This window comes from Paenibacillus gansuensis, assembly GCF_042684925.1.
Lineage (GTDB): Bacteria > Bacillota > Bacilli > Paenibacillales > DY6 > Paenibacillus_N > Paenibacillus_N gansuensis.
The window spans coordinates 230,347-288,017 of the sequence record NZ_JBHUME010000007.1 but is presented as its reverse complement, the minus strand read 5'-3'; the positions used below and the strand labels follow the sequence as shown (position 1 = coordinate 288,017).

General features: G+C 52.0%; 51 protein-coding genes, 1 tRNA gene, 1 pseudogene and 1 other annotated feature (1 of these 54 running past the window's edge). Of the genes and pseudogenes, 15 read left to right on the top strand and 38 right to left on the bottom strand.

What is annotated here, in order from left to right; genetic code table 11:
* The 3 genes in view from murC to ACFSUF_RS09005 are tightly spaced (at most 40 nt apart) and all read right to left on the bottom strand, a layout consistent with a single transcriptional unit that may run on beyond the window.
* Window positions 1–1,224, bottom strand: the 5' portion of a protein-coding gene (gene murC, locus ACFSUF_RS09015; RefSeq protein ID WP_377602226.1) for a UDP-N-acetylmuramate--L-alanine ligase. Its footprint begins 153 nt before the window's first position; 1,224 of the gene's 1,377 nt are visible here — the first part of the coding sequence; the start codon lies at window positions 1,222–1,224; the stop codon falls past the left edge of the window.
* Window positions 1,225–1,231: 7 nt separating this feature from the next.
* Window positions 1,232–2,599, bottom strand: a complete 1,368-nt coding sequence (locus ACFSUF_RS09010) for a bifunctional folylpolyglutamate synthase/dihydrofolate synthase (RefSeq protein ID WP_377602225.1) — start codon at window positions 2,597–2,599, stop codon at window positions 1,232–1,234.
* Between the two features lie 40 nt (window positions 2,600–2,639).
* Complete coding sequence (locus tag ACFSUF_RS09005) at window positions 2,640–5,312, bottom strand: valine--tRNA ligase (protein ID WP_377602223.1); 2,673 nt, start codon at window positions 5,310–5,312, stop codon at window positions 2,640–2,642.
* A gap of 56 nt (window positions 5,313–5,368) precedes the next feature.
* Window positions 5,369–5,596: a binding site (T-box leader), on the bottom strand.
* Between the two features lie 203 nt (window positions 5,597–5,799).
* Here ACFSUF_RS09005 and ACFSUF_RS09000 point away from each other — a divergent pair.
* A complete protein-coding gene (locus ACFSUF_RS09000; RefSeq protein WP_377602221.1) occupies window positions 5,800–5,955 on the top strand; it encodes a hypothetical protein in 156 nt (51 codons plus the stop codon).
* 234 nt (window positions 5,956–6,189) lie between these two features.
* Here ACFSUF_RS09000 and ACFSUF_RS08995 read toward each other — a convergent pair whose 3' ends face one another.
* The 20 genes from ACFSUF_RS08995 to ACFSUF_RS08900 form a co-directional block, all read right to left on the bottom strand.
* A complete protein-coding gene (locus ACFSUF_RS08995) occupies window positions 6,190–7,521 on the bottom strand; it encodes a LysM peptidoglycan-binding domain-containing protein (RefSeq protein ID WP_377602219.1) in 1,332 nt (443 codons plus the stop codon).
* Window positions 7,522–7,647: 126 nt separating this feature from the next.
* Window positions 7,648–8,556 carry an RluA family pseudouridine synthase gene (locus ACFSUF_RS08990; RefSeq protein ID WP_377602217.1) on the bottom strand — a complete coding sequence of 303 codons (909 nt, stop codon included), beginning with the start codon at window positions 8,554–8,556 and terminating at the stop codon, window positions 7,648–7,650.
* Complete coding sequence (hemL, locus tag ACFSUF_RS08985) at window positions 8,553–9,863, bottom strand: glutamate-1-semialdehyde 2,1-aminomutase (protein ID WP_377602215.1); 1,311 nt, start codon at window positions 9,861–9,863, stop codon at window positions 8,553–8,555. Before hemL ends, ACFSUF_RS08990 begins: the two co-directional genes overlap by 4 nt.
* A gap of 173 nt (window positions 9,864–10,036) precedes the next feature.
* The gene (hemB, locus tag ACFSUF_RS08980) at window positions 10,037–11,032 is read right to left on the bottom strand and encodes a porphobilinogen synthase (RefSeq protein ID WP_377602213.1); all 996 of its coding nucleotides are present in this window, start codon (window positions 11,030–11,032) and stop codon (window positions 10,037–10,039) included.
* Between the two features lie 200 nt (window positions 11,033–11,232).
* A complete protein-coding gene (gene cobA / locus ACFSUF_RS08975) occupies window positions 11,233–12,768 on the bottom strand; it encodes a uroporphyrinogen-III C-methyltransferase (RefSeq protein ID WP_377602211.1) in 1,536 nt (511 codons plus the stop codon).
* A 4-nt stretch (window positions 12,769–12,772) separates the two neighbouring features.
* On the bottom strand, window positions 12,773–13,711 hold the full coding sequence (gene hemC, locus ACFSUF_RS08970) for a hydroxymethylbilane synthase (RefSeq protein WP_377602209.1): 939 nt from the start codon (window positions 13,709–13,711) through the stop codon (window positions 12,773–12,775).
* A complete protein-coding gene (locus tag ACFSUF_RS08965) occupies window positions 13,712–14,356 on the bottom strand; it encodes a precorrin-2 dehydrogenase/sirohydrochlorin ferrochelatase family protein (RefSeq protein ID WP_377602207.1) in 645 nt (214 codons plus the stop codon).
* Window positions 14,357–14,361: 5 nt separating this feature from the next.
* Entirely contained in the window at window positions 14,362–15,189 is an 828-nt protein-coding gene (locus ACFSUF_RS08960) for a cytochrome C assembly family protein (RefSeq protein WP_377602205.1), read from the bottom strand.
* Between the two features lie 38 nt (window positions 15,190–15,227).
* Window positions 15,228–16,616, bottom strand: coding sequence for a glutamyl-tRNA reductase (gene hemA / locus ACFSUF_RS08955; RefSeq protein ID WP_377602204.1), 1,389 nt, complete (start codon window positions 16,614–16,616; stop codon window positions 15,228–15,230).
* Between the two features lie 164 nt (window positions 16,617–16,780).
* Window positions 16,781–17,311: a hypothetical protein gene (locus ACFSUF_RS08950; protein ID WP_377602202.1), complete on the bottom strand. Its 531-nt coding sequence runs from the start codon at window positions 17,309–17,311 to the stop codon at window positions 16,781–16,783.
* 108 nt (window positions 17,312–17,419) lie between these two features.
* The gene (gene speD / locus ACFSUF_RS08945; RefSeq protein WP_377602200.1) at window positions 17,420–17,821 is read right to left on the bottom strand and encodes an adenosylmethionine decarboxylase; all 402 of its coding nucleotides are present in this window, start codon (window positions 17,819–17,821) and stop codon (window positions 17,420–17,422) included.
* Between the two features lie 247 nt (window positions 17,822–18,068).
* Window positions 18,069–18,659: a non-ribosomal peptide synthetase module gene (locus ACFSUF_RS08940; RefSeq protein ID WP_377602198.1), complete on the bottom strand. Its 591-nt coding sequence runs from the start codon at window positions 18,657–18,659 to the stop codon at window positions 18,069–18,071.
* 219 nt (window positions 18,660–18,878) lie between these two features.
* On the bottom strand, window positions 18,879–19,496 hold the full coding sequence (gene yihA / locus ACFSUF_RS08935; protein ID WP_377602197.1) for a ribosome biogenesis GTP-binding protein YihA/YsxC: 618 nt from the start codon (window positions 19,494–19,496) through the stop codon (window positions 18,879–18,881).
* 17 nt (window positions 19,497–19,513) lie between these two features.
* On the bottom strand, window positions 19,514–21,856 hold the full coding sequence (gene lon, locus ACFSUF_RS08930) for an endopeptidase La (protein ID WP_377602195.1): 2,343 nt from the start codon (window positions 21,854–21,856) through the stop codon (window positions 19,514–19,516).
* Window positions 21,857–22,014: 158 nt separating this feature from the next.
* Window positions 22,015–23,736 (bottom strand): ATP-dependent protease LonB, encoded by a 1,722-nt coding sequence (gene lonB / locus ACFSUF_RS08925; protein WP_377602193.1) that lies wholly within the window; start codon window positions 23,734–23,736, stop codon window positions 22,015–22,017.
* Window positions 23,737–23,895: 159 nt separating this feature from the next.
* Complete coding sequence (gene ispG, locus ACFSUF_RS08920; RefSeq protein WP_377602191.1) at window positions 23,896–25,014, bottom strand: flavodoxin-dependent (E)-4-hydroxy-3-methylbut-2-enyl-diphosphate synthase; 1,119 nt, start codon at window positions 25,012–25,014, stop codon at window positions 23,896–23,898.
* A gap of 123 nt (window positions 25,015–25,137) precedes the next feature.
* Window positions 25,138–26,394: an ATP-dependent protease ATP-binding subunit ClpX gene (gene clpX, locus ACFSUF_RS08915; protein WP_377602190.1), complete on the bottom strand. Its 1,257-nt coding sequence runs from the start codon at window positions 26,392–26,394 to the stop codon at window positions 25,138–25,140.
* Window positions 26,395–26,398: 4 nt separating this feature from the next.
* A complete protein-coding gene (clpP, locus tag ACFSUF_RS08910) occupies window positions 26,399–26,998 on the bottom strand; it encodes an ATP-dependent Clp endopeptidase proteolytic subunit ClpP (RefSeq protein ID WP_377602188.1) in 600 nt (199 codons plus the stop codon).
* A gap of 200 nt (window positions 26,999–27,198) precedes the next feature.
* Complete coding sequence (gene tig / locus ACFSUF_RS08905; RefSeq protein WP_377602186.1) at window positions 27,199–28,488, bottom strand: trigger factor; 1,290 nt, start codon at window positions 28,486–28,488, stop codon at window positions 27,199–27,201.
* A 170-nt stretch (window positions 28,489–28,658) separates the two neighbouring features.
* Complete coding sequence (locus ACFSUF_RS08900) at window positions 28,659–29,492, bottom strand: hypothetical protein (RefSeq protein WP_377602184.1); 834 nt, start codon at window positions 29,490–29,492, stop codon at window positions 28,659–28,661.
* 221 nt (window positions 29,493–29,713) lie between these two features.
* On the opposite strand from ACFSUF_RS08900, the gene ACFSUF_RS08895 reads away from it, so the two are divergent.
* The 3 genes from ACFSUF_RS08895 to ACFSUF_RS08885 all read left to right on the top strand — a co-directional run bounded on the left by ACFSUF_RS08895 (window position 29,714) and on the right by ACFSUF_RS08885 (window position 30,413).
* A tRNA-Arg gene (locus tag ACFSUF_RS08895) sits at window positions 29,714–29,787 on the top strand.
* A 78-nt stretch (window positions 29,788–29,865) separates the two neighbouring features.
* Window positions 29,866–30,147, top strand: coding sequence for a hypothetical protein (locus tag ACFSUF_RS08890; RefSeq protein ID WP_377602182.1), 282 nt, complete (start codon window positions 29,866–29,868; stop codon window positions 30,145–30,147).
* A 65-nt stretch (window positions 30,148–30,212) separates the two neighbouring features.
* Window positions 30,213–30,413 carry a hypothetical protein gene (locus tag ACFSUF_RS08885; RefSeq protein ID WP_377602180.1) on the top strand — a complete coding sequence of 67 codons (201 nt, stop codon included), beginning with the start codon at window positions 30,213–30,215 and terminating at the stop codon, window positions 30,411–30,413.
* 58 nt (window positions 30,414–30,471) lie between these two features.
* On the opposite strand, the gene ACFSUF_RS08880 is transcribed toward ACFSUF_RS08885, so the two are convergent.
* Window positions 30,472–30,825, bottom strand: coding sequence for a hypothetical protein (locus ACFSUF_RS08880; protein WP_377602179.1), 354 nt, complete (start codon window positions 30,823–30,825; stop codon window positions 30,472–30,474).
* A gap of 145 nt (window positions 30,826–30,970) precedes the next feature.
* Between ACFSUF_RS08880 and asnB the strand changes: the two genes are divergently transcribed.
* Window positions 30,971–32,815, top strand: coding sequence for an asparagine synthase (glutamine-hydrolyzing) (asnB, locus tag ACFSUF_RS08875; protein ID WP_377602177.1), 1,845 nt, complete (start codon window positions 30,971–30,973; stop codon window positions 32,813–32,815).
* A 524-nt stretch (window positions 32,816–33,339) separates the two neighbouring features.
* On the opposite strand, the gene ACFSUF_RS08870 is transcribed toward asnB, so the two are convergent.
* The 3 genes from ACFSUF_RS08870 to ACFSUF_RS08860 form a co-directional block, all read right to left on the bottom strand.
* On the bottom strand, window positions 33,340–33,957 hold the full coding sequence (locus ACFSUF_RS08870) for an XTP/dITP diphosphatase (RefSeq protein ID WP_377602175.1): 618 nt from the start codon (window positions 33,955–33,957) through the stop codon (window positions 33,340–33,342).
* The gene (gene rph / locus ACFSUF_RS08865) at window positions 33,941–34,699 is read right to left on the bottom strand and encodes a ribonuclease PH (RefSeq protein ID WP_377602173.1); all 759 of its coding nucleotides are present in this window, start codon (window positions 34,697–34,699) and stop codon (window positions 33,941–33,943) included. Before rph ends, ACFSUF_RS08870 begins: the two co-directional genes overlap by 17 nt.
* 226 nt (window positions 34,700–34,925) lie before the next feature.
* Window positions 34,926–35,984: a GerMN domain-containing protein gene (locus tag ACFSUF_RS08860; RefSeq protein WP_377602171.1), complete on the bottom strand. Its 1,059-nt coding sequence runs from the start codon at window positions 35,982–35,984 to the stop codon at window positions 34,926–34,928.
* A 210-nt stretch (window positions 35,985–36,194) separates the two neighbouring features.
* Here ACFSUF_RS08860 and ACFSUF_RS08855 point away from each other — a divergent pair, with 210 nt between their 5' ends.
* The 3 genes from ACFSUF_RS08855 to ACFSUF_RS08845 all read left to right on the top strand — a co-directional run bounded on the left by ACFSUF_RS08855 (window position 36,195) and on the right by ACFSUF_RS08845 (window position 39,124).
* Window positions 36,195–36,767, top strand: a complete 573-nt coding sequence (locus tag ACFSUF_RS08855) for a phosphatidylglycerophosphatase A family protein (RefSeq protein ID WP_377602169.1) — start codon at window positions 36,195–36,197, stop codon at window positions 36,765–36,767.
* A 124-nt stretch (window positions 36,768–36,891) separates the two neighbouring features.
* Window positions 36,892–38,067: an LLM class flavin-dependent oxidoreductase gene (locus ACFSUF_RS08850; protein WP_377602167.1), complete on the top strand. Its 1,176-nt coding sequence runs from the start codon at window positions 36,892–36,894 to the stop codon at window positions 38,065–38,067.
* Window positions 38,068–38,101: 34 nt separating this feature from the next.
* Window positions 38,102–39,124: an aliphatic sulfonate ABC transporter substrate-binding protein gene (locus ACFSUF_RS08845; protein ID WP_377602165.1), complete on the top strand. Its 1,023-nt coding sequence runs from the start codon at window positions 38,102–38,104 to the stop codon at window positions 39,122–39,124.
* A 56-nt stretch (window positions 39,125–39,180) separates the two neighbouring features.
* Here ACFSUF_RS08845 and ACFSUF_RS08840 read toward each other — a convergent pair whose 3' ends face one another.
* The 3 genes and pseudogenes from ACFSUF_RS08840 to ACFSUF_RS08830 form a co-directional block, all read right to left on the bottom strand.
* Entirely contained in the window at window positions 39,181–40,215 is a 1,035-nt protein-coding gene (locus ACFSUF_RS08840) for a hypothetical protein (RefSeq protein ID WP_377602163.1), read from the bottom strand.
* A 19-nt stretch (window positions 40,216–40,234) separates the two neighbouring features.
* Window positions 40,235–40,730 (bottom strand): annotated as a pseudogene (locus ACFSUF_RS08835) (Dyp-type peroxidase); the annotation flags it as partial.
* A gap of 117 nt (window positions 40,731–40,847) precedes the next feature.
* Complete coding sequence (locus ACFSUF_RS08830; protein ID WP_377602161.1) at window positions 40,848–41,894, bottom strand: MBL fold metallo-hydrolase; 1,047 nt, start codon at window positions 41,892–41,894, stop codon at window positions 40,848–40,850.
* 454 nt (window positions 41,895–42,348) lie between these two features.
* Between ACFSUF_RS08830 and ACFSUF_RS08825 the strand changes: the two genes are divergently transcribed.
* Window positions 42,349–42,822 (top strand): PaaI family thioesterase, encoded by a 474-nt coding sequence (locus ACFSUF_RS08825; RefSeq protein ID WP_377602160.1) that lies wholly within the window; start codon window positions 42,349–42,351, stop codon window positions 42,820–42,822.
* Window positions 42,823–42,880: 58 nt separating this feature from the next.
* On the opposite strand, the gene ACFSUF_RS08820 is transcribed toward ACFSUF_RS08825, so the two are convergent.
* From ACFSUF_RS08820 to xylA, 3 genes are all read right to left on the bottom strand, one after another.
* Window positions 42,881–44,131: an aminopeptidase gene (locus ACFSUF_RS08820; protein WP_377602158.1), complete on the bottom strand. Its 1,251-nt coding sequence runs from the start codon at window positions 44,129–44,131 to the stop codon at window positions 42,881–42,883.
* 152 nt (window positions 44,132–44,283) lie between these two features.
* Window positions 44,284–45,777, bottom strand: a complete 1,494-nt coding sequence (gene xylB / locus ACFSUF_RS08815; protein WP_377602156.1) for a xylulokinase — start codon at window positions 45,775–45,777, stop codon at window positions 44,284–44,286.
* Between the two features lie 16 nt (window positions 45,778–45,793).
* Window positions 45,794–47,104, bottom strand: coding sequence for a xylose isomerase (gene xylA, locus ACFSUF_RS08810; protein WP_377602154.1), 1,311 nt, complete (start codon window positions 47,102–47,104; stop codon window positions 45,794–45,796).
* Window positions 47,105–47,311: 207 nt separating this feature from the next.
* Here xylA and ACFSUF_RS08805 point away from each other — a divergent pair, with 207 nt between their 5' ends.
* A complete protein-coding gene (locus tag ACFSUF_RS08805) occupies window positions 47,312–48,466 on the top strand; it encodes an ROK family protein (protein ID WP_377602152.1) in 1,155 nt (384 codons plus the stop codon).
* Window positions 48,467–48,707: 241 nt separating this feature from the next.
* Window positions 48,708–49,220: a zinc ribbon domain-containing protein gene (locus ACFSUF_RS08800; RefSeq protein ID WP_377602150.1), complete on the top strand. Its 513-nt coding sequence runs from the start codon at window positions 48,708–48,710 to the stop codon at window positions 49,218–49,220.
* A 171-nt stretch (window positions 49,221–49,391) separates the two neighbouring features.
* Here ACFSUF_RS08800 and ACFSUF_RS08795 read toward each other — a convergent pair whose 3' ends face one another.
* The 3 genes from ACFSUF_RS08795 to ACFSUF_RS08785 all read right to left on the bottom strand — a co-directional run bounded on the left by ACFSUF_RS08795 (window position 49,392) and on the right by ACFSUF_RS08785 (window position 52,286).
* Window positions 49,392–50,225 (bottom strand): glycosyltransferase family 2 protein, encoded by an 834-nt coding sequence (locus tag ACFSUF_RS08795; protein WP_377602149.1) that lies wholly within the window; start codon window positions 50,223–50,225, stop codon window positions 49,392–49,394.
* Between the two features lie 69 nt (window positions 50,226–50,294).
* Window positions 50,295–51,479, bottom strand: a complete 1,185-nt coding sequence (locus ACFSUF_RS08790) for an MFS transporter (protein WP_377602147.1) — start codon at window positions 51,477–51,479, stop codon at window positions 50,295–50,297.
* 99 nt (window positions 51,480–51,578) lie between these two features.
* Window positions 51,579–52,286, bottom strand: a complete 708-nt coding sequence (locus ACFSUF_RS08785) for a potassium transporter TrkA (protein ID WP_377602145.1) — start codon at window positions 52,284–52,286, stop codon at window positions 51,579–51,581.
* Between the two features lie 163 nt (window positions 52,287–52,449).
* Between ACFSUF_RS08785 and ACFSUF_RS08780 the strand changes: the two genes are divergently transcribed.
* The 3 genes from ACFSUF_RS08780 (at window position 52,450) to ACFSUF_RS08770 (ending at window position 55,713) form a co-directional block, all read left to right on the top strand.
* Window positions 52,450–53,766: an ABC transporter substrate-binding protein gene (locus tag ACFSUF_RS08780; protein WP_377602143.1), complete on the top strand. Its 1,317-nt coding sequence runs from the start codon at window positions 52,450–52,452 to the stop codon at window positions 53,764–53,766.
* A 76-nt stretch (window positions 53,767–53,842) separates the two neighbouring features.
* Entirely contained in the window at window positions 53,843–54,784 is a 942-nt protein-coding gene (locus tag ACFSUF_RS08775) for a carbohydrate ABC transporter permease (RefSeq protein WP_377602141.1), read from the top strand.
* Entirely contained in the window at window positions 54,784–55,713 is a 930-nt protein-coding gene (locus ACFSUF_RS08770) for a carbohydrate ABC transporter permease (protein ID WP_377602140.1), read from the top strand. The genes ACFSUF_RS08775 and ACFSUF_RS08770 overlap by 1 nt, the downstream gene beginning before the upstream one ends.
* Before the next feature lie 65 nt (window positions 55,714–55,778).
* Here ACFSUF_RS08770 and ACFSUF_RS08765 read toward each other — a convergent pair whose 3' ends face one another.
* Together ACFSUF_RS08765 and ACFSUF_RS08760 are read right to left on the bottom strand one after the other, a co-directional pair.
* Window positions 55,779–56,516, bottom strand: a complete 738-nt coding sequence (locus ACFSUF_RS08765) for an alpha/beta family hydrolase (RefSeq protein ID WP_377602138.1) — start codon at window positions 56,514–56,516, stop codon at window positions 55,779–55,781.
* 34 nt (window positions 56,517–56,550) lie between these two features.
* Window positions 56,551–56,736 carry a DUF6954 family protein gene (locus ACFSUF_RS08760; RefSeq protein WP_377602136.1) on the bottom strand — a complete coding sequence of 62 codons (186 nt, stop codon included), beginning with the start codon at window positions 56,734–56,736 and terminating at the stop codon, window positions 56,551–56,553.
* A gap of 235 nt (window positions 56,737–56,971) precedes the next feature.
* Here ACFSUF_RS08760 and ACFSUF_RS08755 point away from each other — a divergent pair, with 235 nt between their 5' ends.
* Entirely contained in the window at window positions 56,972–57,661 is a 690-nt protein-coding gene (locus ACFSUF_RS08755) for an MgtC/SapB family protein (protein WP_377602134.1), read from the top strand.
* Window positions 57,662–57,671: the final 10 nt, after the last annotated feature.

Here is a 57,671-nt window from a genome sequence, read left to right as displayed (position 1 = left end):
GCTGTTCTGAATAATCAGTTCCACCAGCCTCTTGGAGTTCACGCCTTCGATCTGTTTTTCGCCTGCCGGAGAGTATATATCCGTAATGATCACTTCGTCGGCTTCATGGAAAGCTCTGCTGAACTGTTCCAGAAGGAAGAACGTCCGGGTGTACCGCTGCGGCTGGAACACGGCAATGATGTGCTTACCGGTTGCTTTAGCAGCTGATATGGTAGCTACGATTTCCGTCGGATGGTGAGCATAGTCGTCGATAATGAGAATATCATCGACTTCGCCTAACACTTGAAAGCGTCTCTTAGCTCCTCTGAATTCCTTAATCGCCTCGGCAATCCGTTCAAACGGAATTCCCGCTTCCAAGCATACGATAATTGTGGCCAAAGAGTTAAGAACGTTATGTTTGCCCGGAACCGACAATTCAATTTCGCCCAGTTTCGTGCCGTTGTTAACGACATCATAAGCTACTTTCCTGTCTCCGAGCCGGATATTAACAGCCGTGAAATCGGCATCGGAATGGATTCCGTAAGTAATGACTTCGCTCTTTAATCTAGGCTTCATCTCCTCAAGAGTAGGATCGTCCAAACAGATGACAGCTTTGCCGTCCGGCTTCACCTGGCTGAGAAACTTTACATAGGCTGCTTTTAATTTTTCGTAGTCGCCGTCGTAATTCTCTAAATGATCCGGCTCGATATTCGTTACGATCGCCAATGTAGAATGATACTGCAGGAAAGAACCGTCGCTCTCATCCGCTTCCGCGACGACATAGTCCCCTTTTCCCGCTTTCGCGTTATTTCCGACGTTCATAATTTCTCCGCCGATAATATAAGTAGGATCGGTTTGGCACAATTCCATCACCAGCGCGATCATGGAAGAAGTCGTCGTCTTGCCGTGAGCGCCGGCAACCGCAACCCCTTTACGTTCATTCATCAGCCTCGCTAGCATCTGGGAGCGGTGAATCACAGGAATGTTCAATTTCTCCGCTTCTACCATCTCGACATTATCTTTCGTCAACGCCGTAGAATAGACGACCAGATTAGCCCCTTGAACATTGCCGGCCTCGTGGCCGATATAAATGTGCGCGCCTTTGGCGGCCAGCTTTTCCGTCAGTTCCTGCTGGGCTACATCGGAACCGGTGACCCGGTATCCCATCTCGAGCATCACTCTGGCTATAGCGCTCATTCCGTAACCGCCGATTCCTATGAAATGTACATGTTCTGCTGTATTCAAATCTGTCTCACCAACCCTTTTCCGAATCGGAATGATATAAAATCCAAGATCGCACATCCGAGATTAAATATAACGTACCTGAGACGACGGCGAGATCCTCCGCCCCGGTCATTCCGGTCAAAAGATCCAGCGCTTTCCGCCAATCAGGCTCCACCGTCATCGGGATTTGTATGCCTAGTTCCTGTTGTGCTTGTTCTGCTATACGGTGAAGTTCCTCCGCGTCCATTTTTTTACGAAAATCCGGCTCGGTAAGGATCAGATGATCCACTATTGGCAGTATATGCTTTAAATAAGCCAAATGATTCTTCGTCGAGAGCATCCCGATAATCAAATTGAGTTTGCCGTAAGAGTAGACAGCTTTAAGAGAATCGGCAAGCGTAGCCGCCCCTTCCGGATTATGAGCTCCATCCACCAGGATCCGCGGCTCCCTTGAGAGCATTTCCAGCCTGCCCGGCCAGCCTGTGCTGCGGAACGCCTGAAGAACATCACTATCCTCTAATATCGCCGCATAATATTGACGCAGCACTTCCAATGCCATGAAGGCTGCACCGGCATTCGTCAGCTGATGGCGCCCGTTCATCGAAATCGTAATGGCATCCATCGGCCGGAACGGGCCGTTGAAACGGAAGCTCTGCTCGTTCTCTTTACCCTCCAAAGGCTCGATTGTAAACTGTTCTCCCAGTAAATATAGCGTACTTTTGCATTCCCTGGCTTTGCTGCGGATTACTTCGACCGCTTCCGGTTGGGTTACCGTCGTTACGACAGGAACGCCCGGCTTGATAATCCCCGCTTTCTCCTTCGCAATATCAGCCAGCGTCTCTCCCAGGACATCCATGTGATCATGCCCGATGTTGGTGATGATGGACACAACCGGCGTAACAATATTGGTAGAGTCCAGCCTGCCCCCAAGACCTGTTTCCCACACTACATAATCCGGAAAGGCAACGGTGCCGAAGTATAAAATCGCCAGCGCCGTCGTCACCTCAAACATCGTTGGGGAGCCCAGTTCAGTCCGTGCAAGCTCTTCGGCCAGCGGCTTCAGCCTGTTGGCAAGCGTCAGTAAAGTATCCTCAGGGATATCTTCCCCGTTCAGCTTGAGCCTGTTTGTGAACTTTTCTATGTAAGGGGATGTAAACATCCCCACCTCATAACCGGCTTGACGAAGCACCTGATCCAAATAGGCACAGGTCGAGCCTTTTCCGTTCGTACCGGCGACATGGATAAATTTAAGCCTGCGGTGCGGATGATTCAGCCGCTCCATCAGCCAATCCATACGCCCTAGGCCCGGCTTGATTCCAAACGGGATCAAGCCGTTAATCCAGTCCACCGCTTCCGTGTAGCTCATTAGAGCCTTATCGCTTCTATGCTCTGTCATCCTAGGTTCATCCCTTTACACTTCTGAATTGAAATGGAACTTAACCGCGAAGCTCCGCCAGCCTTGCGGCTACTTTATCCCGTTTACCGGCGTAATCCAGCTGCTTGGCTTTCTCTTCCTCAATCACATGCGCCGGCGCTTTGGCGACAAAGCCCTGATTCGAGAGCTTCTTGTCGACCCGTTCCACTTCGGCGTTCAATGTCTGAAGTTCTTTCTCAAGCCGCGCAATCTCTTGAGAGATGTCAATCAAACCGGCCAGCGGCAGGAACAGCTCGGCACCGGTCACCAGCGCAGTCATCGCTTTATCCGGTGCTTCCGCTGACGCATCCACTGTAAGCGAAGACGTGTTGCAAAAACGGATCAAATAAGCTTCATTGCTGCTAAGAATAGCTTCCGTATCCGCATTCGACGGCTTCACGATCAATTCGATCTTTTTGCTCATCGGAACATTCACTTCCGCGCGAACGTTTCTGACCGACCGGATGGTGTCCATCAGCAGCTCCATTTGCTTCACAGCTTCAGGCGCTTCGAATTCAGGCTTATACTCCGGCCAAGCAGCCAATGTAATGGTCTCTCCTTCGTGAGGCAGATGCTGCCAAATTTCTTCGGAGATGAAAGGCATAAACGGATGAATCATACGCTGTGTCTGATCCAGAACATAAGCCAGGACGGACTGGGTTTTCTTCTTAGCTGCAGCATCTTCGCCATAAAGCGACAGTTTTGCAAACTCGATGTACCAGTCGCACAGATCGTCCCAAATGAAATTGTACAGCAGACGTCCTGTTTCACCGAACTCATAAGAATCCATCAATCGGGTAATATCGCGGGCTGTTTCGTTCAAACGATGCAAAATCCAACGGTCGGCTGTACCCAGTTCCCCGCTCAGATCGATGTCCGCAGCTGTGAAACCTTCCAGATTCATCAGGGCAAAACGGGAAGCATTCCATATTTTATTGGCAAAATTCCGGGCCTGTTCCACCTTCTCCAGACGGAAACGCAAATCCTGGCCAGGCGTGCTGCCGGTAGAAATCATAAAGCGCATCGCATCTGCGCCGTATTGTTCGATGACATCAAGCGGGTCAACCCCGTTGCCAAGCGATTTGGACATCTTGCGCCCTTCCGCATCGCGTACAAGTCCATGAATCAACACGTCTTTGAACGGTATTTCATCCGTAAACTCTAGTGCCGTAAAGATCATCCGGGCTACCCAGAAATAAATAATATCGTAACCGGTAACGAGCACGCTTGTCGGATAGAAACGTTTCAGGTCCTCAGCATCTTCAGGCCAACCCAGCGTTGAAAACGGCCATAAGGCGGAACTAAACCATGTGTCAAGCACATCGTTGTCCTGGCGCAGCTCCTGAGAGCCGCAAGAAGAACAGGAGGTTACATCTTCAGCCGATACGGTAGCTTCCCCGCAGCTGTTGCAGTACCAGGCCGGGATCCGGTGTCCCCACCACAGCTGGCGGGAAATACACCAATCGCGGACATTCTCGATCCAATGCAGGTAAATCTTCTCGAACCGGTCAGGCACGAACTGTACCCCTTTGCCGGATTTCTGCGCTTCAATCGCACGTTCCGCCAGAGGCTTCATGCGTACGAACCACTGTGTGGAGAGGTAAGGTTCAACAACGGCGCCGCTGCGCTCGCTGTGGCCCACCTGGTGTACATGGTCCTCTATTTTAACCAATACGCCGGACTCTTTCAAATCGGCTACAATCTGTTTGCGGCATTCCGCACGGTCCAAACCCTGATATTTACCGGCGTTGGCATTCATGGTACCGGACTCATCCATCACCAGAATCTGCGGGAGTTCATGCCTTAGGCCTACTTCGAAATCGTTCGGATCATGTGCAGGCGTAATTTTCACGGCACCGCTTCCGAAATCTTTTTCCACATACTCGTCGCCGATAATTGGAATTTCGCGGCCGATGACAGGCAGCACAATCATTTCACCGATCAGATGCTTATAGCGCGCATCTTCCGGGTGAACCGCAACAGCCGTGTCGCCGAGCATCGTCTCGGGACGGGTGGTCGCTACTGTAATGTAGCCCCCTCCATTCTTCAACGGATATTGAAGATGGTAGAGATGGCCCTGCACTTCTTTATACTCAACCTCAATATCGGATAAAGCCGTGCGGGCTGCAGGATCCCAGTTGATAATATAGTTCCCGCGGTAAATCAGGCCTTTGTCATACAGCTTCTTGAACACTTCGCGAACCGCTTTGGACAAGCCCTCGTCTAAAGTGAAACGCTCGCGGCTGTAGTCCAGAGAGAGGCCCATTTTGCCCCATTGTTCACGGATCGTATTTGCATAAAGGTCTTTCCAGTCCCATACTTGCTCCAGGAATTTCTCCCGGCCCAGGTCGTAGCGGGAAAGTCCCTGCTCTTCTCTAAGCTTAGCTTCAACGCGTGTTTGGGTAGCAATGCCCGCATGATCCGTTCCCGGCAGCCAGAGCGTGTCATAGCCTTGCATCCGTTTGGAGCGGATCAGAATATCCTGCAAAGTGAAATCCAGCGCATGGCCGATATGCAGCATCCCTGTAACATTCGGAGGCGGGATTACGATCGTATAGGGCTCAGCACCGGGACGAGTGCCTGCTTTAAAAAATTCATTCCGGTTCCAGTAAGCGGTCCATTTGGTCTCCGCCGCTTTCGGATCATACGTAGTCGGCATCGAGCCGGGTTGAACTGTGTCTTTGTTTTCCGCCATGATTCCATCCTCCAACTAAACTCAAGTAAAAGTAAACGCAAAAAAACCTTCCGCCCGCAAAGGACGAAAGGTTCAGCTTCCGTGGTACCACCTTCATTCCGCATCGGCATCCGGCAGGACACCTATCGATACGGCACTCATACAGATAACGGCTGCAGCCGGCCTGACGCACATCAGGCAACTCCGGGGCGACTTTCCGCAAGTTACATCCTGCGAAGCCTCTCAGCTAATAGCTCCGCTCTCTGAAGGGTTGGCTGCGTACTCCTCCCGTTCAACGTTGTTTCCCTTAATGAAAAACAGTATTGACATATATAACAACTATAATACCTAACCTTGCACACCTAGTCAACCTTTGACAAGCCCGATTCAGGCATAACCGGGCTGGTCCGTTACATACGATGATAGTAACCGGGACATTATGCCGGGGAATGACATATACTGAAGCATCGATAGATCAACTATTTACGAGGCGGGGAGATCGGACAAAATGTGGTGGAAAATCCGGTATCATATCAAGGGCGTGCTGTTTCCGCTGATCTGCGTGCAGTTCATTCGTACGCTCCTGTTTCCGACAGGGCTGGATGTTATCCTGCTGTTTGTACTGTTTCTGGCCTACTTGGGCATCCTGCTGGAAATGTATTGACCGGAACCGTCCCGTTGAACGGAGTTTGCTGATGAAACATGGTGAAACGGCTTGCGCCGTTGTATAGCGGGACAGTTCGTTTTTATCTGGGAAAGATCAGAACAGAGTAAAAGGAAATACTGATTCCTTATAAAATGTGAAAGAAGCCTCCCTGCTTTGCGGAACAAGCCGCTGCAGGGAGGCTTTCTTACTAAGTAATTTGAGAAAATAGCATATAAGGCTGCCGCTAAGTTGTCAGCGGGGAATGTAAAGTACCTGTCCTTCGGAAACAGTCTGGTCGTTTAACCGGTTATACAGCACGATCTCCCTTGGATTCAGGTTATATCTTTCCGCAATGGTGGTCAGCGTTTCCTCGCGCTGTACGATGCACATTCTCAGCCGCCGGAACACATTTTCCTCCTTAGCGCCGTTCAGGAACAGCGTTTTCCACTCGAGTTCATCTCCAGTGGAGGCTGAAGCCGCAGGAGCCTCGGCTACATAAGCTTCCTCTGCCGCAGCATCACGGACCGGGGGGTTGTGGATCAGGTTCTGGAAGCCGAACTGCCCGGTTTGGCCGGAGGAAGCGTCACGGGTTACACCGAAAGCAAGGCGGGGTTCCTTAGCTTCAGCAGGAATGTATTCCTGTGCGGAAGCATCCTGAAAATCAGCAAGGCTCTCTTCCTGCTGCCCGTAACTTTCCTCTCTCTGATAGGCAAACGGTTCATCTATTGGAGGTGCCGACTCTAATGCCGCAGGATAGGAGGGTTGTTGAGCTTCGACATGGATCTCCTCCGGAACATACACTTGTGCTTCCGTTTCCTGATTATAATACGGGGACGGCTCCCTGTCTTCAGCCTGCTGTTGTTCATCAATGGCGGCGGACTGCAGCCGGCCGTAAGATTCGGCGTCCCTTTGTTCCAAAGGAAGCTCCCAAGGGAAAATCTCGCGTTCCTGCGGTTGTCCCAGCTGATCAAAAGTCACTTGCGCCGACTCGGCAGGATCGCCGTTATAAGGCTGCTGCGCCTGATATGGATCCTGATAGGATTCTTGGAACTGCTGAACCTGCTGCTGCTCATACAGCTCCTGTTGAGCCTGCTGCTCCTGTTGAAATTGCTGCTGATGATCTTCCTCTTCATCCCTGTACCCCGGGGCACCGTAAATTTCCGGCGCCTGGTGGACGGCAACGATTTCTTCCTCGTCCCAGCGGGACTCGATCGTCTCAGCGACCATCTGTACGCCCCTGAGTGTCAACAGCCCCGTTACATTCAAGCTCCGGCTTGATAACAAATCGATGTCAAAATTCTCGATTTCCACCTGGATGTCTTCCAATCGGTTGATGCGGCTCATCGGAATCGAAATTTCCACAGGGATCGTATGCGTCAGGTCCACACCGCTACGATAATCGTCTTCAGCCACATACTTGCCTGTTAACTGCAGACTCCCCCTCAGTACAGCTTGTTCCCCGTTGGAATAGACTTCAATATAAGGCAGAAGTTCCGCCTCTTCCAGCTGCTGGATGCCGGAACTTTCTTCCGCCAGCGAGAAGCGCTCATAAATGTCAAACCTTAATCCGTCCTGCGTAGCCACGGTTAGAATCCTCCCCTCAGACATTGCTATAAAAGTTGGTCAGCCAGACATACACAAATGCTTTCCATCTATGTATATGGCCTGGTAGGGAGGAGCATGACTATATTTTTAAGCCTAAGGAACGTTCTATCGATCCAGTTGCAGACCCAGTTTGGCGCAAGCCTTCCGGAAATCTTCCGGAGGCGCTGCTGCCAGTTCAATCTGTTCCCCCGATAAGGGATGGGGGAACACCAGACGCTCGCCGTGCAGCGCCTGGCGGGAGATGATATCCCGCCGGGCGCCGCCGTAGAGCATATCGCCGAGCAGCGGATGCCCGAGATGGCTCAGGTGCACGCGGATTTGATGCGTGCGGCCGGTCTCGAGGCGCAGCCGCACCAGCGAGGCGCCGCCGGAGGCTGCGACCGTGTCATAATGCGTGACGGCGGGGTCGCCCGTGGGCGAAACCCGCCGTCGCTGCTTATGGTGCCGGTCGCGGCCGATCGGCGCGTCGATGCGGCCCGAAGGCGGCGATAGCTCGCCTTGGGCCAGAGCAAGATAGATGCGCCCGATCGCTTTCAGGCGCATCGCTTCGTCCAGGCGCTGCAGGGCGTAAGCGCCTTTCGCATAGAGCACCGGCCCGCTCGTCCACTCGTCGAGCCGATGGACATGGCGTACCGCCAGCTGTTGGCCGGTCGCTTCATAATAGGCCGCCACGCCATGAGCCAGCGTGCCCGTTTCCCCTGTCGTCGGATGAACCTTCACGCCGGCCGGCTTGTGGACGACCATGGCATAATCGTCCTCATACAGGACCGTCAGGTCCATCCACTCGGGTTCGAACCCGGCCGGTTCGGCCGGAAACAGGCGCAGCCTAAGCCGGTCTCCGCTAAGCTGCAGCCCCCCCGATGCCTGCAGCCGGCGGGCCAGCTGCGGCGCCTCCAGCAGACGTCCGGCCACTGCAGCTGCCTGCCCGGGGGCGGAGGCTTCGGCCGCATCCGCCGCGTTCAGACGCAGCTCCAGCCAGTCGCCCTTGCGAAGAGCGCCGTCTAAACCGCTCATCTTAGGCGCTGAAGGGCCGTGCGGTTCGCTTCTATCGTAGCGTCGATATCCGCTTCCGTATGAACCGCGGACACAAACATTCCTTCAAACTGCGACGGGGCTACGCTTACGCCAAGATCCAGCATACTGCCGAAGTAAGCTTTAAAACGCTCCAAATCGGACGTTTTGGCCGTATCATAGTTGACTACACGCACATCCGTGAAGAAAGGGCATACCATCGATCCAACCCGGTTGATCGTGCTGGCGATTCCTAATTCGGAGGAATTCTTCGCAAAGCCCTCTTCCAATCTCTTCGACAAGCTCTCCAGCTTTTCATAAACGCCCGGCTCGCCGAGAAGCTTCAGCGTCGTATATCCCGCCGCCATCGCCAGCGGATTTCCGGAAAGGGTCCCTGCTTGATAGATCGGGCCGCTTGGCGCCATCTGTTCCATAATGTCGCGTCTTCCGCCGTACGCTCCGACCGGCAGTCCGCCGCCGATTACTTTGCCTAAGCAGGTCAAATCCGGGGTAACGCCATACAATCCCTGTGCGCAATTCAAATGTACACGGAAGCCTGTCATGACCTCATCGAAAATCAGCAGAGCGCCGTATTGGTTCGTAATTTCACGAAGCCCCTCCAGAAATCCCGGCAGCGGCGGGACGACGCCCATATTGCCGGCAATCGGTTCGACGATGATGCACGCGATTTCCTCGCCGAAACGCTCGAATGCCGCTTTCACTGTCTCAAGATCGTTATATGGTACGGTAATCGTGTTAGCTGCGACGCTTTCGGGTACGCCGGGGCTGTCAGGCAGTCCCAGTGTAGCTACACCGGATCCGGCTTTAATCAGCAGTGCATCGGCATGCCCGTGATAGGAGCCTTCGAATTTCATAATTTTGTTGCGTTTCGTGTAACCGCGGGCAAGCCGCAGCGCGCTCATTGTCGCTTCTGTTCCGGAGTTCACCATCCGGACAATGTCGATGGAAGGCACGCGTTCGCATACCAGTTTCGCCATCAGTGTTTCCATTTCCGTCGGAGCGCCGAAGCTGGTGCCTTTCTCAGCCGTTTTCTTCAGGGCCTCCACCACTTCCGGATGCGCGTGCCCCATAATGAGCGGCCCCCAGGAAGCGACATAATCGATATACGTGTTACCGTCGATATCGTACACGCGCGCGCCTTCTCCGCGTTCCATGTACACAGGGGTTAAGCCTACAGATTTAAAAGCTCGGACCGGGCTGTTGACTCCGCCGGGTATGTATTGTTTTGCTTCCTCAAACGCAGCTTTGGAACGGGCATCGATTCGTTTTCCAGGGTTTTGGCTTGTCAATGTTCACACAACCTGTCATATATATTTGGAATAGCTAGGTTTTCAATACGCAAATGGAACTTCTCTAATTGTAAAGAATAGGATCGGGGCAACGCAAATATTTGTGTTTTTTGGATCCTATCTGCACAGAATAGGCGCCCTTCCGGGCGCCTATCAAGTTTGTATGCCGGCTATCAGTTTTCCTGAAGCCAAGCCGCGATGTCTTTTGCAAAATAAGTGATGATGATATCCGCACCGGCACGCTTAAAGCCGATCATGGTTTCCAGCACGACTGCCTTCTCATCAACCCAGCCGTTCCTTGCTGCGGCTTTCACCATAGAATATTCAGCGCTGACATTGTAGGCTACCAGCGGCAGATCGAAGTTCTCTTTCAGGGAGCGGATGACATCCATGTAGGCCAAGGCCGGTTTCACCATCAGCATGTCCGCACCTTCCGTTACATCCGCTTCCGCCTCTCTGAGCGCTTCACGGCCGTTTGCCGGGTCCATTTGGTACGTTTTTCGGTCGCCGAATTGCGGAGTTGAATGAGCCGCATCGCGGAACGGTCCGTAAAAAGCCGACGCGTATTTCACAGAGTATGCCATAATCGGCGTATTCGTAAAACCTGCCTCGTCCAAGCCGCTGCGGATGGCCGCCACATAGCCGTCCATCATGTTGGACGGTGCAATAATGTCCGCGCCTGCTTTGGCTTGCGACACAGCCGCCTTCACCAGAAGTTCCAGCGACTCGTCGTTCAAAATTTCGGCAGTGCCGCACTCCGCATCGTAATGCACCATTCCGCAATGGCCATGGCTTGTAAACTGGCATAGGCAAGTGTCAGCTACTACAAGCAGTTCCGGAGCAGTTTTTTTGATAAGCCGTGCTGCCTGCTGCACAATCCCGTCTTCTTGATAAGCCGAAGAACCGACCTCATCCTTTGACTCGGGAACGCCGAACAATAAAATAGCCGGAATGCCCAGCTGGCGGACTTCCTTGATTTCCGCTTCCAGCAGGTCTAGCGAAAGATGATATACGCCCGGCATCGACGGAATCTCTTCCTTCACGTTGGTTCCCGCCGTTACAAACAGAGGATAGATCAGATCGTTTACAGTTAACGTAGTTTCGCGCACCAAGCTGCGGATTCCTTGAGAACCGCGGAGGCGGCGAAGTCTGGTTATCGGAAAGCTCATGCTGGGTCCTCCTTGCTGAATCTATAATAGTGTACTGAGATAAACCTCTATCGAGGTCTTTCGAAGAAGAGCGGCCGCGTTCAAATGTAGGTTTATTCGCCAATAAGAAAGCCCGTTTTCGTTTCCGAAAATTTATACTTTCTTATGTGGAAAAATGAATTAGTTCCTTAGTTACCATTGAAAAACACGAAGCACGAAGATTACAAGCGGGTTAACGCATCGATCATCGAAGGGAGCGTAGACTCGCTCGCCGTTAAATCAACCGTTATGCCTGCTGCAGCCGCGGTTTCAGCCGTCACAGGGCCAATACAGACTACACGGACGTTAGCCAGCAGCTGTACGGGATGCTTCACACCGGCGGCCTGCAGCAGGCCAAGCAGGTTCGTCACCGTAGACGAGCTGGTGAAGGTGACGATGTGAATGTCCCCGTTCCGCAGCAGCTCGGCAATCTCTGCTGCGTCCTCCGTCGACGGCACCGTCTCGTACATGTCAACGTCCGTTACGGCCAGGCCAAGCTCGCCCAGCTTGGCCGGCAAAATCTCCCGCGCCAGGTCGCCGCGCGGGAGCAGCACACGCTGCCCGGCCTGCACTTCAGGCCGGATTGCGTCCAGCACGCCCTCGGCCTGGAACTGGGCCGCGGGCTGCGCGTACACGGCGAGGCCGCGCTGCGCCAACGCCTCCGCCGTCTTAGGCCCGACCGCGACGATTTTCGCGTCGCGGCGGAGAGCCCGCACATCCGCAGACGCTTCGCGCAGTCTGCGGAAGAAGTGCTCAACCCCGTTCACGCTCGTGAACACGAGCCAGTCGAACGTGCCGAGCGCCGCGATCGCGGCGTCCAGCGCAGACAGCTTCGCTTCGTCGCGCAGAGGCTCGATGCGGATCACCGGGAATTCCACCGCCTCTCCGCCGAGCTCATCAATCGCGTCGGCCAGCTGGCTCGCCTGGCTCCGCGCACGGGTCACCAGAACCCGCTTCCCGAACAGCGGCTTCTTCTCAAACCACTGCAGCTTGTCCCGCTGCAGCACGACCTCGCCGACGACGATCACGGCCGGCGGCTGGAAATCCGCCTGCCTCACCAGCTCGGCAATCGTAGCCAGCGTTCCCGTCAGCGTCCGCTGCTCTACGCGGGTCCCCCAACGGATCAACGCCACAGGCGTCTCCGCTGAACGGCCGAACTTCATTAATTGCTCGCTGATATATCCGATCTTGGCCACACCCATCAGAAATATCAGTGTTCCCGTGGCGTTCGTGAGCTTCGCCCAGTCGATATTCTGATCCAGCTTTTCGGGATTTTCATGTCCTGTGATGATGGACAACGAGGAAGCCAGCTCACGGTGCGTCACAGGAATGCCGGCATAGGTCGGCACCGCGATCGCCGACGTGATACCCGGAACAATCTCAAACTCGACGCCGTTCTCAACCAGCAGCCCTGCTTCCTCGCCGACACGACCGAAAATGCTGGGGTCTCCGCCCTTCAGCCGGGTCACGGTCTTGCCTTGCAGCGCATAGTCCACCAACAGCTGATTAATGTCTTCCTGCTTCATCGTGTGCCGGTCAGGCAGCTTTCCGACATATACTTTCTCAGCTCCGGGTTTCATGTGCCGAAGCAGGCGGGGACTGGCGAGCCGGTCATAGACGACAACATCGGCCCGCTGAATACATTCGAGTCCACGTACTGTAATTAGCTTCGGATCCCCCGGACCTGCTCCTACTAAATATACCTTTCCCCTGTCCATCCGTTCATCCCCTAACCTGCGATAAAATGCGGTCCGCTCCTTTAGAAACACAGCTTGCCGCGACTTCCAGACCCAATGCGACCGGATCCGTTCCCCGCAGCGTTACCTTGATATGCTCCGTACCCTCCGGAGAGCCTACAAAACCGGTAAGCTCAACAACAGGACCTTCATCCGTTTCAGTCAGTACCGCGTACGCCCCGATAGGAATTTGGCAGCCGCCGTTCAGCTCGCCCAGAAATGCCCGTTCCGCTTTCACAGTCAGCTCCGTCATCGGATCGTTGAGCAGGCTTAACACTTCCAGCATGGGCAGGTCATCCGCACGGCACTCAATGCCGAGGGATCCCTGGCCTACGGCCGGGAGGCAGACTGTAACGGGCAGGTAATCGCTGATCCGGTCTTCCCAGCCCATGCGGTGAAGACCTGCTGCAGCCAGCACAATCGCGTCGAAGCCTTCCGTCTCCAATTTCTTAATGCGCGAATCGATATTGCCGCGGATCGGCTCGATTTGTAGATCAGGACGGTACAGCTTCAGCTGAGAAGCACGACGGAGCGAGCTTGTTCCCACCCGTGCTCCTTGCGGCAGTTCAGCCAGCTTGATCCCGCCTTTGGTAATCAGGCAATCCCGCGGATCGACACGTTTCGGAATCGCACCGTTCATCAAACCGTCCGGGAGCTCCCACGGCATATCCTTCATCGAATGGACGGCCATGTCGATATCGCCGTCCAGCAGCGCCTGCTCGATCTCTTTGACGAACAAGCCTTTTCCGCCGACCTTGGAGAGCGTTACATCCAGAATGCGGTCCCCTTTGGTCACAATCTTCTTAATTTCAAAACGAACCTGAAGCCCCTTAGCGGCACTCAGCTCTTCCAACTGCCTGATCACTTGTCCCGTCTGCGTCAATGCCAAAGCGCTCTGGCGGGTACCTACCACGATCGTACGCATTTATCGTTCCTCCTCTATGCGAAGCAAGCGCCGGACAACCAGTTTCCATTCTTCCGGCGAACCGCTGCGAATCCCTTTCATGCCTATTTCGTTCCAAATTTCCCTAAGCAGGCGATGCCTTTTTTCCGAAGGCAGTCCGCTTTTCTGAACCAGGTCCCGAATCTCACCCAGAAACTCCGCGGCTTGTTCAAACTCGATTCCATATAACTGCTCCAGTTCACGCTTAATATCCTTGGCTAGAGACGGGCTCGCCCCACCCGTAGACACTGCGAACGTAATCTTGCCCCTCCGGAGAACGGCTGGATCGGTGAAAGAACTGTCCTCCGGCCGGTCTGCCCGGTTGACCAGCGCTCCAAAGCTTGAGGCAAGTCTGCAAACGTTCTCGTTCACTTCCGGCCGGTTTGTAGCTGCAAAGACGAGAAAGCTGCCTTTAACATCCGTTTCCCGGAATGCTCTTTTCTCCCCCCGGACACGACCCTCTTTGACGAGACCCTCAATGACGGGAGTCCACTCCTCGGCAACCACAGTCACATCGGCGCGCGCTTCCAGCAGGGAAGCCACCTTGCGCTCCGCAACCGCTCCTCCTCCGACTACAAGGCAGTTACGCCCTGCCAGCTTAAGCATGACCGGATAATCATGACTCATCGCATCTACGCTCCGTTCCATCCGTGGAAACCGGAAACAAAGTTAATGGCAAAATTGAGAATGATGATTCCAAACGCAGCTAAATTCCACATGGCCAGCTGATCGCCGCCCCGGGAAGATTTGGCCCGGAACCATAAGTAATAGCTGTAAGCCGCTAATACAAAAATGGAAGTCCATACTTTCATATCCAATAACTGTCCCCAGTCGCCTACGACGATAATACGCATAACACCCAACGCAAGAGCCATAATCAGCATGGGCGTTCCGATCACAACGGTAAGATTCGTGTAGTACTCCATCGTGACCAAAGAGGGGAAACGGCGGACTTTATCCGTCCATTTCTTGCTTTTGAGCCTGTAATGCAAAAACAGGTACATTCCCGCAAAAATAGCCGATATGGTGAACACCGCATAACTGAGAATGGCCAAAGCGCTGTGAACGATCAGCAGTTCGTCGGTTACTTTGCCGTGGCGTGCGGGCGCAATACTTTCTAAATTGCTGAAAATATTTAATGTAAAAATAGCAAATCCAATGACATTCACAAAAAATACGATAAAATCAATCCTGAAAAACCGGCTGATGACCAGTGAAGCGGTAACAAGCAGCCAGGAAAAGAAGAACAGCACTTCAAACATCGTATACACAGGCATATACCGGTGCTCTACCATTCTTACGATAAAAAAAAGAGTCTGCAGCACCCATACGAAAATGAGCAAGCCTTCTCCCATTCTCTTCGCGCTTTTGTTCTGGCGGGCAAAATCGGAGAAATAAAAAAGCAGGCTCAGCGCATATATATAAATCGTTGCATCATAAATCCAACTGCTGCTCGCCATGGGCAGTCTCCTTTCTGTTACCCAAACGACAATAACCCCTAGGAAGGGGTTATTGCAGCGTAAGTGAACGGTGCCGCTCCGGCGGATACGGCCGGTTTATCGGCTGCCGGTTCCGGCTTAGGCAATTTTGCAGAACGCGGTTCCTCCGTCTGCCCTTTCAGCCTCTCTTCGAGGGCGAACAGCTTCGTAAACATATCCACCGCATCTTCTCCGTGCTTCTCGCCTGCCATCTCCTTCACCCGGTTAATCGGATCATGGAGCATCTGGTTGACAATGCTCTTTGTCAGCTTGCGGATGACCTTAATTTCACGTTCGTCCAAATCAGGAAGCTTCTTCAGCAGGCTTTCCATGGTCTCCTCGTGAATCGCTGCCGACTTCTCCTGCAGCGCCCGGATGACAGGACTTACGCCCAGCATCTTGTACCAATGATGATATGCTTCCAGTTCATCTTCTATCATACGGTGGATCTTAGCCGCTTCCTGCCGGCGTTGTTCGAGATTCATTTCTACAATTCCTTGCAGATCGTCAATATCGTACAGGAAGACATTGGGTACTTCGTTGATTGCGGGGTCCAAATCTCTCGGTACGGCGATATCGATCATAAACAATGTTTTGGATTTCCGCTTGCGCATCGCTTCCGCTACTTGTTCCCTCGTAAGCACATATCCGGCAGATCCCGTTGACGAAATAATAATATCTACTTCCGGCAGAAACGACGGTACCTCGGCCAAAGAGCAGGCTGTACCGTTAAATTTGTCGGCGAGTTGTTCAGCGCGCTCATAAGTACGGTTCGCAACGATCACCTTGCTGGCGCCGTTGGCATACAAATGCTTGCCCGTCAGTTCGCTCATTTTGCCGGCTCCCATAATCATGACAACCTTGTTGTTGAACTGCCCAAAAATCCGCTTGCCCAGCTCTACTGCTGCGTAGCTGACGGAAACCGCACTCTCCCCGATGGAAGTCTCGGAATGCGCCCTTTTCGCCATCGTAATCGCTTGTTTGAACAGGGTGTTAAAGATCGTCCCCGTAGTCTTCTCCCTTTGAGCCGTGAAGAAAGCTTCCCGGACCTGACCTAAAATCTGGGTCTCACCGATGATCATTGAGTCCAGTCCGCTCGTCACACGGAAAAGGTGCTCAATCGCAGGGTCGTCTTCGTAAATGTATAAATGCTTACTGAAATCAGCCGCCGGTACACCGAACCAATTTTCTATAAAATGGCGTATAAAATGCCCGCACATATGCAAACGGTCTACGACCGCATAAATTTCCGTCCGGTTGCAGGTGGCTACAATCACACATTCAAGTATGCTCTTGGTCTGCTTCAACTGTTCCAGCGCCTTCGGTAAGTCCGCGTCCTGAAACGCGAATTTCTCCCTGACTTCTACAGGTGCTGTCTTATAGTTTAATCCCACAGCCAAAATGTGCATTGCCGTCACCTCTTTCCGCTTCTAGATCAAGCCTAATTATAGCATAAGTCGACAAATGCTATCGATGGCAAATTTGAAGAAAATATGAAGAAAAATGTGCCATCTCCTCTTCTTCCCTATTGTAAACGAAAGTGACGGCACCTATACCAGTCATTCCCTTTCAACTACAGTTCGAGTTCTTCCTCCAGCCAATCGGCCAGTTTATCATCCGCATCCCCAAGCTTGCCGATTTGGGACGGGATAAGCCCGGATACTTCGCCAAACAAATTTTCATAACTGGCGTTAACAGGTTCAAAATGTTCGGCCATTTCCTGCAGAACGGCAGCTTCTTCTTCGGAAAGCTCCCTTTCGCCCAGCTGCACTCTGGTAATCCATTCCGACAGCCGCTGCAAGGAACGCAGTTCGCTCAGCCTTGAGCCGGACGCTTCCGCCAATTTGTTATGGGTAAACGAGGCTGAATACAGCCTAACCTTCAATGATTCCAGCGCTTCGGCTGTATGCTCATTCGCCGCCTCTTTAACACCCTGAGCGAGAAGCTCCATCTGCAGTCTGGATACCTGATAGAGGAGATAAGTCGATTCTTCCTTTTCCTGTCCTGAAGCCGGCAGCACCGCCCACTGATACACCGGCCAAATCAGCAGTACAGCTACGGCAGCGAGCAGCAGAAAACCTGCCGGGGATTTTCTTCTGGTCATTGTTTCACTCTCCCATACATCCTATGTAAGCCTGTTCTCATTGTATGGGCGCCTGCGTAAACAAATAACCATGGACCGTGAAGTCCATGGTTACATCATCTCATCGTATTATTTGACTAAGGCTGCTTGCTTCATTTCAGGTGTTTCCACTCTCAATTCACCAAGTCCGCGAACTAATTTCTTAGCATAAGTTTTCTCTGGTTTCAATACGGATACCATGTGGTCGATCGCAAGCTGCGGATCAACCGTTTCGCCGCAAGTGTAACAGTCAATCGCCGCGAAACCTCTCTCAGGGTACGTATGGATGGAGAGATGACTCTCAGATAGTAATACGAGCACTGTCGCTCCTTGTGGTTCAAACTGCTTAGATTGTACCGATAATACTGTGGCACCGCACGTCTCTGCTGCTTCGACCATTTGCGCCTGCAACCATTCTGCACTGTTCAGTTTGTCAAAATCGACACCCCAAGTATCAACAGCTACGTGTCTTCCGAAAGTTGAGTATTCCATCTTCCGGTTCCCCCTTCCTAGGAATAAAATGTGTTACAAAATTTCATCCGCTAGGACCTACGTCATTCACTTCTCCGAGGGAATAATCTCTCGCAACATATAATGTCGTCCTGAGTGAATCCTGGTTCCTATATGTGATTGTCAACGAAAATAAAAATAACATCTATCAGCATGAATTGCAACACTTTTTTTTGGAACAAAAGAAAAAGGCCCATCCAGGGCCTTTTTAATAAAACGATTCGATTTCTCAGTAAGCTTCAAGGGCAAAAAGTTTCTGCGTCAATGCTCCAAGTTTAAGGTCTATAGCCGACTTCTCGTCTTCCGTTGCACAAGCATTGCGCTCATCCAGCAAATCATTAATTTCGATATGAGTTACCTGAATGGCCGCTTCTACGTCGATGCGGTCAAACAGCTTCTGTAAAGAGCCTAATGTATCTTTATACTCATAGACCAACTTCTCCGAGCCGTCTTTACACTCGATGATCTGTACTGCCGTACCTTGCTCATAATGGTACACCATGGTATACCCTGTGTAAATCCGGTGCACGATCGCGTCGCCTTTAAATTGGGCAACCGCTTTGCGCATCGCATTCGCCAGCTTCGGGTTCGTAATCCGGCAGGAACCGCTGAACCGGTACCTGTTGCCTACCCGTTCAAACGTCAAGATACAATCTTGGGCGGCGTCATCTTCCAGTGCCAGCTCCTGATTGCCGTTGTCCAATACCTTCACCTGCAGATTCATCTGTTGTTCTGCAAACAACTGTGTAAACTTTGACATTTCGGCTTCCGTTAAGATCAAGCTGGTTTTGACATATACCGTCGCTAACCGCTGAGCCATCCATATCTCCCCGATTCTTAAGAATACAGCCTGTAATTCGGTCAAGCATTCCTTCTTCGTCTTATATCTATTATACACGAAGGAGCTGGAGCGCGCCTAACGGCTTTTTCGGAGTTTTCAGCGAATTTCTCGCAAATAACGTCCCGAAGCGTTAGAAGCGCAAGCTTTTGCTATGAATGCTCCGTTTCCTGCCGTAACCTCTTCGATTCCCTGCGGAGTCTACGGTGCCGGCGGTTGTTCAGGCTCTTCTTCGAGCCCGCAGGCTTGGAGTATATGTAACCACAATTCATCCCGGCCTAAACCGGTTTCGGAAGAAAAAAGAATGACCTTATCCTGCGGATCGGCCTGGAGGGTTTCCTTGACCATTTTGATATGCTTCTGCCACTTGCTCTTAGGGATCTTGTCCGCTTTGGTGGCTACAATGCACACGGGCAGGCCGTAATGCTTCAGCCAGTCGTACATGGCCTGATCGTCTTTAGACGGTTCGTGGCGCAGGTCGATGACATGCAAAATAAGCTTCAGCGGTTCCCGGGTTTTCAAATATTCCTCAATCATCCGGCCCCATTGCTCGCGCTGAGTCTTGGAGACTTTGGCATAACCGTAGCCCGGAAAGTCTACAAAATATAAAGATTCATTAATACGGTAATAGTTCAAAAGCTGGGTTTTGCCGGGTTGGGAACTAGTTCTGGCCAGATTCTTGCGTAAAATCATTTTGTTGATCAGGGAGGACTTGCCTACATTAGAACGCCCTGCCAGAGCTATCTCCGGCAAGGCGTCTTCAGGAAACTGTGCAGGTCCCGCGGCGCTGATCATAAATTCGGCTTGGGTTACCTTCATTTGTCGCTGCTCGCTTTCTAATGGACTTCTACTTCAACGGGTTTCACCAGAGCATGCGCCAACACTTCATCCATATGGGCAACCGGCACAAATGTAATTTCATTGCGCACGCTCTCCGGGATATCCCTTAAGTCCTTTTCGTTATCTTTCGGTATTAAAATCTTCTTGATGCCGGCACGGTGAGCGGCCAGGGATTTCTCCTTCAGCCCGCCGATTGGAAGCACTCGGCCGCGCAGGGTAATCTCTCCCGTCATGGCTACTTCCTTGCTGGCAGGGATGTTGGTCAGTGCCGAAATAAGCGCTGTCGCCATCGTAATCCCTGCGGAAGGTCCGTCTTTCGGGATGGCTCCCTCCGGAATATGGATGTGGATATCGTTCTTCTCGTGAAACTCTGGATCGATATCCAGCTGTGCTGCCCGGGAACGGGTATAGCTGAAAGCGGCCTGTGCCGATTCCTTCATGACGTCTCCAAGTTTACCGGTCAGCGTCAGCTTTCCTTTCCCAGGTAAGACGGTGACTTCTATCACTAGCGTATCTCCGCCAACTTCTGTCCAGGCCAGCCCCGTTACGGCACCGATCTGGTCTTCCAGCTCTACCATACCGTAGCGGAATTTCTGAGGTCCTAAGTAATCCTTCAGATCTTCCGGACCGATGGTAATGCCGGATTCTTGATTCGAAACAATGCGCTTCGCCGCTTTTCGGCATAGGGCAGCTACCTGCTGCTCCAAGTTCCGCACTCCGGACTCCCGGGTGTATTCCCGCACCAGCTTCAATAAAGTATCTTCTGAGATTGTCAACTGGCCGTCTTCCAGGCCATGTTCCGATTTCTGCTTCGGAAGCAAGTATTTCTTGGCAATCTGCAGCTTCTCTATCTCTGTATAACCCGGGATATAGATCATTTCCATACGGTCCAGAAGAGGACGCGGAATCGTGTGGGTGGCATTTGCCGTAGTCACGAACATTACATTCGACAGATCGAAAGGCACTTCGATAAAATGATCGCTGAATGTATTGTTTTGCTCGGGATCGAGAACTTCCAGAAGTGCTGCCGATGGGTCTCCCCGGAAGTCGGAAGCCATCTTGTCGATTTCATCCAACAGGAAGACCGGATTCTTGCTTCCGGCGTTTTTCAGCCCTTGAATGATCCGCCCCGGCATCGCGCCCACATACGTTCGCCGGTGACCGCGGATTTCCGCCTCATCCCTTACGCCGCCAAGCGAGATACGCACGAATTCCCTTCCCAGCGACTTGGCAATTGAACGGGCCATGGACGTTTTGCCGACGCCCGGAGGACCCACCAGGCATAGAATGGGTCCTTTCAGCTTCTTCACAAGCTGCTGCACGGCCAAGTATTCCAGCACACGTTCTTTCGGTTTCTCAAGTCCATAATGATCTTCGTTCAAGATCTCCTCGGCGCGAGTGATGTCCAGGTGATCTTCCGTCTGCTTTGCCCAAGGCAAGCCCAGCAGCCAATCGACATAGTTACGGATCACGCCGCCTTCAGCGGAGGATGCCGGCATTTTCTCAAGACGGTCAATCTCCTTGACGATCTTGTCTTTTACCTTCTCAGGCACTCCGGATTCAGCCAGCTGAGCACGCAATTCTTCGACCTCGCCGGTACGCCCTTCTTTATCGCCAAGCTCTTTCTGAATCGCCTTCATTTGTTCCCGAAGATAATATTCCTTCTGGGTCTTTTCCATCTGTTTCTTCACGCGCTGGCTGATCTTGCGTTCCAATTCCAGCACTTCGCGTTCATTATTCAAAATGTCCAGCAGCTTTTCTAGGCGGGCACGGACATCGATGGTCTCCAGAATTTCTTGCTTGTCTTTGATTTTAAGAGACAGATGGCTGGAGATGACATCCGCCAACCGGCCCGGCTCATCAATGTCCGAGACGGCAGCCAGCGTTTCCGGCGTTACTTTCTTGGACAAGTTAATATAATGTTCGAACTGTGTCAGCACAGTCCGCATCAAAGCATCTATCTCGGAGTCCGTAGTCTCCTGTTCCGGCAGGTCCCTTGCTTCCACTTCATAAAAATCGTCGTTATCCAAAAATTCAACGATTTCAGCACGGGTCATTCCTTCGACCAGCACACGGATCGTCCCGTTGGGCAGCTTAAGCATTTGCCGGACTTTAGCCACCGTTCCGATGCGGTAAATGTCCTCTTTTGTCGGTTCTTCAATATTGACTTCAGATTGGGAGCAAAGCAGAATCATCGAATCTTCAATCATCGCCTTCTCCAAAGCTTTTACGGATTTCTCCCGTCCGACATCCAGATGCAGCACCATGCTTGGGTACACCAGCAGTCCCCTAAGCGGCAGCAAAGGAATTTTACGTCCTCTTGATTTCGTTGTGCCCAATGCCATGCACCTCCAAGTAGCTGATTCTTCCAGTAGCTGTATTCACCCATTTTAGCAAATGTTCCATCAAAACACCAATTTCAGGGCCTCCAAGCCCCCAGGCAAAAATAGAACCGGCCGCCCTGTAGCTGCGGCCGGCTTAGGACTCAGCCGATCTCTTACCCTTGGGCCTGTTCCTTGGAAGAGCCCGCCTGCAGGAAAGGGATGCTCGCCGGTGCTATCAGCAGATCACCCGCCGCAGGCGACTCGACCGTTTCCTCCTCGGGCTGCATGCCAAACGAATGTTGGAATACTTCCTCGATCGTATCTACCGGAATGACCTTGAGTCCTTCCAAATTCGCGAATATTTCCTGCCAATTGTCTTTTGGAATTAAAACGGTTTGAGCCCCGGCCTGGAAAGCCGCCTCTACTTTGGCGACTACCCCTCCCACTGGTTTTACGCGGCCGTGAATACTTACTTCGCCCGTCATCGCAATCCGGTTATCCACCGCCTGATTGGTAATGGCCGAAGTAATGGCCGTTGCCATGGCAATCCCTGCGGAAGGCCCGTCAATGGGTACCCCGCCCGGAAAATTAATGTGCAGATCATAGTTTTGTGTTTTGTAACCGTGGCGTCTTAATACGGTAAGCACATTTTCTACCGATCCCCTTGCCATGCTTTTGCGTCTCAGCGTTCGGGAACCCCCGCCCATTTCTTCCTCATCCACCACACCGGTAATATTAAAGGTTCCTGTACCTGCGGAAACCGCCGGGATCGCTGTCACTTCGATTTCAAGTACCATACCGAGGTTCGCGCCGTACACGGCAAGCCCGTTTACGAAACCGATCTGCGGAGCATTAGGCACTTTCCTTTCCGGACGAGGCGGAATCTGGCTTGAGTTAACAACCCATTCGATATCCGACGCGGTTATGACTTGCCGGCTTTCCGAAAGCGCAATGCCGACAGCAAGCTGGATCACGTTCACAGCTTCCCTGCCGTTCGTGGCGTACTTTTTGACCACTTCCACAGCATCTTCACATGGCGGAAATCCGATTTTCTTTAACGCATTCGCAGCAATACCTCCGATTTCTTCCGGCAGTAAGGGACGGAAATAAATTTCCATACAGCGCGACCGGATCGCAGGCGGAATTTCCGAGGACGAACGGGTAGTTGCCCCGACAAGGCGAAAATCGGCAGGCAGGCCGTTTTGGAAAATATCATGGATAAACGAAGGTATGTTGACATCCTCCGAGTTGTAATAAGCGCTCTCCAAGAACACTTTCCGGTCCTCGAGCACTTTCAATAGCTTATTCATCTGAACGGGATGCAATTCACCGATTTCATCAATAAATAGAACGCCGCCATGGGCTTTGGTCACGGCACCTGGCTTAGGCTGCGGGATTCCGGCTACACCCATGGCACCTGCCCCTTGATAGATCGGATCATGCACCGAACCGATCAGCGGATCGGCGATTCCGCGTTCATCGAAACGGGCCGTTGTAGCATCAATCTCCGTAAATTTGGCATCATTCAGGAAGGGAGACATCGGGTTCTTTTTGGCTTCTTCCAGGACGACACGTGCGGCTGCAGTTTTTCCTACCCCGGGTGGACCGTAAATGATCACATGCTGCGGGTTGGCGCCGCACAGTGCTGCTTTTAAGGCGCGCAGCCCTTCCTTCTGGCCGACGATATCTTGCATCGTCGCAGGACGTGTTTTCTCCGCCAGCGGCTTGGTCAGCGAAACGGACCGCAGTTTGCGGAGCTTTTCCATCTCTTTGCGGGACTCTCTGTCCACCGCGGAACGATTCGTCTTCTGGTTCCGAAGCAAATTCCAGAAATAAATCCCGATAACAATGGCAAAAAACACTTGAACCAACATTAAGATCGTGCTGAAACTCATTAAGATCACCCTCCGGCTTATACAAATTCGGACAGCCTGAGCCGGTTGCCCTAGCAAATTCTAATACATGGTAGTATGTCCGTTCCTAGGGCGTCGTAATCGAAAATTGCCGGTCCTAACAAAAAAAGGCAGCCGTCAGAGACGGCTGCCTTACTTTATTCAGTTCGTAACCGGAGCCTGATGGTCTTTGCGTCCCGGAATCGTTCCCGTACGTTCATAGTGCTCCACGATAATGTCAATTTCCTTCTTCAGCTCATTTAACAAATCAGCCTCAGGCACTTTGCGGATCATCTCTCCATAACGGAAAAGCATTCCTTCTCCACGGGCACCTGCTATCCCGATATCCGCTTCACGGGCTTCGCCCGGCCCGTTCACCGCGCAGCCAAGTACCGACACTTTAATAGGAACTTTAATCTTGGAAATATAATCTTCCACTTCATTTGCAATGGAGAACAGATCGATATCCAGACGGCCGCAGGTAGGACAAGAAACCAAGGTCGCCGCGTTCGTAATCAGGCCGAACGTCTTCAGCAGCTCACGGGCGACTTTCACTTCTTCTACAGGATCGGCGCTTAGGGAAATACGGACTGTATTGCCGATTCCCATGGAGAGTAAAGCTCCAATTCCCGCAGAACTCTTAATCGTTCCGGAGTGAAGCGTTCCCGCTTCTGTAATGCCCAAGTGAAGCGGATATTTGAATGCTTTAGAAGCTTTCGTATAGGCTTCAATCGCCATCGGAACATCCGAGGCCTTGAGCGATACGATAATATCGTGGAAATCCAGCTCTTCCAGAATGCCAATGTGGTACAGTGCGCTTTCCACCATGGCATCCGGCGTTGGATAACCATACTTTTCGAGCAGATGGTTTTCCAGAGATCCTGCGTTTACGCCGATCCGGATCGGAATTCCTTTTTCTTTACAAGCTTTAACTACGGCTTCTACTTTCTCACGGCGGCCGATATTACCAGGGTTAATCCGGACTTTATCCACGCCGTTCTCAATAGCCGCCAAAGCAAGCCTGTAGTCGAAATGAATATCCGCTACCAGCGGGATATGAATCTGCTTCTTAATCTCTTTGATGGCTTCCGCTGCCTCTTTATTGTTCACCGTTACGCGGACAATCTGGCAGCCGGCTTCTTCCAGGCGAAGAATTTCGGCGACGGTCGCCTGAACATCCGCAGTCTTGGTCGTACACATACTTTGAATGATGACTTCATTGCTGCCGCCAATCGTCAAATTGCCTACTTTCACCGGTACCGTTTCTGTTCTATGATACATCGATATGGTCTCTCCCATGAACGCCAAATCTCCACCTGACCCGAGGAATTGCGGCCGGGTAAGGTGGAGCGTCTGGACATTATTTTAATTACGGTGTAAGCAGCCGGCTTATGCCGCCTTGAATTACGCCGATTCTTCCTTCTTCTTCTTGTCTTTCTTCTGGGTCAGCTCGGGCGCGATCTTGTCGTTGACGACCGCTTCGCTGATGACACAGTTGGACACATCGTCACGGGAAGGAACTTCGTACATCACTTCCAGCATGATGCCTTCAATGATGGCGCGCAGTCCCCGTGCACCGGTGTTCCGCTTGATTGCTTCTTTGGCGATCGCTTCAAGCGCAGCCGGTTCGAATTCAAGCTTCACATTGTCCATATCAAGAAGCTTCTGGTATTGCTTCACCAGCGCGTTCTTAGGCTCGGACAGGATTTTCACCAGCGCAGCCTCATCCAAAGGCTCCAATGTGGAGATAACCGGCAGACGTCCCACGAATTCTGGAATCAAACCGAACTTTAGCAAATCTTCCGGCAGGGACATAGAAAGGTACTCGCCCGGCTTCAGATCCGCTTTGTAGCCGTCAGCACCGAAACCGATCACTTTCTTACCGATTCTGCGCTTGATAATCTGCTCCAATCCGTCAAATGCGCCGCCGCAGATAAACAGGATGTTGGTAGTATCGATTTGAATGAATTCCTGATGAGGGTGCTTGCGTCCGCCTTGCGGAGGTACGGAAGCTACCGTTCCTTCGAGAATTTTCAATAGCGCCTGCTGTACGCCTTCACCGGAAACATCGCGGGTGATCGAAGGATTCTCGGATTTACGGGCTACTTTATCGATTTCGTCGATATAGATAATCCCGCGTTCCGCTTTCTCCACATCATAGTCCGCTGCTTGAATCAGCTTCAGCAAGATGTTCTCTACGTCTTCCCCTACATAACCGGCTTCCGTTAAGGAAGTTGCATCGGCAATGGCAAAAGGAACGTTCAGAATCTTAGCAAGCGTCTGAGCCAATAAGGTCTTACCGCTTCCTGTAGGGCCGACAAGAACAATGTTACTCTTCTGCAGCTCTACGTCTTCCAGCTTGTTCTGGGAGTTGATACGTTTATAGTGATTATAAACCGCAACGGAAAGCGACTTCTTGGCTTGTTCCTGGCCAATTACGTACTGGTCCAGAATGTTACGGATTTCCTTCGGTTTCGGTACTTCTTTCAAATCCAGTTCTTCTTCGTGACCGAGTTCTTCCTCTACGATTTCGGTGCACAGTTCGATACATTCGTCACAAATATATACGCCTGGTCCTGCAACCAGTTTACGCACCTGGTCTTGGGATTTACCGCAGAAAGAACATTTCAGCTGGCCTTTTTCGTCGTTAAATTTAAACATCGGATCACCCCTTCAATTGTAGATCGTCACGAGTGATAACCTTATCGATCAATCCGTAGGCCAAAGCTTCGTGAGCATCCATAAAGTTATCTCTATCGGTGTCGCGGTCGATCTTCTCGTACGGCTGTCCCGTACGTTCCACGTAAATTTGGTTCAACTTCTGCTTCGTCTTGATGATCCAATCCGCGTGAATCTTGATATCCGCAGCCTGCCCCCTGACTCCGCCCAGAGGCTGGTGAATCATAACCTCACTGTTCGGAAGCGCAAACCGTTTCCCTTTAGCCCCTGCTGTCAGCAGCAATGAGCCCATGGAAGCTGCCATGCCGACGCAGATGGTCGAAACGTCCGGTTTAATAAATTGCATTGTATCATATATACCCATACCCGCAGTGACAGAACCACCGGGAGAATTGATGTAAAGATGAATGTCTTTCTCCGGATCTTCCGCGGCCAGAAACAACAGCTGCGCTATAACAAGATTGGCGACATCATCGTCGATCGCACTCCCCAGAAAGATGATACGATCTTTAAGCAGTCTGGAATAGATATCATAGGACCGCTCACCGCGATTAGTCTGTTCTACTACCATTGGCACCAGATTCAATGTCTCCAACCTCTTTTCTGTTAAAAAAATGGCTTACAATTGTATTTTATCATGTTCAAACCGGTATGTCATTTTTGTAAAGCATATGTAGGGATTTGAATCGTATGTACAGCATGAAACCGATATGTACTTTCTTTTTGGGTAGTAAAGAAGGCACGCAATAAATACGTGCCTTCTGTTATCCTCAAGCAAGCGAGCTCTTAAGCCGTTTTGCCGTTTTCAACCAGGAATTTAACGGTCTTCTTCACTTTTAGTTCGTCGCTCATTGCTTCCAGGCTTCCGTTCGCCGCAAGAATGCTGCGAAGCTCTTCAACCGAACGCTTGTAAGTCTCAGCCATTTGGTTCAGTTCTTCGTTCACTTCTTCTTCGGAAACTGTGATGCCTTCTGCTTCAGCGATCGCTTCAAGAACAAGATTGTTACGAACGCGCTTAGCAGCATCGTCGCTCATTTGAGCGCGAAGAGCCGCTTCGTCCTGACCGGAGAACTGGTAATACAGTTCTAGAGTCATACCTTGCATTCTCAAACGGTTAGCGAAATCTTGCAGCATATGATCCACTTCTGTGTTGATCATAGCTTGAGGCACTTCTACCTCTGCGTTAGCCGCAGCTTTCTCCACTACGTCGAACTCTTTCTTCTGCTCGTTCTCTTGAGCTTTCTTCTCGGTAAGACGCTTTACGATGTCCTGCTTGTATTCTTCCAGCGTTTCGAATTCGCTGACGTCTTTAGCGAACTCATCGTCAAGAGCCGGAAGGTTTTTGCGTTTGATATCGTGAAGCTTCACTTTAAATACAGCCGCCTTGCCTGCCAGGTGCTCTGCGTGGTAAGTCTCAGGGAAAGTAACTTCAACGTCTTTCTCTTCGCCTTTCGCAAGACCGATGACCTGCTCTTCGAAGCCTGGAATGAAGCTTCCGGAACCGATTTCAAGGGAGTAGTTCTCCGCTTGGCCGCCTTCGAAACGCTCTCCGTCCACGGAACCGTCAAAATCGATTACCGCGATGTCGCCGTTCTCCACAGTGCCTTCTTCAAGGACAACCAGTTCGGCATGACGCTGTTGAAGACGGTTCAGTTCTTCGTTCACTTCTTCTTCGGATACGGAAGTTTCGCCTTCGCTTACTTCCAGCCCTTTGTACTCGCCAAGTTTTACTTCAGGCTTTACTTCTACAGTAGCTTTGAACTTCATCGGTTCACCTTTGCCGAATTGCTCGATTTCCACGTCTGGACGGTCGATCGGCTCGATGCCAGTTTCTTTCACAGCTGCAGTGTAAGCTTCAGGAAGCATGATGTCGATCGCGTCTTGGTACAGGGACTCTACTCCGAATTTCGCTTCGAAAATCGGCCGAGGCACTTTGCCTTTACGGAATCCAGGTACGTTCACTTTCGCTTGTACTTTCTTGAAAGCCTTGTCCAATGCAGTTGTTACTTGTTCCGCTTCTACTTCTACTGTAAGAACCCCTTGGTTCTTCTCTAATTTTTCCCAGGTTGCTTTCATTTTATGCTTTCCCCTCCAAAAAGTTTACAGTTCCTTATATTAAGTTCCTGATTTTGTAGTAAACTTGGCTGCACAAAAAGGCATACTATGCCTGTCCGCGCCTTTATAACCATTACATTATAAACATAAAATCAAGCTTTTACAAGGCACGTTCCGATTCTAGCGTTTTCTTATAGTGCCAGCCCCTGCACATAGGACTTCAAAGCTTTGTGAGCCTGCTCGAAACGGAACAGTAAGGAGTCGCTGACTCCGTATAATTCGAAGAGTTCCTCAGGACTCCACTCGCCTGACATTGTCTCCAGGAGCGTGGCATGCAGGGCCGCAGCCCAGAGGTCAATCGTACTGTCGCCCGGTTCTTTTAATAGATTGTTATACAGGGTGCTTCCGTACATATAGAATACAAAATCATTCCAGGTTTCTTCAGCAAAATAAGCAAGAGCAGGTGAATGCACTTCGCTTACTTCCTGAACGCGGATCAGAACTTCGCGGATATCCTGCGGAAAATCATCCGGTGACATCGGATACGATTCGATATCTATTACGCAGGTTTCGCCATTTTTGCGAATGGTTACTTCACCTTCCGCTCCCCGGGCTTTTAGCGTTTGAATCGCTTTACTCTGCAGCAAAGGATGTGCAGGTTCACTTTCAATAAAACGGATTAACTCTCGGTCGATCTCGGGATGTTCTATGTATGACAGCTGTCCTAGGGCTAGCAGCTTTTTGTCGATCTCCTGGCTGCTTCTCAACGTGTCCAAAATGCGGGAAGCATAGCCGGGATCCTGAAGAGTCCTGTTGCGGATATGTTCTTTTAGCAAATCGGTTTCGGTGAGATCTTCCTCCAGGGAGTCCTCTTTGGCCTTCGCATGCGGAAAAGCCGTTACCAGCCAGTTCAAAAGGGATCCCCATTCTTCGTAGGTCCGTTCATCTTCGCCTTGGCATTGCAGCAAAAACTCAAGCAGGTCAATAGCCTCGCCGTACTGCTCCGTCTCCAGCATGCGTGTCAATTCGATCTGGTAATAATCCAACGTTTTGGGAAAAAGAAATACATTGTCCGTAATTAGTTACACCACCTTTACTGCCGGACTTTTTCGAAATACATGTAATTGTAAACGATTATAGCATGCTTCAACCTAATGTAAAAATGTACCGTCCTCTTGAATGCGGTGAGAGTGCAGCCTTTCCATTGCTTTTGTACCGGCGATATGCTAAAATTACTGGTGTTTGTGTCCCAGTAGCTCAGTTGGATAGAGCACTCGCCTTCTAAGCGAGTTGTCGGGGGTTCGAATCCCTCCTGGGACGTGATAAAAGACCGTATGCCATGCATACGGTCTTTTTGCGTCCCTGGAGCCGGATGAGAACCCTCGACGAGGGGGGACGGTGGAGCGCAGCGGCAGGCCCGCAGGGCGGACGCAGCGGATTCGCGAGCTTCTTGACGGGCTTTTTTACCGCCAAGGACGACGCGCATCCCTCCTGGGACGTGATAAAAGACCGTATGCCATGCATACGGTCTTTTTGCGTCCCTGGAGCCGGATGAGAACCCTCGACGAGGGGGGACGGTGGAGCGCAGCGGCAGGCCCGCAGGGCGGACGCAGCGGATTCGCGAGCTTTGGCGGGCGTTTGAACTTCTCGGCAACAGTAAATGTAAGAACATGCGATTAAAAAGAAAAACAGGGCACAAACTATCGGATATCCACTGTCTTTCATCTGAAAGGAGTTAGTTCCCTTTGCTTAAACCGGAAGATCTAAAACAAGAACACCAGCCTACACCTGAGGAGAAAGCTAATATGGAGATGGGACGGCTGTTTAACGGCCGCAGCGAGAATGGAACCGCCGGACCGGACATGGATGGTTTTGCGGGCGATGCAGATGCCAATCCGCCGGTAAATCCGCAAAGCGCCTCAGGCATCAACCGCAATATGAGCTGATACAGAACACAGAAAAAGCCCTTCGGCTTACTGACCGAAGGGCTTTTGAATGTCCTCGTTATTTTATGTCCCCTAGTGCATTCTGAAGCTTTTCACGAATGTCCCCATAACTTAATACTTCCTTTTTAAACTGTTCCCTTGCCTTAGGATCAGCCGCAAAAGAACGTGACGTTCCTTGAGGGTCCGTAATGTCCACAAAGGCTTGATGCAGATTGTTTTCATACCAGTCTATATCCAAATCCGCATGACTCTCCAGCAGCAGCGGCATATCATACCCGCCTCGACCGTCGCTCACAAAGTGTGCGAGCACCTCCGGCTGGCCGGATAGGAGCGACTGCACCGCCACCTGCGCATACTGCTCTCCGCCCTGTTTCACCATACCCCGGTATTCCGCATGTTTGATTGTGTACACCCTGGGATTCCACCTTTTTCTACAAAATGTGTTTTTACTATGTTTCCCCCTGGACACGCATCTAATGCCGGGCGGACGCATACTTTTAGATTATTGACTCGCGAGAGCTTCGCATACATTTTGATTTTTGAGAGGATGAAGGTCTATGTGCGGAATTACGGGATGGATTGATTGGAAGAAAGACCTGACGAATTATCCTTCCATTCTCGAAACCATGACGGAAACGCTGGCCAATCGGGGACCCGACGCCTCCGGGACTTGGATTTCGGCCCACTGCGCTTTCGGACACCGCCGCTTAAGCGTCATCGACCCGGAAAACGGCGCCCAGCCGATGGTCCGGAAAGTAGGAGACGATACCTATACCCTTGTGTATAACGGCGAATTATATAATGCTTTGGAACTTAGAAAAGAGTTGGAAAGCCGGGGACACCGGTTCTCAACGAACTGCGATACGGAAGTGCTCCTGGTAGCTTACATTGAATGGGGACGGGACTGTCTCGACCGGTTCAATGGTATTTTTGCGTTTGCGGTATGGAATGAAAAAGACCAAACCGTATTTATGGCGAGAGACCGGGTCGGTGTAAAGCCGCTGTTTTATTCTCACGACAATGGCACTCTGCTGTTCGGTTCGGAACCTAAAGCGATACTGGCACACCCGTCCGTCCAGGCATCCGTTACGGCGGAAGGTTTGGCTGAAATCTTTATCGTAGGACCTGCACGGACGCCGGGGCATGGAGTATATGAGAACCTGGCGGAACTAAAACCCGGACATTATCTGGTATATGACCGCAGCGGGTTACGGACAGCTTCCTATTGGAAACTGCAAAGCCATGAGCATGAAGATGATTTGGACACTACGGTTGCCCGCGTCAGGGAGCTGTTGATCGACACAGTAGAGCGTCAGCTCGTGTCCGATGTGCCGGTGTGTTCCCTGTTGTCCGGCGGTCTCGATTCAAGTGCGCTTACATCCATTGCGATGTCGTATTACAAGGAAACCGGCCAAGGCATTGTCCCTACGTTTTCCGTTGATTACGTCGATAACGATAAACATTTCAAGTCTAATTTGTTTCAACCGAACGCGGACGCTCCCTGGATTCACCGGATGACCGATTACTTAGGTACTCAACATACTTACGTAGAGTTTGATACTCCTGAATTGGTGACAGCTCTGAAAGAAGGTGTCCGTGCCCGTGACTTGCCGGGGATGGCGGATGTGGATGCCTCCCTGCTTCTGTTCTGCCGCGAAATTAAAAAACACGCCACTGTAGCCGTATCAGGGGAAGCGGCTGATGAAATCTTCGGCGGTTACCCTTGGTTCCACCGCGAGGAAGCACTAAACGCGGGGACCTTCCCTTGGGCCCTCTCCACAAAAGAACGCGGTGAATTGCTTTCTCCCGACTTGCTTGACTGGGTAAAGCCGGAACAGTACATCAGCGACCGTTACCGTCAAGCGTTGGATGAAGTCCCCGTACTGTCGGGAGAAACAGGACGCAAAGCACGCATGCGTGAAATGTCTTACTTGAATATTACGAGATTCATGCCCACACTCCTTGACCGGAAAGACCGGATGAGCATGTATGCCGGCCTGGAGGTCCGTGTTCCTTACACAGACCACCGGTTAGTAGAATATGTGTTCAACATCCCTTGGGAACTAAAGACGGCCGGCGAACGCGAAAAAGGGATCCTGCGCAAAGCGCTGACGGGGATTTTGCCTGAAGATGTACTCTACCGCAAAAAAAGCCCTTATCCCAAGACGCACAACCCCAACTATCTGGCTGCAGTGAAATCGTGGGTGTTGGAAATTTTAGATGACAGTTCCTCGCCTCTGCGCCAATTTATCAATGTGCCGAAAATCAAAGCTTTAGCCAGCTCCGATGCGGACCAATTCAATCTGCCTTGGTTCGGGCAGCTGATGACCGGTCCCCAGCTTTTTGCCTACCTTGGCCAAGTAGACACTTGGATGCGGGAGTATCATGTGAGCGTAAAATAAAAATCATTAAAAAAAGCCTTGGCTGCCGCCAAGGCTTTCTCTTGTTATCCACGCGACGGGAAAATTCCATCCATACAGATGATAAAATTCATTGCCAGAAAAGGCTGCATATTATAATGCGGCTGATTGCCCCGAAATGCCGACAGCCAACGGATTCATCGCCGTTTGAGGCGACGTTGCATACGAATTGCTGCCCCCTCGCCCGCCGGTGTTGGCCCATACGGCATTTTCAGGGCTGGTTTTTCTAACGGACACAGTGTGCACGTATTTAGCAAAAAATAGACCATTTCCCGATCTAACGGTCACCAGCGCCGTTATGTTTGACCTAGTCGATCCAAAACGTGAAATTCCCCATAAATAAAGGCCGTCATGTCCGTTACATTTTCGAGAGGATGTTTTTTGATGGTTTAGCGTCGCTCATGTCCGTTACAATCGGAGTAGATCGGCTGAGGCATCTTGGGCAAAACAAAAAGGCCCTTACCATGTAAGGACCTTCCGACTGTAGGGGAATTCAACACCTGGAACTACTTCAGTTGTTCAAGCAGCGCTCGCAGCGCCTTTCCCCGGTGGGAGATGCGGTTCTTCTCGTCCACCGTGAGCTCGGCCATGGTACGGCCGAATTCGGGTACGAGGAAGTAGGGATCGTACCCGAATCCGCCGCTGCCGCGCGGCTCCGCGAGGATGGCTCCCGCCGCCTCGCCCTCGGCCGCAAAGCGGCGGCCGCCGTCCGGCTCCACCAGCACGAGCGCGCTCACAAAGCGCGCCGGGCTGAGCGGCTCTCCGGCGGCCCGCTCCCCGCCAAGCGCCAGCAGCTCCCGCTGCAGCTTGGCGTTGTTGTCCGCGTCCGTCGCGCCCTCGCCTGCATACCGGGCGGAATACACGCCCGGTGCGCCGCCCAGCGCGTCGACGCATAACCCCGAGTCGTCCGCCAGCACCGGCAGGCGGAAACGCTCGGCGATAGCGCGCGCCTTGATCTCGGCGTTCGCGGCAAAAGTGTCCCCGTCCTCCACAATGTCCGGAATGCCGGGGTAATTCAGCAGGCTCTCCACTTCGATGCCCATCGAAGCAAAAGCGTGAGCGAACTCCTGCACTTTGCCCTTATTCTTCGTAGCTACAATCAGCTTGTTACTTGCGAGCCGCATTAGCGCGTCCCTCGATTCTCTCTGCAATCGGGCCCAGTACTTCCTTCTGCCGCTCCATCATTTGAGTAATGCCCTGCTCAGCCAAAGCCAGCAGCTGGTTCAGCTCATCCCGGCTAAACGGGGATTCTTCGCCGGTTCCCTGAATTTCAACAAACTGTCCGGACCCTGTCATTACGATATTCATATCCACTTTAGCTTTGGAATCTTCTTCATAATTCAAATCCAGGCAGGGCTGCCCGTTCACCACGCCCGCGCTGACCGAAGCCAGGAAATCCGTAATCGGAAAAGCTTTCAGGTTATGCTGTTCGTAAATTTTGTTAACTGCCATCGCCATCGCTACGAATGCACCGGTAATGGAAGTTGTCCGGGTACCCCCGTCCGCCTGAATGACGTCACAGTCCAAAGTCAAAGTACGCTCACCCAGCGCCTGAAGATCCACAACCGATCGAAGCGCCCGTCCGATCAGGCGTTGAATTTCCATCGTCCGCCCGCCCAGTTTGCCGCGAACCGCTTCCCGCTGGTTGCGGACTTGCGTCGCCCGGGGCAGCATGGAGTATTCAGCGGTCACCCAGCCCCGCCCCTGCCCTTTCATGAAAGGCGGTACGCGCTCTTCCACGGAGGCGGTGCAAATCACCTTCGTCTCGCCTACTTCGATCAGGACCGAACCTTCCGCATATTTGGTAAAAGATGTTGTAATGGAAAGCGGCCGGATCCGGTCCGCTTCTCTTCCGTCTATTCTCATGAGTGGTTGCCTCCTAAAGTATGCATATGCCAAGAACCTAACCCATTTTACCAAACTGAGGAACGATTATCCAATCTGCGGACTAAGTGAAACGGCTTACGCCGTCCTTTGGCTGGGAAATCGTTTCATTCCGGAGAATTATCAGAACAGAGTATAACAAAAAAACTTATATTTTCTGAAATTTCAAAAAAACGGGAGGATCGCTCCCCCCTTACCTTTGCAGCTATTAAGATTTCACCGGGTTCACATGAGCCGGGCGAGTGACGGGTTGACTGTAGGATTTATCGTCAGTGCTGCTTACTTTCTTGTTCCCGTTGACCATAATTTGCACCTTAGCGGCGCCCGTGTTCTCAGTCAGCGACAAAATAACCGATTCCAGCGTCTCCGCAGGCACTTTTGCTTCCGGTGTTTCAATTTCACCGCTCAGGTTTACGGTAACGATTCCATCCTTCTGGGTGACATCCAGCACCTGGGCACCTGGATCAATGGAGGAAATTAAAGTTCCTGCAGCGGAAGGCCCTTCGATCAGCTGCTGCACCGCAGCTTGTGCCACATTATCCGTACGCGAAATCAGGCGGGTGACAGGAACAAAATATGCCTGATCATCATCGGTTTTACTCATAAAGTACAATGTGACCGGAGTCGAGGCTGTCAGTTCCACATCTTTGCCTTTTTCAATATTAATGCCCATCCCGCGTGTCAGCGGCTCATCCAGAGGCGTTCCGTTCTCCGGCATTTCGGCAAGTGGTTTGCCTTCCACCTGAATTTGCACCTGCTGGATGCTTGGGAAGCTTGTCAGCGTATAAGTGAGGGCTTCCAGCATTTTGCGTTCGTCTTGGACGTTATAGTTCACGAATTGTTTGGAAAAGTTGACTGTTGCCAGCTTCTGTTTCGCATCGACACTGATACCCTTAATTTCTGTGCCTTTAGGAAGGAGTGCGGTAAAGCCGCCTGGGATCAAATCTTTATATTCCCCGTCCTCCACAAGATATTGGAGCGTCAGTTTCGCAATGCCGTCCACCCGGGGCACATTCAGCGATACGGGAGCTACATACCCGTTGCTGTCTTTCAGATACAGAGTAACAGGCTGCTGAAGCTCGTCTGCTGCAACAGTCACCGCATTGCCCGAGGCAGCCGCATCCGGCGCATTTTCGCTTACACCCGGGGGCGGATCGATCTGCCCTTTCGATTCCTGGGAACCCAATAGTCCGCAGCCCGCCGTCAGCATCGGAATCGCAACGAGGCTTACGAGGGCGGCCCTCTTCATTTTGCCAGTAAAGGTCATGGTTTTTCCTCCTTAAAAAGTTGAAGTCATCGTTCCCTTGGTCAGGCTGGGATTGTACTACTATGTATACGAGCCCCGTACGGTTTTATAACTACTTTTTGTCCAATTCATCGTCCATGCCCCTCAACTTGTTTCGTAAAATTTGCCTTTGCGGGGAACACTGGAACAAGGCAGAGGCCGACCTATGAACTGGTAAAAGGGGACTTGACAATGGACTACAGCTTAAACAGCGAAAAGGTAGCGCATGCAACGGAACAATGCCTTATGGAACGGGGCGTAACGAAGGACGAAATCGCGGAGTTGGTGATGTTCCTTCAGCGGGATTATATTCCCGGTCTTACTAAGGAAAAAGCCCTGCATACAGTGGATCAGGTACTTGCCAAAAGGGAGGTACAAAATGCGCTGTTGACAGGGATTCAGCTGGATATCCTGGCAGAACAGGGAAAGCTGATGCAGCCGCTGCAGGATATGCTTCAAAATGATGAGCCCTTGTATGGCTGCGATGAGATTATGGCTTTATCCATAGTGAATGTCTATGGAAGCATCGGGTTTACCAATTACGGTTTCATCGATAAGCGGAAAGAAGGCGTCCTGAAACGGTTAAACGATAAGTCCAGCGGGCAGATTCACACCTTCCTGGACGATCTGGTCGGTGCGATAGCCGCGGCAGCCAGCAGCAAAATTGCCCATGGCCATCAAGCGGAACTGGAAGAAATGAAACCCGGCGGGGCTTTATTGCAAAATATAGCGTTGACAGGTGAAAACGAAGCGGTTAAGATGTAATACATAGTTATCCGATAGGAGTAACAGGATCTACCGGTTCACCGGAGGCGCCTTTCATGGCAGCTTCCGGTTTTTTGTCGTTCCCGGACAGATTTACATTTCACTTAACAGGAGGATAAGAACAATGACTGCACATCATCAGGTGGAATTCGGATGGTTCATTCCAACCTCAGGAGACGGTCCTTATATCGGAGTAAAGCCTGAGCGTGAACCCAGCCTCGATTACTTCATCAAAGTGGCGAAAACAGCCGAACACGCCGGCTTTGAATTTACGCTGATTCCGACAGGCCATACGTGCATTGACGCTTGGGTAGTAGGTTCCGCCATTGCTTCGCACACAATGAAGCTGAAACCGCTGGTAGCTATGCGACCAGGATTAATTAACCCGATTCTGGCTGCACGCATGGCGGCTTCCCTGGATGTACTGTCCGGCGGGCGTGCATTAATCAATGTCGTAACCGGAGGATCTCCTGACGATTTGAAGGCGCATGGCGACCCTTTGTTCAACGACCATGATGCCCGCTATGACAGGACGAATGAATTTCTGACGATCGTCAAGGACGCCTGGATGAAATCCCATGACTTCCATCTTGCCAAATACGTAGAGTCGGGCGGTTTGACCGGTACGAACTTCCACGGCGATTATTACACGATTGAAGGCGGATTGAATCTGCCGGCTCCTGTGCAGCAGCCGCACCCTCCTCTCTACTTTGGGGGCAGTTCTCCCGCCGGCAAACGTGTAGCTGCCGAGAAAGCGGATGTTTATCTCATGTGGGGAGAGACCGTTGACATGATTAAAGAGCAGATTGCGGAAACAGAGGAACAGCTGGCAGCCGTACATAACGACCTGGGCGTACTCAGGAAGCTGCGTTACGGTCTGCGCGCTCAGCTTGTTGTGCGCCCAACGGAACAAGAGGCTTGGAAAGCGGCTTGGAACATCATTTCCAAAGCGGACCCCCATGCCGCAGCGTTCTCGGCAAAGCTGCACAGCCGCAGTGATGCGACCAACCAGCAGAGGCAGACGGCTTTGTGGAAACAATCCGAAGAAAACGGCTATGTGATCGGACCGAATTTATGGTCCGGCCTAAGCCGGATCCGCGGCGGCGGTGCCGTTGCCTTCGTGGGCACACCAGAGCAGGTTTCCGACCGCCTGATCGAATTCGTGGAAGCCGGCATCAGCTCTTTTGTCTTGTCGGGTTATCCTCATGTGGAAGAAGCGGAAATTGCAGGTGAGCTGCTGCTTCCGCTAGTGAAACAGAAATTAGCCGGCAAAGGAATCTCTGCCTCGCTGGCCATCTAAAAATCACTGTGTTGAAATAGGGGAGGAAAAAACCATGAAAAGAAACTTTCGTTTATTTACTGCAGCAGCTGCCGCCGTCTTATTACTGACCGCCCTTGCCGGTTGCAGCAGTACCGAGGACAAAGCCGAAGCCGCCAACAGCGGCGGAAAAGCGGAGAACACTCCAAAGAAAACGGTAACGGTCAATATCGGATACCAAGGCGTTGGCCTGCTGAATCTCCAGCAGAAGAAAGGCTGGCTGGAAGACGCCTTCGCCAAAGCCGGGGCCAAAGTTCAATGGCAGGAATTCCCGAGCGGTCCCCCGCACTTCGAGGCTATTGCTTCGGACCGCCTGGATTTCGGTCTAGTCGGCAACGGACCGGTTATCGCAGGTCAGGCCGGCGGAGTCGGGTTTAAAGAGATTGCGGTGTTGGGCGACGGAAAACTAGGAGACACGCTGCTGGTACATAAAGACAGCGGCATTGCCAAAGTTGCTGATTTAAAAGGCAAGAAAGTGGCTGTGGCTAAAGGCAGTTCAGCCTACACTTTCGTGTATCGCGCAGCTGTTCAAGCGGGTCTGGAACCGTCTGAAATTGACTTGATTCAGCTTCAGCCTGATGAAGCTCAGGCAGCGTTCCAATCCAAAGCTGTCGACGCCTGGGCTATCTGGGAACCCTACGTGTCCCTTGCGGAAAAACAAGGCGCGGTTGTTCTCGCAAACGGCAAGCAACTCAATCTGGCTAGTCCTTCCTTTGCCGTCGTGCGCTCTAAATTCGCGGAAGAGCATCCTGAACTTGTCACTTTATTTTTAAGCGAATATAAGAAAGCATTGGATTGGCAAAAAGAGAATACAGAAGAAGTAATCACGTTATACTCTGAACTGAAGAAGGTCGAACCGGACATCATCCGGAACCTGCTGAAAAAACAGAACCCGATCCTGGAACCGGTCAGTGACATCTATCTGAAAGCACAGCAGGAAACAGCTGACCTTCTTTATGATACAGGCGGCATTAAGAAGAAGATCGACGTTAAGGAAGTTGTGGATAATACGTTTGTAAATAAGCTGCTGGAAAATTAATAAGTTGTCAGAAGTAAAAAACACTGACTCAACCGAGTCAGTGTTTTTTTATTTAGTCAGGCTGATGCCACAGCTGCATCTCTTTTGTTCCATTCAATTCTTAAGATATTTATCAGGATAATCAAGAGAACCGTCATCTGGGGGATAAACACTTCCCAACTGTTGTACATTCCCAGCGCCTCAATGTCAGGCAGACTCCCGGAAGTGTGTGCCGAAATGGTGTTGGACACTTGGAGCGCATGGATCCCCACGCCGAGAAATTTGAACGCCATGTTGTAGAGCAAAAGGCCTGCTAACCGGAAGAATGGCCGGACTGGTATCGCTGTGCTTGCTTTCAGTACAATAAAAGCGAAGACCGCAAGGACGGCTGCAGCAGAGCCGGTTCCCAGGACCAGCTTGGATGTTTCTATAGACGAAGCCATTCCCACATAGAAAATGATCGTTTCGGCTCCCTCCATGAGGCTTTGCAGCTGCGATTGCGCACGTTCTTGATCAGTAGGATCGGTATTCAAAGCGATCCTGACTCCGCTGAGCTTAACCTCAATCTTGCCGTACAGCCTTGAATCGGCTTTACGGATGGCAGCTTCCGCTTTTCCCCATTCAGTGACAAAACCGTTGTATGAAGTATTAGCGCCAGTCCAGTCTGAAGATTGAACCTTAGCCAAAGTATCTTTTATAAAGGGAAGCATTGACTCTAATTCGTTCTTTAATGAACTGGACTGATTCTGTTCCTCCCCCGAAGAGAGGTACGTATCTAGGGACTTCACCAGCGCGGAGACCGCTTTAGACGCTGCAGCCGGATCCGTCTTTGCATCCTGCACAGCCTTTTGCGCTAACGACAATGCTTCTGTTACGCCCGCGGCCTGCTTGGAATCGTCCGCAGCCATATCAATCCAGTTACTCTCTATATGGTTCAGGGTGTTCTTAACAGCGTCCCAATTCCCGTCCCCGGCATGAATGAGCGCATCGCTCGATAGGGAAACCAGCTCATTCTTTGTCTTAGGGGAAATCGGGTCTGCTGCTGCAGCCGGCTGGAGAGCGGGCAGAAGCAGCAGCGCTATAGCCCATATGACGATAAGTGTGCGTATCATAAGTTTTGGCACTCCAACCTTAAAGTAATGTATCTCCAATGTAGCCGCCTTCCTTCACGCCTGGCAGGCAGGCATAGATGCCGCTTCCTAAATGTTCAATATACTCGTTCAGCCGGTCAGACTCGGCCAGCTTCGTTTGCATCGGAATAAACTGTTGCCGCGGGTCCAGGTTATAACAAATGAAGAGGAGTCCTGCATCCAGCTGACCCGTCTTGATATCAATGCCGTTCGAGTAAGAATATCCTCTCCGATGAATCTTGACTTTCCCTCGCATACTGGCAAGCGCCATATGGGAATCCTGCGGAACAACCGGTTTCCCTTTGGCATCGCTTGCTGTAATCAGTTGCTTCAAACTCTCCGGTCCCGCCAAGCGGAGCGCCTGTATCGCGGTGTCTTCCAAAGGTCGTCTCCTGCTCGCCCAAAGAGGTGCGGTCCCACACTTCCACACGCATCCGTATGCGGCGCATAATCATATAAGTTCCTTTATCCATCCATGACGCCCCGTCGGACACTTGAGCCCCATCCTTCCAATTCTAAAAAAATGATGTGTTTTCAAATAAAGGCGGCTGCGTGACATATGTTCACGCAGCCGCCTTATATATGCTTGCTTGCGGCGCCGTCCCCCGCCGCCGCTACCCCTGCACGGCGCGCCACAGCTTCGCGCCGTTCCGCTCCAGCTCGACCGCGCGGCCGGTCGAGCGCAGGTACACCAGATGCGCCAGCGTTTCCGCCATGGCGAAGCGCATCTGGTGTACCGTCAACCCGTCGCCGAACATCGTCCGGCAGACGGCAAACCCCGAGGCCGGCGCCGCCAGGCCGGCCTCCACAAAGGCGAGCCGCTCGGCATGATGCGCGAGCAGCTCCCGCACCCGCTTGCCGAAGGCGGCGAAGGGATCCCGGTGTCCGGGATAGGCCATCGCCACGTCAAGCTCAGACAGCTCCCGCAAGCTGGACAAATAGGAGTCCAGCGGGTTCGGGTCGCTGTGCGGCATATAGCTGACGTTCGGCGAGATCTGCGGCAGCACCTGATCGCCGCAGAAGATGACCCGTGCTTCAGCATCGTATAGGCACAGGTGGCCGTAAGCATGGCCCGGCGTATGGAGCAGACGGTAAGTCCGTCCGCCCATCGATAGCAGCTCTCCTTCCCGGAGATAAGTCACTTGAGGCTGCGGAGAAACCTGTGCCGCAAATCCTTTCATATGCGGAACCATCTGGGCTGCCAGGTCGGGATCCATGCCGTGCGCTAAAAACAGCTTCACATGTTCATCTATATAGACGTCATGGCCTTCCCCCCAGAGCAGCTTCGCCTGCTGATGCCCTTCGGCAGAAAGCATTACAGGCGCATGAGTCGAACGGAGCTGCATCCACCCGGCCAATCCATAATGATCGGGATGGTAATGCGTAAGCACGATCCGCGTGATGTCGGTGAAACCGGCACCCCAGCCGGCCAGCGCCGATTCCCAGACTTCCTCCGCTTCCGGAGTATGGAGACCCGGATCGATGACCGTAATTCCTTCCGCTTCCTTAATAACATAGCTGTTTACATACCTTAGGGAAAAAGGAAGCGGGACACGAAGCCTTCGGATTTCCCCCGTAGGCCAAAATTCGATACTGTCTGCTTCATCGGCTGCTTTCCTGTTCATGTTGCTGTCTAATGTTCTGTCCCTCTTGCTATCCATATGAAAATCTCCTTCTTACGGCCTGCCCTCTTCTTGCGGCCTGCCCTCTTCTTGCGGGATAACCATCTTAAATTCGTGATTTTTAATAAAATAAAAGGAAAATAATTTCTTTGCGGAAAGAGTTATAGCTCAGAAAACGGTGATCATGGAAGAATGTACTCTTTACATACAGGAGGATCCCCTGGATATTAATTTGTATCATCACGAACGCTATGACGGACAGGGAACCCGCACAGTATTCGTGGGAAGGATATTCCATTAGGCGCCCGGATTTTTGCGATTGCCGATGCCTTGGATGCTTTAAGGACGAAGAAACCTTATAAATACAGGGTACAGAAGCTGGTAACAGGCAAGATAAAGCTGACTAAGTCCGCAGGTTTCGGTGTCCGCTTCCTTTTGATACAATCGGTATGCACTCTCTGTATGCCCACTACTCAGACCGCAGGTGATAAAAATGAACCGACCGCCGCTACAGGACCGCATTGCCGCTTTATCCGAACGAGGAACCGGCATTGTTGAGAAAACCGTTCATGCTTTGGAACAAATGAAGGAGAATAAGTACCCGTTTCTAGGCAACTTCCTGCAGATCGTATATGAACCTTCGGACGACCCGGAAACCTTCGTCTGCTCCATGCCCATTACTCCTGATATCCAGAATCCGTACCGTATCGTTTACGGAGGAGTAACGGCTACACTTGCCGATATGGCAATGGCCTGGATGCTCGAGCATCAGCTGGAACCCGGGATTAAATTTGTAACAGTGGATATGAATATCCAGTACCATCATGCCGGAACCGGCCGCAGGCTGCTGGCGGAAGCACGTCTTGTCAGCCGGGCAAGGGATATTCTGCAGGTTTCCTGCCGGATCAGTAACGACAAGGGATCATTGGTTGCAGCTTCCACAGCTACGTTTATGCAGTTGACGTAAAATAAGCTTCAGCAAGGCAAAAAAGCAGGCCCTATTCAACGGGACCTGCTTTTTCACTTTATAGGGCCCAGTTCCCTTTGCGGAACACAGGCTCCTTCGTTCCGTCCTCCCGCTCACCGTCAATATCCAGATCGGCGGAACCGATCATGAAATCCACATGCGTCATACTCACGTTGGCACCCCGCTGAAGCAGCTGCTCTTTGGAAAGCTGAGTGCCGCCCTCGATGTTAAACGGATAAGCGCTCCCCAGCGCAAAATGGCAGGACGCATTCTCGTCGATACCGGTATTATAGAAAATCCGGTTCAAATTAGAGATCGGTGAATCATTCTGAACCAACGCCACTTCACCGAGGTAACGGGCGCCTTCGTCCGTTTCCAGCAGCGCTTTCAACGCTTCATAGCCCACTTCAGCCGTGAAATCCGTGACCCTTCCTTCTTCAAACGTAAGCGTAAAGCGGTCCACCAGGCTGCCGTTCAGGTTGAGCGGCATTGTGCTGCTAACCGTACCATTCGTGCCGGATCTGCGGGGCATCGTAAATACTTCTTCCGTTGGCATGTTCGGGACGAAATAGATCCCGCTCTGGTTCGTATTGCCTCCCCCGATCCAAATATGCCCGTCGTTCAGTTCAACGGTCAAATCCGTACCAGGGGCCTTATAGTGAAGTTTCTTATAACGCTTGGCATTCAGCTTCGCGGACAAAGTTGTTAACGTATCGATATGCTCCCGCCACGCTGCCACCGGGTCGTCATGGCCGATCCGGTTCATCTGGAAAATCGTGTCCCACATTGCCCCGATCCGCTCCTCTTCGGGCAGGTCGGCAAACACTTTATCCGCCCATACGCGGGTAGGCGCCTTCACCAGGCACCAGGCCAGCTTGTTCGTGCGCACATAACCGGAGAAGGTTTCCCGGGCCGCAGCCGCCGTACGGGTTGCCTTGGATACTTTGCCCGGGTCGATCCCTTCGAAAAGATCCGGGTTCGGCACTTTAATGTTCAGCAGAGCGCCGCCTTCTTCCGCCAGCCTCTCCATCGTTTCTGCTTCCCATTTCGGATAGAAGGAGAACGATTCTTCCGGCGCCGCCTCAAATCTGGCCCGGGTCACCGCCTCGTCATTCCAGGAGACTTGAACGTACTTGGCTCCCGCCTCATAGGCTTTACGCACGACGGCACGGGTAAACTCAGCAGCTTCCAGAGGCGACTCCACGTAAAGCACCTGCCCCTGCTGCAGGTTCACGCCGACTTTCACCACCAGCTCGGCATATTTATGTAATTGCTGTTCAAAGCGATCCGCTTGATGTGTAACCGTCATGGACATTTCCTCTTTTCTCATCGTCAGTCATTCAAATCCATATTATAAACGTTGAGGCGGAAGGTGTCCAAAAACTGCGGAACAATCCTGCAAAAAAACCTCCGCGCAGGGCGCCGGATATCCGGCCGCCGCCTGTGCGGAGGTTCTGTGTGTCAGCGGAACGCGGTCAGCGCTTCGTTAAGCGGCCGTGTAGCCGCGTAAATCCCGCGGTATACCGTGTAGAGCTCATCGTAACGGCGGACGCGTTCGGCGTCAGGCTGGAACGTCTTGGCCGGGCGCAGGAACTGCCCGGCGCATTCCGAGAGGCTGCCGAACCAGCCGCAGCCGACCGCTGCCAGCATGGCCGCGCCCATCGCCGGGCCCTGCTCGCTTTCCAGCTTCACCACCTCGGCGTTGAACACATCGGCCTGCATCTGCAGCCAATGGTCGTTCCTTGCTCCGCCGCCGATGGAAGTAATGCTGTCGATGCGTTTGCCGGCCGCGCGCAGAATGTCCACGGACTCGCGCAGCGAGTACGTGATCCCTTCCACGACGGCACGTGTGAAGTGGCCCAGCTCATGGGAGGCATCCATGCCGATAAAGCTGCCGCGGATGGAAGCATCCGCGTGAGGAGTCCGTTCACCCACGATATAAGGGGTGAACAGCAGCCCTTTTGCGCCGGGTTCCGTCGTGCCCAATGCGGTCAGCAGCTCATCGAAACTTTGTTCCGGGGCGAACGTTTCTTTGAACCACTGCAGGCTGTACCCGGCTGCCAGCGTTACCCCCATCGCATAGAAGGCATCCTTCTGCCCGTGGTTGAAGAAATGCACTTTGCCGGCATAATCCCGATCTTTGCCGGCTTCGTAGGAGAGCACTACCCCCGATGTGCCGATACTGCACATCGTCTGCTCCCCCGACAAAATGCCTGCGCCGATCGCGCCGCACGCATTATCGGCTCCGCCCGCGAACACTTTCGCCGCGGGCGACAGTCCGGTCTGCTCCGCCATTTCCAGCGTAATCGTGCCGACGAGGTCGGACGATTCCACCAGGGGCGGGCAGACGGACGGATCGATGCCGAGCGCCTCGCAAATCTCGGCGCTCCACCGCTTCTCCGCCACGTCAAGCAGCAGCGTGCCGGCCGCGTCGGAATACTCCATCGCTAACTGCCCGGTCAGGCGGTAGCGCAAGTAATCCTTCGGCAGCACAAATACGGATGCCGTCTCGTACAGCTGCGGCTCATGCTCTTTCACCCATAGCAGTTTCGGCAGGGTGAACCCTTCCAGCGCCGGGTTTCTGGCGATGTCCAGCAGCCGGCTGCCAAGCTTGCTTTCGATGAGGCGGCACTGCGCCGTGGTCCGTGTGTCGTTCCACAAAATGGCGTCCCGCACCACCCGACGGTCTTTGTCGAGCAGTACGAGCCCGTGCATTTGTCCGGAGAAGCTCAGCCCTTGGATTTCCTCCGGAGCCGTCCCGCTTTCCTGGATAAGCCGGCGGATCGCCTTGACGGTGCCTTTCACCCAATCCTCCGGTTTTTGCTCACTGTAGCCGGACTGCAGATGAATCAGCGGATAGCTTTCCGAAGCTTCGGCAGTCACCACTCCGGATCTGTTTACCATCACAACTTTTACGGAACTGGTGCCGAGGTCGACGCCCAATACGTAGCTCATAGGTATGTCTCCTTTTTTACCCGAACAGGTATTGGTTTACCACAGATTTGATCAGTTCCTGGCGGCCGGAAACGTTCTTGATCGGACCTTGATCCAACGCATACTGCTCCAGGGAAGCCAGTGTAGCTTTGCCCGCAACGATATCCGCACCGATGCCTTCCTTGAACGAAGCGTACCGCGTATCGATAAACTGATCCAGCACACGGTCTTCGATCAGCTTCGAGGCAACCTTCAGCCCTTTTGCATAAGCGTCCATGCCGGCAATGTGAGCGTAGAACAGATCTTCCGGCTCGAAGGATGCCCTTCTTACTTTGGCGTCGAAGTTAATGCCGCCGCTGCCGATGCCGCCGTTTTGGAGCACCTCATACATAGTCATCGTTGTTGTGTACAGATCGGTAGGGAATTCATCCGTATCCCATCCGAGCAGCAGATCTCCCTGGTTCGCATCCAGCGAGCCCAGCATTCCGTGCAGTCGGGCTACACGCAGTTCGTGTTCAAACGTATGGCCGGCGAGCGTAGCATGGTTCGCTTCCAGGTTCAGCTTGAACTTGTCTTTCAGCCCGTAAGTCTGCAGGAATGCGATGCAAGTAGCAGCGTCAAAATCATACTGATGCTTCGTCGGCTCCTTCGGCTTCGGTTCGATCAGGAATTGAGCGCCAAATCCGATTTCGTTCGCATAATCAATAGCCATATGGTACAACCGTGCCAAGTTATCCAATTCCAGCTTCATATCGGTGTTCAGCAGTGTTTCATATCCTTCACGGCCGCCCCAGAATACATAGTTTTCCGCACCTAGCTCTTTACCGGTTTCCAGGCCCTTCTTCAGCTGGGCAGCGGCATAGGCGTATACTTCAGCGTTGGAAGTCGTCCCGGCACCGTGTACGAACCGCGGGTTGGTGAACATGTTAGCGGTGTTCCAAAGGAGCTTGACCTTGCTGGTTTTCATATAATCCTTCATCATGGCTACAATGACGTCGAGGTTCTTGTTTGTTTCTCTTAGCGTGCCGCCTTCCGGCGCGATGTCACGGTCATGGAAACAGAAGTATGGAATACCGGTTTTTTCGATAAATTCAAATGCCGCCTCTACTCTCGCCTTAGCCAGGTCCATCCCGGAAAACCGGTCCCAGCCCCGCACAGCCGTTTCGGAACCGAACGGATCCGAGCCCCCGCCGACTAATGTATGCCAATACGCCATCGCGAACCGCAGATGTTCTTCCATCGTTTTGCCAGCGACAACTTCTTGCGCGTTATAGTGTTTAAATGCCAGCGGATTCGTCGAATCTTTGCCCTCGAATTGAATTTTGTTCACGTTTTCAAAATAAGCCATTAGGATATGTCCTCCTTCGAATGATTGGTGCTGGATTGGAATCATTTCACAAGTAGCTTACCATAACTATCTTAGTTTGTGCAATGGATAAACTAAGTTGCAATCCGGAATCTTTTCCACTACAGTAATGAATATGTAGGTAACCCGCGCTGCAGAATTTTGTAAATATCGAATAACTGCAGATGCATGAACGGAGTGTGTCCTTGTTTGCGAACGACCGGTGATCAACATTTAGTCAAAAAAATAAACAAATCCATCATTCTTCAGCTTATCCGCCGCAACTCCCCCCTTTCACGCGCAAAGCTGTCGGAGATCAGCGGCTTAAATAAAGGGACGGTTTCTTCCCTGGTCAACGAGCTGTTATCCGAGCAGCTGGCGTATGAAACAGGTCCGGGGGAATCGAGCGGCGGCCGCCGGCCGGTCATGGTCGTGTTCAACCAATCGGCAGGCTTTGCCGTAGGCATCGATCTGCGTGTGCACGAAGCGGTCGCCGTACTGACCGATCTGCTCGGCGTAGTAGTTCTTCAGAGGCAAATCCCTCTTGGCGCCAAAGATCCGGAGTCCGTCATTGGTGTGCTAACCGCTATGATTTCGGGTCTGATCGCGGATGCTCCCTCTTCTCCGCTTGGCATTGTCGGAATCGGCATTGGCGTTCCGGGACTTGTTGACGCCGAAGGCGGGGTGCTTTTCGCCCCTAATCTAGGATGGCGGGATGTTCCGTTGGGCGCCGCGCTGGTCTCTGCCTTCGGGCTCCCGGTAACCATTGATAATGAAGCGAATGCCGGTGCTCTCGGGGAGCTTGAGTTCGGCGCGGGCCAACAGCTGTCTAACCTGGTTTATGTCAGCGTCGGCACGGGTATCGGAACCGGAATGATCATGGGCGGCGACCTCTTCAAAGGAGCTTCCGGTTACTCCGGAGAAACCGGCCATATTTCCATTCAGGTGGACGGCAAGCCTTGTACCTGCGGCAACCGGGGATGTTGGGAACTCTATGCGTCTGAACAGGCTCTGGCGGAGGAGGCGGGGATATCCCATTTCGCGGAAGCGGCCAGACAAGCCGAGGCCGGAGCGGAGCGGGCAGTGCATGCTTTGGAGCAGATAGGCCGGTATCTCGGCGTTGGCATCGCTAATATCATTAATGTGATGAACCCGCAGTCGATCATTATAGGGAATGAAATTATCCATGCCGCTCCGTGGCTGGAGCAAGCGGTCCGCACCTCCGTTGAAGAGCGCGCATTGTCTTTTCACCGCAGCGGGCTGTCACTGGAATTCGCTCGGCTTGGGGACCGTTCTACCGTGCTCGGGGCCGCTTTCTCGGCAATTTCCGGCTTTTTCTCCAAGGATCGGGTTCAGATCGGATGAAGTAAACCGCGAATCGCGGCCTTTTGGAGAGGGGCAACCGCGTTTTAGCGGCAGCTGATTATGCCGTTTTCGGGAACAGTTTGGTGGGAAGCGGAAAGAACGGCGCGGCGGAAATCGACCTTTTTTCACAAATCTGTCAAAAAACTGACATTGATTTTCCTGCATGATCTGGGGTACAGTTGGGTAAATCTTCATTTGATTAGCCATGCACCTGTCAGATCATCGTAAGGGGGACTACCGGATGAATTTGTTTGAGAAACTTAAGAAAAGTGCTGCGGACGCCGGGCGCAAGGCCCAAACAGCTGTGGAAATTAACCGGCTCAGGACGCAAATTACCGATAAAAGGGACGAAATCAACGTCAAGCTTCTGGAGATGGGCGAGGCGGTTTATGAGGCTTACCGGGTAAGAGATCTTACGATTGCGGAACGGCCGATCGACGAAATTTCCAAAGCGATTCAGGATATTGAGCAGGAAATCGAGCAGATCGAGTACCGTATACATCAGTTCAAGAACGAACGCCAATGCAGCTGCGGTGCTGTCGCACCGTTGGATGCGAAGTTCTGTCCGGAGTGCGGAAGCCGTTTCGGGGAAATTTCCATTTTGCTTGACGAGGAGCCGGAAGACCTGCTGGATACCTGCCCTTCCTGCAAACAGGAGATTGAAGAGAATGCCAAGTTCTGTATGAACTGCGGCTACCGGCTGATGCGGGAACAGCAGCAACAACAGCAGCCTGCCGTGCAGACGTACGAATAAAACGGACGCGTTGAAATAAGAGCAATTAGGTTAGCTAATGATTCAAATTATCGGCTTTTTGCTTACATAAACGTAAAACTTCCTCTATTTCTTTCCCAACCTTCGTAATCAAAGGCTGGGAGCGAGATAAGAGGAAGTTTTTTCCATTATATCGTTTTTTCGGGTTCGTATCTATATACTGCTTTCCTGCACCTTAGCCAGCCGCGATCGGATCGGCTTTCCGTCCCACAAGATTTCGGTCAGCGCTTCCCTGCGCTTCATGGCCGGTTCTTCCAGCAGCACGAAGAAGTTTTTGGCAGGCAGCTCGCCCAGTCCGTGCTTGGCGGTGAGACGGTCGAGATAAGCCTTTCGTTTCTCTCCAAGGTCATTGGACACGTTGTCTCCGTCTGTCGAGAAACAATACAGCACGCCTGCTGCAGGGACCCTTTTTACCCGAAACAAAGATACGGCCCGCAAATAGAAATCCCAGTCCCAGTAATTGTACACTTCGGTATCGAACAGTCCCAGCGTTTCATGCAATTCTCTCCGGTACATGCAGCCGGATGCTACGAAAGTAGAGAACTTCCGCATTTCCAACGGATCGTCATTGTATGCGAACAGAAAACGGCTGTTAGGCGTACGGCTGCCGTCCTCCTCGAAGGTGTAATCGAAAATCTCCGCATCGGAATAGACCATATCCGCATCTTCCAAATGCTTCAGCATCCGCTCGATATGCGTAGGCATCAGTAAGTCGTCATCGTCAAGCAGCAGAATATATTCGCCCGTGGCTGCCTTCAGCGCAGTGTTGCGGGCATGGACATGCTTTCCATTCTGCTGGAGGTTGATCAGCTTGATCGGAAGATCCGGATAGGCTAGTACCGCTTCCTCTACCGGAGATCCATTGTCGTTTACGATAATGATTTCGGATGGCGCTGCCGTTTGCCTTGACAGAGACTCCAGAGCCTCGGCCAGCACCTTCGGGCGGTTATAAGTAGGAATAAGTACGGATATGGTTGCTTCTTGCACAGCTTCATTCTCCTTTGCGGGGATGGTCCCCCGTTCTATTACTTTATAAGCATGGAGCGTTCTGGTATGTTAATTGATCTGCTTCCTTTGCCGGGCGGCGTTCAATCTGGCCGCTCCCGTAATCAACAGTGCCATGACAGCCATCAACCCGGCCAGCAAGGCAACCGCCGTATCCGAGGCATAGTGGTCCATCGTATAGCCTGTAACAAGCGGCAGGACGGCTCCGCCTACCCCTCCGGATGCGATCAGGAGCGAGGTAGTCGTTTCCGTAGTTCCCGGCAGGGCGGTATTCGCGAAAATCAGGGCAATGGCAAAAATGCCAGCCATCAGCAATCCCATGCCCATCACCATCGCGAAGCTGGCAGCGAAACCGGAAACGGAATAGAACACGAGAAACAATCCCAGAGCCCCGAAGGAGCTGACCGTCACGTAACGCCCGTATCCCGCCCGCTCGGCCAGGTTTCCGGCGAATAACCGTCCGAAAGCCATGGTTGCCCAGAACAGGGAAACTGCCGCCGTTCCTGTTGAAGTCTGCACGCCGAGCTTATCGATCAGGATCGACGGAAGGAAGTTCACAAACGTCATTTCGATGCCCACATACAGTGCAAAGAACAAGGCCAAAACTGCCAGCACAGCAAGTTTAGGGCCTTGGTACATCACCCTTAACGATGTTTTTACCTCAGCAGGCCGTTTGGCAAACTGCCCGTCAGACTGGCCGAATGACATCCGGGCGTACAGGATAAAACACAATAAGGACAAACAGGCAATGACAGGAAAGCTGAGGCGCCAATAGCCCAATTTAATCAGAATGCCGGCTATGGCAGGCAGCAGCATCGCCCCGACGCCAAAAAACACTTCCAAACGGGCCATGGAGGAAGCCTTCGAGCCTTCTTCCGCAAACTCAATTACGGCAGCGCCGATCGCCGACTCCACCATCCCGAAGCCGTAACCGGCTATTGGAGCCGCAACCAGCATCAGGTTCCAGTCCGGAAGGAAGGTAAATATCAGCTCCCCGGCAGTCAGAGCGCCGAACGCAAGAAGTATGCACCCTCTTCTGCCCAACCGGCCGGACCACCAAGGCGATGTGAGGACTCCCAGCAAGAAACCGGAAAATTGAAGAAAAATCAGCGTCCCTCCGGCGGAGTAATTTTTGCCGTAATGGTGCAGCAAGTCTTCCAGAACCGAGCCTACCGCTACATGGGCAAACGCAATGACCAGGTAGGCAAGACACCCGGTCCACACAAATTTTTTCATAATAAGAGTACCGCCCTGTTGTAGTTTACCGCTTAAAACTGCGACAGCCTCTATTATAGGGTGAACCGCCGGTTTTGACCATAACAACTATGGAAAAGCTTACAAGATAGCCGCGGCTCCCTTGTCATTCTCGAGCAGTTGCTCTTTCCTGTGCAGATCCCGTTCAAACCTTACTCCGATCTCGAAACGGTTCCCGTACATATAAAGAATATCCCCTTCCGCCAGGATCTCGGTCATCCGTTTGCCTCGTATCTTGCGTTCCCCTCTATGGATAAACAGCAATTGAACATCGTCTTCCTCTGCCAACATGTCCTCAGGCTTAAGTCCGATCCACTCTGAACCCTCGAATAGCGGAACATCCACCAGCCAATCATCTTCGTCCAGAAACAACACTTCCCTTACCGCTACTTCATGAAGGTCAAAATGCTCTACGATCTTATGCTCAAAGAAACCTGCCAACTTCCGCTGCAGCTTCGGTATACGGAGACAGACCCATAGAATCGCCAGCATAATAGTAATCCAGATTGTTTCCTGTCCCTTCAGATGTTCCGAAATCATCGTGCTTAATGACGAGATGATGACCGCAAGCGAGAATACGCCGAACAGGATCAGAAATATGCCGATCTTGCGCCGGGCCGGATGGCGCAGTATCAGTTCGGACTCTTTGGTGGTAAAACCTGTGCCGGTTAACATCGAGACGACTTGAAATCTGGATATTTCCCGATCCAGCCCTGTCAATCGCATCAGAATTACACATATTTCCACTACCAGAAAAATAATTGCCAAATAAGTGCTGATAAAAACCATCCGGCTTCACTCCTTATTTCTGCATATTACCCATACCGAAGTGGCCGTAAACGTTTCAAAATATCCAGTAAATGTATGTTTCGCTTCCGATAGCTTTCGTGTATTAACACCTACACTGCTTTTCCAATTTTCATACAAAACAACTTTAGAGGGGAATGGACACATGCTTAAGTTTAGAAACTTTCAATTTCACACATTGCTCGCCCTTACACTGCTTCTCCTTATGACAGCAGCTGTAAGCGGTTGCGCGCTGCCCGATAAAAAAACGGCCCAAGCGGAGGACGGCGGAAAAGTAACGATCGATTTCTGGACCTTCTGGGGCTCTGAGACACGGAAGCCTATTATAGAAAAGATCATCAAAGACTTTAATGATTCCCAGGACAGGATTGTCGTGAAACATACTTATCTTCCTTGGGGCGATATCTGGACCAAAAATCTGGCCTCCATCGCTTCGAAAAACCCTGCGGACGTCATTGTGAACGACATCAATACTGTAGCCTTACGGGCAGAAAAGAAGCAGGTGACCGATCTGACGCCGTATCTTGCCAAAGATCGTATCCAAGACCGTTTTTATTCGAACCTGTGGAAAACCGGCGAATATAACGGCAAAGTATACTCCCTTCCTTTTGTAACCGATACACGGCTGTTGTTCTATAACAAGAAAGCGTTCCAGGAAGCGGGCCTCGATCCGAATAAACCGCCGCAAACATGGGACGAACTGGAGCAATACGCGATGAAGCTGGATAAAAAGAACGGCGGCACATACGACAGAATCGGCTTTTATCCGCTCTGGGGCGGGTTCGGCTGGGATAATTTTATGATGAATGCGGACGGAGGCACCGGTTTCTTTGATACGCAAGGTAATATTGCCGTCAACACGCCGGCCAAAACCGAAACGCTCGACTGGATTAATAAGTGGACGAAGCGCTATGGGCAAGGCACGATCGATAATTTTAAAGCGGAATTCGGCAAACAGCAGGCTGATCCGTTTATCGCGGGCAAGGTCGCGATGATCATAGATACGGCCACGTTTAATACCCAGCTCCGCGATTACGGAAAAGGCATGGAGTACGGTGTAGCGCCGATCCCGGAGCGGACTCCAGGCTCTGGGCACTACAGCAGCGGCGGAGGTTTCGTAGTGGAGATCCCTTACGGCGCCAAGCATCCTGATGAGGCTTGGGAGTTCCTGAAATTCCTTACCGACAAGGCCCCCCAAACGTACTGGGCGGAGAAAAACTTCGACATCGCGGCCAACAAAGCGGCCAATGAAGCTCCGCAACTCAGTAAAGATCCCGTGTTTAAAGCAGCGGTGGACAATATGCAAGTGACTCAGATGTTCCCTACGCCTGTACAAGCCCCGGACTTCAAGAAACTGATCGATCCGCAGGTCGATGCCGCACTGCTCGGCCGGCAAAGCTCAAAAGACGCCTTAAGCAAAGCGGACCAAGCCGTCCGGAACTTGATGGAACATAACAAATAACATGGCTGTTCTGCAGGAGGGGCCAGCCCCTCCTTTTGCCTATGAAATCTAAATGATATCACCGGGAGGAACTACGATGGAAGCTGCCGCTAAAGCAAACAAATGGAAACGCCGCAGGCGCAGTAAAACGGCATTTCGCGAACATCTGCAAGGATACATGTTTATTATGCCCTGGCTGATCGGCCTGTTTGGCATCACGTTATTCCCGCTGCTGTTTTCCTTGTACGGGAGCTTTACCGATTACGATATTACTTCAAGAATGAACTGGGTCGGGTTAGCCAATTTTGATAGGATGTGGAACAATGACCCGCTGTTCTGGGTATCTCTGAAAAATACCCTGTTTTATGTGGCCTGGATGGTGCCTCTTACAACGATAGGTTCTGTACTAATGGCCTTGCTGCTTAATGAAAAGCTTGCCGGTATCCGGATGTTCCGCACCATCTTTTACCTGCCCGCCGTACTTTCGGGTGTAGGCGTTTATATGCTCTGGATGCAGCTGCTGAGCCCGTCCTCCGGACTCGTGAACACGGCGCTCGGCTGGTTCGGCATCGGCGGCCCCGCCTGGCTGACGGATCCGGCCTGGACGAAGCCCTCGGTCATTTTCATGAAAATGTGGAGTGTAGGCGGCAGCATGCTCCTTTATTTGGCCGCACTGCAGAATGTTTCTCCAACCCTTTATGAATCTGCGAAAATAGACGGAGCCGGTATACTGCACCGATTCAGGCATATTACACTGCCGATGATCACACCGGTTATTTTCTACGATGTAGTCACATCCCTTATCGGCGGTTTTCAGATTTTTCAAGAAGGCTATGTCATGTCGGAGAGCGGTGACGGAGGCCCTATGAACTCCATGCTGTTCTATAACTTGCATATGTGGAACAAGGCGTTCGAAGTATTTGATATGGGTTATGCGATGGCGATGGCCTGGGTGCTGTTTGCAATTGTGATGGTACTGACGTTCCTTAACCTCGGGCTGTCGAAATATTGGGTTCATTATGAAGGAGGTGACCGGTAATGCCGAAAACGGCCGCTGCAGCTGATCGCCGCCCCATTCTTGGTACCGGAAGCAGAAATTCGGACCTTACTTCCGTAACGCATGCAGGAATCAGTATGAAGCGCGCACGGATATTGCGTGCCGCGGTCTTATACTCGCTCCTGATCGCCGGGAGTGCCGTGATCCTGATGCCTTTCTGGTGGATGATCGCCACCTCGCTGAAGTCGATGGATGAAATTATGGCTTATCCTCCTACTTTCGTGCCGAAAGAGGCCTTCTGGAGCAACTATGCGCATACATGGAACGCAGCCCCGTTCACTCAATATACGCTGAACACCCTGTTTCTTGCCGTAAGCACAGTCGCGGGTAATGTATTGGTCAATTCATTCGTAGCATACGGTTTCGCCAAGATTGACTTCCGGGGCAAAAAGTTCTGGTTCGCGCTGCTGCTTGCAACCATGATGATACCGGGTTTTGTCACGCTGATTCCGCAGTATATTTTCTTCTCTAAACTAAATTTGGTGGGGACGTACTATCCGCTCATCCTGCCGGCGTTTCTGGGCAATGCATTTTTTATCTTCCTGGTGCGGCAGTTTTATATGGGCGTCCCAAACGACCTGATCGAAGCGGCCAAAATCGACGGAGCCAGCCATTTCCGGATATGGCTGCAAATCATGATTCCGCTGGCGAAGCCTGCTCTGATTGCCGTAGCGATCTTTTCATTCAACGGAGCCTGGAACGATTTCCTCGGACCGCTGCTCTATGTGAACGACGAAACGCTGTATACGCTCCAGATCGGGCTGCAAACCTTTAAGACTACACTCACAACCCAATGGAATTATTTGATGGCGGGATCCGTACTAGTCCTGCTGCCGGTCATTGTCTTGTTCTTCCTCATGCAGAAATATTTCATCGAAGGGATGAATTTACAGGCGGGGACAAAAGGCTGACGGGAAAGGACTCGGCAGCATAATAAAGGCGCCCGCACGGAACGTGCGGGCGCCCTTTGCCAACTTTATGGTTTTAGGCTGGAGATCCATGATTCCATCATGTCGGTGACCTCCTGCCGCTGCGCTGCGGGAGAGGTTTGAGCTTCATTGTCGCCCTTTTGGAGACCGTAACTGCCGAATTGGGAATGGTTACCTCCGCTCACCGTAAAGTATACCGTATCTGCGGGAAGCAGCTTCTTGCTCTCCTCGAAGCGTTCCCGGTTGAGGACGCCGTCGCGGCTCCCCGTCACCGAAAGCGCCGGGATCCCGGCTTGCGCGAGATTGCCTTTGGCTTCAGGATAAGATCCCATGAAAAACACGCCGCTGATCACTTCCGCATGGCTGGCTGCATACCTTGCGGCCATGGTGCCTCCCAGTGAGTGACCGCCGATAATGAACCGTTCCGTTTTGCCTTTCCAGGCATCCACCACTTCATCGGCCCTGTCCGCGCCCAGCACAGCCAGATTCAACGGCATCTTAACGATAAATGTTCGATAACCGTCGCCAGCCAATTCTTTGGCGTACGGGGCATAGCTTTCCGGCGTAACCAGTCCGCCCGGATAAAAAATTACCGTAGTCGGTCCTGCGTTACTCGGTTCGAAATGAAGCAGCCCGCCTTCTTCCGTAACGGTGACTGCGGCAGAACTCTGCATAGCGGCTAACGCATCCCGGTCAGGTTTATAGGGCTTCAAGTAATCGTATCCTGCGGCCGCCAACAGGATCAGCACTAATGCTAATATACGCAGCAGCACCTTTTTTTTCATGAACGTAACTCCTTAGTATCCATCTGTCTCGAAATTAGCCGGGGAAACGTTTCAACAGCCACCGTAGTGAAGCCGTAAGAAGCAAATACAGAATAACAACGACGAGAAAGGTCAGCCACCGCTCCGTCGGGCTTCCGTCGGCGAACACGGCCGGTCCAAGGCCAAAAAAGGTGACTAACCCGAACAGCACTGCAAACAATCCGATCAGACCCGCTTTCATTTCCGCTTCCCCCAATCGTATCTGTCTAAAGATCCTTCTCATTTTACGATACCAGACCTGCAGCGGAAAACCAACTGCATATGTAAATATCCTGTCCCTACGGGCATATGCTGGTAGTATCCTTTTTTACCACATAACCTATTGGCGAATAAACATACAATAAACGCTGTCGCTCCGCTTCGAAAAGACCTCGATAGAGGTTTATCTCATGAAAAACGTTTTGAGGTGTGCACCTATGGACTTGAATCTGGACTTTGTGTTCAAACTATCGTTTGCTCTGCTCGTGGGACTTCTCATCGGGATTGACCGCCAGCTCAAGCATAAACCCCTCGGGTTGAAAACCTGTATGATTTTATGTATCGCAAGCTGTCTTGTTACCATTGTATCCGTGGACTCCATGAAATATTTGAAACATCCGGTCATCAACAATGATCCTATGCGGCTTGCCGCCCAAATCGTCAGCGGCGTAGGTTTCCTTGGGGCCGGGGTGATTCTACGGAGAGGACATGATGTAATCAGCGGCCTTACTTCGGCTGCGATGATCTGGTCGGCATCCGGACTTGGGATAGCGATCGGCGCCGGATTTTATATTGAGGCTTTCTATACGGTCTGCCTGTTGATATTTGCCGTGAATGTGCTGCCTTGGATTTTGCGGAAAGTCGGTTTCATGCGAATGCACCACAGGGATATTTACGTCAAAGTGACGCTGGAGCCCAACCAGAAGCTATCCGATATCCTTACCAGCATCCACGGAACCGAAGGCCTCGGCATCATCAAGACGTTGAAAGTCAAAGATATCGAATCGGGGCTGCAGCAGATGGAGATTACCCTCTCTTCCCCTCCTCATGTGAAATTTGCGACGGATGTGTATTATGTCATTAAAAAAATGGAACACGTACGCCATGTCGAAGTTGAGCATCTGTGACAAGAAGCGC

Excerpts from the sequence above, each read along its gene's own strand:
- ACFSUF_RS09005 (WP_377602223.1), bottom strand. The coding sequence starts at position 5,312 with ATGGCGGAAAACAAAGACACAGTTCAACCCGGCTCGATGCCGACTACG.
- ispG (WP_377602191.1), bottom strand. The coding sequence starts at position 25,014 with ATGTATCATAGAACAGAAACGGTACCGGTGAAAGTAGGCAATTTGACG.
- ACFSUF_RS08840 (WP_377602163.1), bottom strand. The coding sequence starts at position 40,215 with ATGATACGCACACTTATCGTCATATGGGCTATAGCGCTGCTGCTTCTG.
- ACFSUF_RS08760 (WP_377602136.1), bottom strand. The coding sequence starts at position 56,736 with ATGAAAGCGGGTCTGATCGGATTGTTTGCAGTGCTGTTCGGGTTAGTC.
- ACFSUF_RS08965 (WP_377602207.1), bottom strand. The coding sequence starts at position 14,356 with ATGAGTCATGATTATCCGGTCATGCTTAAGCTGGCAGGGCGTAACTGC.
- ACFSUF_RS08780 (WP_377602143.1), top strand. The coding sequence starts at position 52,450 with ATGCTTAAGTTTAGAAACTTTCAATTTCACACATTGCTCGCCCTTACA.
- ACFSUF_RS09010 (WP_377602225.1), bottom strand. The coding sequence starts at position 2,599 with ATGACAGAGCATAGAAGCGATAAGGCTCTAATGAGCTACACGGAAGCG.
- hemA (WP_377602204.1), bottom strand. The coding sequence starts at position 16,616 with ATGCACATTTTGGCTGTGGGATTAAACTATAAGACAGCACCTGTAGAA.
- rph (WP_377602173.1), bottom strand. The coding sequence starts at position 34,699 with ATGAGAATAGACGGAAGAGAAGCGGACCGGATCCGGCCGCTTTCCATT.
- ACFSUF_RS08845 (WP_377602165.1), top strand. The coding sequence starts at position 38,102 with ATGAAAAGAAACTTTCGTTTATTTACTGCAGCAGCTGCCGCCGTCTTA.
- hemB (WP_377602213.1), bottom strand. The coding sequence starts at position 11,032 with ATGAGCTTTCCGATAACCAGACTTCGCCGCCTCCGCGGTTCTCAAGGA.
- ACFSUF_RS08960 (WP_377602205.1), bottom strand. The coding sequence starts at position 15,189 with ATGGCGAGCAGCAGTTGGATTTATGATGCAACGATTTATATATATGCG.
- clpX (WP_377602190.1), bottom strand. The coding sequence starts at position 26,394 with ATGTTTAAATTTAACGACGAAAAAGGCCAGCTGAAATGTTCTTTCTGC.
- ACFSUF_RS09000 (WP_377602221.1), top strand. The coding sequence starts at position 5,800 with ATGTGGTGGAAAATCCGGTATCATATCAAGGGCGTGCTGTTTCCGCTG.
- speD (WP_377602200.1), bottom strand. The coding sequence starts at position 17,821 with ATGGAATACTCAACTTTCGGAAGACACGTAGCTGTTGATACTTGGGGT.
- ACFSUF_RS08770 (WP_377602140.1), top strand. The coding sequence starts at position 54,784 with ATGCCGAAAACGGCCGCTGCAGCTGATCGCCGCCCCATTCTTGGTACC.
- ACFSUF_RS08755 (WP_377602134.1), top strand. The coding sequence starts at position 56,972 with ATGGACTTGAATCTGGACTTTGTGTTCAAACTATCGTTTGCTCTGCTC.
- ACFSUF_RS08800 (WP_377602150.1), top strand. The coding sequence starts at position 48,708 with ATGAATTTGTTTGAGAAACTTAAGAAAAGTGCTGCGGACGCCGGGCGC.
- ACFSUF_RS08830 (WP_377602161.1), bottom strand. The coding sequence starts at position 41,894 with ATGGATAGCAAGAGGGACAGAACATTAGACAGCAACATGAACAGGAAA.
- lonB (WP_377602193.1), bottom strand. The coding sequence starts at position 23,736 with ATGAGTTTCAGCACGATCTTAATGTTGGTTCAAGTGTTTTTTGCCATT.
- yihA (WP_377602197.1), bottom strand. The coding sequence starts at position 19,496 with ATGAAGGTAACCCAAGCCGAATTTATGATCAGCGCCGCGGGACCTGCA.
- ACFSUF_RS08860 (WP_377602171.1), bottom strand. The coding sequence starts at position 35,984 with ATGACCTTTACTGGCAAAATGAAGAGGGCCGCCCTCGTAAGCCTCGTT.
- tig (WP_377602186.1), bottom strand. The coding sequence starts at position 28,488 with ATGAAAGCAACCTGGGAAAAATTAGAGAAGAACCAAGGGGTTCTTACA.
- ACFSUF_RS08825 (WP_377602160.1), top strand. The coding sequence starts at position 42,349 with ATGAACCGACCGCCGCTACAGGACCGCATTGCCGCTTTATCCGAACGA.
- ACFSUF_RS08790 (WP_377602147.1), bottom strand. The coding sequence starts at position 51,479 with ATGAAAAAATTTGTGTGGACCGGGTGTCTTGCCTACCTGGTCATTGCG.
- ACFSUF_RS08855 (WP_377602169.1), top strand. The coding sequence starts at position 36,195 with ATGGACTACAGCTTAAACAGCGAAAAGGTAGCGCATGCAACGGAACAA.
- ACFSUF_RS08785 (WP_377602145.1), bottom strand. The coding sequence starts at position 52,286 with ATGGTTTTTATCAGCACTTATTTGGCAATTATTTTTCTGGTAGTGGAA.
- xylB (WP_377602156.1), bottom strand. The coding sequence starts at position 45,777 with ATGAGCTACGTATTGGGCGTCGACCTCGGCACCAGTTCCGTAAAAGTT.
- ACFSUF_RS08950 (WP_377602202.1), bottom strand. The coding sequence starts at position 17,311 with ATGACCAGAAGAAAATCCCCGGCAGGTTTTCTGCTGCTCGCTGCCGTA.
- ACFSUF_RS08850 (WP_377602167.1), top strand. The coding sequence starts at position 36,892 with ATGACTGCACATCATCAGGTGGAATTCGGATGGTTCATTCCAACCTCA.
- asnB (WP_377602177.1), top strand. The coding sequence starts at position 30,971 with ATGTGCGGAATTACGGGATGGATTGATTGGAAGAAAGACCTGACGAAT.
- ACFSUF_RS08765 (WP_377602138.1), bottom strand. The coding sequence starts at position 56,516 with ATGAAAAAAAAGGTGCTGCTGCGTATATTAGCATTAGTGCTGATCCTG.
- ACFSUF_RS08940 (WP_377602198.1), bottom strand. The coding sequence starts at position 18,659 with ATGGCTCAGCGGTTAGCGACGGTATATGTCAAAACCAGCTTGATCTTA.
- cobA (WP_377602211.1), bottom strand. The coding sequence starts at position 12,768 with ATGGACAGGGGAAAGGTATATTTAGTAGGAGCAGGTCCGGGGGATCCG.
- xylA (WP_377602154.1), bottom strand. The coding sequence starts at position 47,104 with ATGGCTTATTTTGAAAACGTGAACAAAATTCAATTCGAGGGCAAAGAT.
- hemC (WP_377602209.1), bottom strand. The coding sequence starts at position 13,711 with ATGCGTACGATCGTGGTAGGTACCCGCCAGAGCGCTTTGGCATTGACG.
- ACFSUF_RS08775 (WP_377602141.1), top strand. The coding sequence starts at position 53,843 with ATGGAAGCTGCCGCTAAAGCAAACAAATGGAAACGCCGCAGGCGCAGT.
- ACFSUF_RS08820 (WP_377602158.1), bottom strand. The coding sequence starts at position 44,131 with ATGACGGTTACACATCAAGCGGATCGCTTTGAACAGCAATTACATAAA.
- ACFSUF_RS08870 (WP_377602175.1), bottom strand. The coding sequence starts at position 33,957 with ATGCGGCTCGCAAGTAACAAGCTGATTGTAGCTACGAAGAATAAGGGC.
- ACFSUF_RS08990 (WP_377602217.1), bottom strand. The coding sequence starts at position 8,556 with ATGAGCGGTTTAGACGGCGCTCTTCGCAAGGGCGACTGGCTGGAGCTG.